The organism is Curtobacterium sp. VKM Ac-1395 (assembly GCF_015350975.1).
Classification (GTDB): Bacteria; Actinomycetota; Actinomycetes; order Actinomycetales; family Microbacteriaceae; genus Curtobacterium.
Genome location: NZ_JADKRX010000008.1, coordinates 1 through 56478 on the forward strand (window position 1 = coordinate 1; position 56478 = coordinate 56478).

The 56478-nt window shown below is 71.0% G+C and carries 54 protein-coding genes (1 of these 54 only partly in view); 38 read left to right on the forward strand and 16 right to left on the reverse strand.

Annotated elements, in window-relative coordinates:
- The first annotated feature begins 61 nt into the window (after positions 1-61).
- Positions 62-1183, forward strand: a complete 1122-nt coding sequence (locus tag ITJ68_RS16915; RefSeq protein WP_194663001.1) for an FUSC family protein — start codon at positions 62-64, stop codon at positions 1181-1183.
- 18 nt (positions 1184-1201) lie between these two features.
- Here ITJ68_RS16915 and ITJ68_RS16920 read toward each other — a convergent pair whose 3' ends face one another.
- Both ITJ68_RS16920 and ITJ68_RS16925 read right to left on the reverse strand, forming a co-directional pair.
- Entirely contained in the window at positions 1202-2344 is a 1143-nt protein-coding gene (locus ITJ68_RS16920) for a hypothetical protein (protein WP_194663002.1), read from the reverse strand.
- Positions 2345-2425: 81 nt separating this feature from the next.
- Complete coding sequence (locus ITJ68_RS16925) at positions 2426-3580, reverse strand: hypothetical protein (protein WP_194663004.1); 1155 nt, start codon at positions 3578-3580, stop codon at positions 2426-2428.
- 81 nt (positions 3581-3661) lie between these two features.
- Between ITJ68_RS16925 and ITJ68_RS16930 the strand changes: the two genes are divergently transcribed.
- Positions 3662-6871, forward strand: coding sequence for a BTAD domain-containing putative transcriptional regulator (locus ITJ68_RS16930; RefSeq protein ID WP_194663006.1), 3210 nt, complete (start codon positions 3662-3664; stop codon positions 6869-6871).
- Positions 6872-6882: 11 nt separating this feature from the next.
- Here the strand turns inward: ITJ68_RS16930 and ITJ68_RS16935 are convergent, their stop codons facing one another.
- Both ITJ68_RS16935 and ITJ68_RS16940 read right to left on the reverse strand, forming a co-directional pair.
- Positions 6883-7728, reverse strand: a complete 846-nt coding sequence (locus tag ITJ68_RS16935; protein ID WP_194663008.1) for an ABC transporter permease — start codon at positions 7726-7728, stop codon at positions 6883-6885.
- Positions 7725-8732: an ATP-binding cassette domain-containing protein gene (locus tag ITJ68_RS16940; RefSeq protein ID WP_194663010.1), complete on the reverse strand. Its 1008-nt coding sequence runs from the start codon at positions 8730-8732 to the stop codon at positions 7725-7727. Before ITJ68_RS16940 ends, ITJ68_RS16935 begins: the two co-directional genes overlap by 4 nt.
- Before the next feature lie 113 nt (positions 8733-8845).
- Between ITJ68_RS16940 and ITJ68_RS16945 the strand changes: the two genes are divergently transcribed.
- The gene (locus tag ITJ68_RS16945; protein WP_416354658.1) at positions 8846-9838 is read left to right on the forward strand and encodes a tRNA pseudouridine synthase A; all 993 of its coding nucleotides are present in this window, start codon (positions 8846-8848) and stop codon (positions 9836-9838) included.
- On the forward strand, positions 9835-10581 hold the full coding sequence (locus ITJ68_RS16950; protein ID WP_194663012.1) for an MBL fold metallo-hydrolase: 747 nt from the start codon (positions 9835-9837) through the stop codon (positions 10579-10581). The genes ITJ68_RS16945 and ITJ68_RS16950 overlap by 4 nt, the downstream gene beginning before the upstream one ends.
- Positions 10582-10636: 55 nt before the next feature.
- On the opposite strand, the gene ITJ68_RS16955 is transcribed toward ITJ68_RS16950, so the two are convergent.
- Positions 10637-10834, reverse strand: a complete 198-nt coding sequence (locus ITJ68_RS16955) for a hypothetical protein (RefSeq protein ID WP_194663014.1) — start codon at positions 10832-10834, stop codon at positions 10637-10639.
- Between the two features lie 10 nt (positions 10835-10844).
- On the opposite strand from ITJ68_RS16955, the gene ITJ68_RS16960 reads away from it, so the two are divergent.
- The 8 genes from ITJ68_RS16960 (at position 10845) to glmM (ending at position 18997) form a co-directional block, all read left to right on the forward strand.
- On the forward strand, positions 10845-11111 hold the full coding sequence (locus ITJ68_RS16960) for a hypothetical protein (RefSeq protein ID WP_194663016.1): 267 nt from the start codon (positions 10845-10847) through the stop codon (positions 11109-11111).
- A gap of 64 nt (positions 11112-11175) precedes the next feature.
- Complete coding sequence (locus ITJ68_RS16965) at positions 11176-12045, forward strand: ABC transporter ATP-binding protein (RefSeq protein WP_194663018.1); 870 nt, start codon at positions 11176-11178, stop codon at positions 12043-12045.
- Positions 12046-12206: 161 nt separating this feature from the next.
- Positions 12207-12752, forward strand: coding sequence for a hypothetical protein (locus tag ITJ68_RS16970; protein WP_194663020.1), 546 nt, complete (start codon positions 12207-12209; stop codon positions 12750-12752).
- Between the two features lie 113 nt (positions 12753-12865).
- The gene (locus ITJ68_RS16975) at positions 12866-13006 is read left to right on the forward strand and encodes a hypothetical protein (protein WP_194663022.1); all 141 of its coding nucleotides are present in this window, start codon (positions 12866-12868) and stop codon (positions 13004-13006) included.
- A gap of 95 nt (positions 13007-13101) precedes the next feature.
- On the forward strand, positions 13102-16176 hold the full coding sequence (locus ITJ68_RS16980; protein ID WP_194663023.1) for an ExeM/NucH family extracellular endonuclease: 3075 nt from the start codon (positions 13102-13104) through the stop codon (positions 16174-16176).
- Between the two features lie 453 nt (positions 16177-16629).
- A complete protein-coding gene (rplM, locus tag ITJ68_RS16985) occupies positions 16630-17076 on the forward strand; it encodes a 50S ribosomal protein L13 (protein WP_056121470.1) in 447 nt (148 codons plus the stop codon).
- Positions 17077-17115: 39 nt separating this feature from the next.
- A complete protein-coding gene (rpsI, locus tag ITJ68_RS16990) occupies positions 17116-17601 on the forward strand; it encodes a 30S ribosomal protein S9 (RefSeq protein WP_194663025.1) in 486 nt (161 codons plus the stop codon).
- 22 nt (positions 17602-17623) lie between these two features.
- A complete protein-coding gene (gene glmM, locus ITJ68_RS16995) occupies positions 17624-18997 on the forward strand; it encodes a phosphoglucosamine mutase (RefSeq protein ID WP_194663027.1) in 1374 nt (457 codons plus the stop codon).
- Between the two features lie 197 nt (positions 18998-19194).
- Here the strand turns inward: glmM and coaA are convergent, their stop codons facing one another.
- The 3 genes from coaA to ITJ68_RS17010 form a co-directional block, all read right to left on the reverse strand.
- Positions 19195-20139, reverse strand: a complete 945-nt coding sequence (coaA, locus tag ITJ68_RS17000; RefSeq protein ID WP_194663029.1) for a type I pantothenate kinase — start codon at positions 20137-20139, stop codon at positions 19195-19197.
- A gap of 102 nt (positions 20140-20241) precedes the next feature.
- Positions 20242-20727 carry a glutathione peroxidase gene (locus ITJ68_RS17005; protein ID WP_071276671.1) on the reverse strand — a complete coding sequence of 162 codons (486 nt, stop codon included), beginning with the start codon at positions 20725-20727 and terminating at the stop codon, positions 20242-20244.
- A gap of 9 nt (positions 20728-20736) precedes the next feature.
- Complete coding sequence (locus ITJ68_RS17010) at positions 20737-21924, reverse strand: ATP-binding protein (RefSeq protein ID WP_194663032.1); 1188 nt, start codon at positions 21922-21924, stop codon at positions 20737-20739.
- Positions 21925-22049: 125 nt separating this feature from the next.
- Between ITJ68_RS17010 and glmS the strand changes: the two genes are divergently transcribed.
- From glmS to tsaE, 5 genes are read left to right on the forward strand one after another with little or no spacing between them, the layout of a single operon-like run.
- On the forward strand, positions 22050-23897 hold the full coding sequence (gene glmS / locus ITJ68_RS17015; RefSeq protein WP_194663035.1) for a glutamine--fructose-6-phosphate transaminase (isomerizing): 1848 nt from the start codon (positions 22050-22052) through the stop codon (positions 23895-23897).
- 6 nt (positions 23898-23903) lie between these two features.
- Positions 23904-24284 (forward strand): holo-ACP synthase, encoded by a 381-nt coding sequence (locus tag ITJ68_RS17020; RefSeq protein WP_194663038.1) that lies wholly within the window; start codon positions 23904-23906, stop codon positions 24282-24284.
- A complete protein-coding gene (gene alr, locus ITJ68_RS17025; protein ID WP_194663040.1) occupies positions 24281-25384 on the forward strand; it encodes an alanine racemase in 1104 nt (367 codons plus the stop codon). The genes ITJ68_RS17020 and alr (ITJ68_RS17025) overlap by 4 nt, the downstream gene beginning before the upstream one ends.
- Positions 25381-26544, forward strand: a complete 1164-nt coding sequence (gene alr, locus ITJ68_RS17030) for an alanine racemase (RefSeq protein WP_194663043.1) — start codon at positions 25381-25383, stop codon at positions 26542-26544. The genes alr (ITJ68_RS17025) and alr (ITJ68_RS17030) overlap by 4 nt, the downstream gene beginning before the upstream one ends.
- Positions 26541-27041 (forward strand): tRNA (adenosine(37)-N6)-threonylcarbamoyltransferase complex ATPase subunit type 1 TsaE, encoded by a 501-nt coding sequence (tsaE, locus tag ITJ68_RS17035; protein ID WP_416354659.1) that lies wholly within the window; start codon positions 26541-26543, stop codon positions 27039-27041. Before alr (ITJ68_RS17030) ends, tsaE begins: the two co-directional genes overlap by 4 nt.
- On the opposite strand, the gene ITJ68_RS17040 is transcribed toward tsaE, so the two are convergent.
- The 3 genes from ITJ68_RS17040 to ITJ68_RS17050 are packed head-to-tail and all read right to left on the reverse strand — an operon-like array spanning position 27038 to position 29911.
- Positions 27038-27706 (reverse strand): response regulator, encoded by a 669-nt coding sequence (locus ITJ68_RS17040; protein WP_194663046.1) that lies wholly within the window; start codon positions 27704-27706, stop codon positions 27038-27040. The two genes, tsaE and ITJ68_RS17040, sit on opposite strands and share 4 nt — an antisense overlap.
- The gene (locus ITJ68_RS17045; protein ID WP_194663049.1) at positions 27703-28974 is read right to left on the reverse strand and encodes a sensor histidine kinase; all 1272 of its coding nucleotides are present in this window, start codon (positions 28972-28974) and stop codon (positions 27703-27705) included. Before ITJ68_RS17045 ends, ITJ68_RS17040 begins: the two co-directional genes overlap by 4 nt.
- Positions 28961-29911: a CPBP family intramembrane glutamic endopeptidase gene (locus tag ITJ68_RS17050; RefSeq protein WP_194663050.1), complete on the reverse strand. Its 951-nt coding sequence runs from the start codon at positions 29909-29911 to the stop codon at positions 28961-28963. The genes ITJ68_RS17045 and ITJ68_RS17050 overlap by 14 nt, the downstream gene beginning before the upstream one ends.
- 139 nt (positions 29912-30050) lie before the next feature.
- On the opposite strand from ITJ68_RS17050, the gene ITJ68_RS17055 reads away from it, so the two are divergent.
- The 5 genes from ITJ68_RS17055 (at position 30051) to ITJ68_RS19675 (ending at position 33515) form a co-directional block, all read left to right on the forward strand.
- The gene (locus tag ITJ68_RS17055; protein WP_323743359.1) at positions 30051-30356 is read left to right on the forward strand and encodes a hypothetical protein; all 306 of its coding nucleotides are present in this window, start codon (positions 30051-30053) and stop codon (positions 30354-30356) included.
- Positions 30357-30393: 37 nt separating this feature from the next.
- Positions 30394-31023, forward strand: coding sequence for a tRNA (adenosine(37)-N6)-threonylcarbamoyltransferase complex dimerization subunit type 1 TsaB (gene tsaB / locus ITJ68_RS17060; RefSeq protein ID WP_194663055.1), 630 nt, complete (start codon positions 30394-30396; stop codon positions 31021-31023).
- Positions 31020-31559, forward strand: a complete 540-nt coding sequence (rimI, locus tag ITJ68_RS17065; protein ID WP_194663064.1) for a ribosomal protein S18-alanine N-acetyltransferase — start codon at positions 31020-31022, stop codon at positions 31557-31559. Before tsaB ends, rimI begins: the two co-directional genes overlap by 4 nt.
- Positions 31552-32601 (forward strand): tRNA (adenosine(37)-N6)-threonylcarbamoyltransferase complex transferase subunit TsaD, encoded by a 1050-nt coding sequence (gene tsaD / locus ITJ68_RS17070; RefSeq protein ID WP_194663067.1) that lies wholly within the window; start codon positions 31552-31554, stop codon positions 32599-32601. The genes rimI and tsaD overlap by 8 nt, the downstream gene beginning before the upstream one ends.
- A 119-nt stretch (positions 32602-32720) precedes the next feature.
- Complete coding sequence (locus ITJ68_RS19675) at positions 32721-33515, forward strand: DUF4190 domain-containing protein (protein WP_194663068.1); 795 nt, start codon at positions 32721-32723, stop codon at positions 33513-33515.
- A 54-nt stretch (positions 33516-33569) separates the two neighbouring features.
- Here ITJ68_RS19675 and ITJ68_RS17080 read toward each other — a convergent pair whose 3' ends face one another.
- On the reverse strand, positions 33570-34760 hold the full coding sequence (locus ITJ68_RS17080) for a THUMP-like domain-containing protein (protein ID WP_194663070.1): 1191 nt from the start codon (positions 34758-34760) through the stop codon (positions 33570-33572).
- Between the two features lie 146 nt (positions 34761-34906).
- Here ITJ68_RS17080 and groES point away from each other — a divergent pair, with 146 nt between their 5' ends.
- Together groES and rarD are read left to right on the forward strand one after the other, a co-directional pair.
- Complete coding sequence (gene groES / locus ITJ68_RS17085) at positions 34907-35203, forward strand: co-chaperone GroES (RefSeq protein WP_056121496.1); 297 nt, start codon at positions 34907-34909, stop codon at positions 35201-35203.
- A gap of 132 nt (positions 35204-35335) precedes the next feature.
- Positions 35336-36277, forward strand: a complete 942-nt coding sequence (rarD, locus tag ITJ68_RS17090) for an EamA family transporter RarD (RefSeq protein ID WP_194663078.1) — start codon at positions 35336-35338, stop codon at positions 36275-36277.
- Positions 36278-36401: 124 nt separating this feature from the next.
- Here the strand turns inward: rarD and ITJ68_RS17095 are convergent, their stop codons facing one another.
- Positions 36402-37730: an ABC transporter substrate-binding protein gene (locus ITJ68_RS17095; protein ID WP_194626324.1), complete on the reverse strand. Its 1329-nt coding sequence runs from the start codon at positions 37728-37730 to the stop codon at positions 36402-36404.
- A 289-nt stretch (positions 37731-38019) separates the two neighbouring features.
- Between ITJ68_RS17095 and ITJ68_RS17100 the strand changes: the two genes are divergently transcribed.
- Positions 38020-38820: an SDR family oxidoreductase gene (locus ITJ68_RS17100; protein WP_194663080.1), complete on the forward strand. Its 801-nt coding sequence runs from the start codon at positions 38020-38022 to the stop codon at positions 38818-38820.
- A 167-nt stretch (positions 38821-38987) separates the two neighbouring features.
- Here the strand turns inward: ITJ68_RS17100 and guaB are convergent, their stop codons facing one another.
- Positions 38988-40490 carry an IMP dehydrogenase gene (gene guaB / locus ITJ68_RS17105; RefSeq protein ID WP_194663082.1) on the reverse strand — a complete coding sequence of 501 codons (1503 nt, stop codon included), beginning with the start codon at positions 40488-40490 and terminating at the stop codon, positions 38988-38990.
- A gap of 230 nt (positions 40491-40720) precedes the next feature.
- On the opposite strand from guaB, the gene ITJ68_RS17110 reads away from it, so the two are divergent.
- The 7 genes from ITJ68_RS17110 to ITJ68_RS17140 all read left to right on the forward strand — a co-directional run bounded on the left by ITJ68_RS17110 (position 40721) and on the right by ITJ68_RS17140 (position 48553).
- A complete protein-coding gene (locus ITJ68_RS17110) occupies positions 40721-42148 on the forward strand; it encodes a branched-chain amino acid ABC transporter permease (protein WP_323743360.1) in 1428 nt (475 codons plus the stop codon).
- Between the two features lie 12 nt (positions 42149-42160).
- Positions 42161-43147, forward strand: coding sequence for a branched-chain amino acid ABC transporter permease (locus ITJ68_RS17115; RefSeq protein WP_071276616.1), 987 nt, complete (start codon positions 42161-42163; stop codon positions 43145-43147).
- Positions 43140-44117 carry an ABC transporter ATP-binding protein gene (locus ITJ68_RS17120; RefSeq protein ID WP_323743361.1) on the forward strand — a complete coding sequence of 326 codons (978 nt, stop codon included), beginning with the start codon at positions 43140-43142 and terminating at the stop codon, positions 44115-44117. The genes ITJ68_RS17115 and ITJ68_RS17120 overlap by 8 nt, the downstream gene beginning before the upstream one ends.
- A 116-nt stretch (positions 44118-44233) precedes the next feature.
- The gene (locus ITJ68_RS17125) at positions 44234-44959 is read left to right on the forward strand and encodes an ABC transporter ATP-binding protein (RefSeq protein WP_228505998.1); all 726 of its coding nucleotides are present in this window, start codon (positions 44234-44236) and stop codon (positions 44957-44959) included.
- Positions 44960-45227: 268 nt separating this feature from the next.
- Complete coding sequence (locus ITJ68_RS17130) at positions 45228-45410, forward strand: hypothetical protein (RefSeq protein WP_194663086.1); 183 nt, start codon at positions 45228-45230, stop codon at positions 45408-45410.
- A gap of 28 nt (positions 45411-45438) precedes the next feature.
- Positions 45439-46557 carry a GuaB3 family IMP dehydrogenase-related protein gene (locus ITJ68_RS17135; protein WP_071276610.1) on the forward strand — a complete coding sequence of 373 codons (1119 nt, stop codon included), beginning with the start codon at positions 45439-45441 and terminating at the stop codon, positions 46555-46557.
- A gap of 124 nt (positions 46558-46681) precedes the next feature.
- Positions 46682-48553: a glycerol-3-phosphate dehydrogenase/oxidase gene (locus ITJ68_RS17140; protein ID WP_194663088.1), complete on the forward strand. Its 1872-nt coding sequence runs from the start codon at positions 46682-46684 to the stop codon at positions 48551-48553.
- Between the two features lie 90 nt (positions 48554-48643).
- On the opposite strand, the gene ITJ68_RS17145 is transcribed toward ITJ68_RS17140, so the two are convergent.
- Positions 48644-49147 (reverse strand): hypothetical protein, encoded by a 504-nt coding sequence (locus ITJ68_RS17145; protein ID WP_194663090.1) that lies wholly within the window; start codon positions 49145-49147, stop codon positions 48644-48646.
- Between the two features lie 96 nt (positions 49148-49243).
- On the opposite strand from ITJ68_RS17145, the gene ITJ68_RS17150 reads away from it, so the two are divergent.
- Genes ITJ68_RS17150 through guaA form a run of 5 tightly spaced genes read left to right on the forward strand, consistent with a single transcriptional unit; the run spans position 49244 to position 54019 of the window.
- On the forward strand, positions 49244-49777 hold the full coding sequence (locus ITJ68_RS17150; protein WP_194663092.1) for a cation:proton antiporter regulatory subunit: 534 nt from the start codon (positions 49244-49246) through the stop codon (positions 49775-49777).
- Positions 49778-49782: 5 nt separating this feature from the next.
- Positions 49783-51192 carry a cation:proton antiporter gene (locus ITJ68_RS17155; RefSeq protein WP_194663094.1) on the forward strand — a complete coding sequence of 470 codons (1410 nt, stop codon included), beginning with the start codon at positions 49783-49785 and terminating at the stop codon, positions 51190-51192.
- Positions 51193-51197: 5 nt separating this feature from the next.
- Positions 51198-51977 carry an SURF1 family cytochrome oxidase biogenesis protein gene (locus tag ITJ68_RS17160; RefSeq protein ID WP_194663096.1) on the forward strand — a complete coding sequence of 260 codons (780 nt, stop codon included), beginning with the start codon at positions 51198-51200 and terminating at the stop codon, positions 51975-51977.
- A gap of 9 nt (positions 51978-51986) precedes the next feature.
- On the forward strand, positions 51987-52433 hold the full coding sequence (locus ITJ68_RS17165) for a DUF3817 domain-containing protein (RefSeq protein ID WP_194626306.1): 447 nt from the start codon (positions 51987-51989) through the stop codon (positions 52431-52433).
- Positions 52430-54019, forward strand: a complete 1590-nt coding sequence (guaA, locus tag ITJ68_RS17170) for a glutamine-hydrolyzing GMP synthase (protein ID WP_194663098.1) — start codon at positions 52430-52432, stop codon at positions 54017-54019. Before ITJ68_RS17165 ends, guaA begins: the two co-directional genes overlap by 4 nt.
- Positions 54020-54380: 361 nt before the next feature.
- Here guaA and ITJ68_RS17175 read toward each other — a convergent pair whose 3' ends face one another.
- The gene (locus ITJ68_RS17175) at positions 54381-55235 is read right to left on the reverse strand and encodes a Bax inhibitor-1/YccA family membrane protein (RefSeq protein WP_194663100.1); all 855 of its coding nucleotides are present in this window, start codon (positions 55233-55235) and stop codon (positions 54381-54383) included.
- Between the two features lie 296 nt (positions 55236-55531).
- Here ITJ68_RS17175 and ITJ68_RS17180 point away from each other — a divergent pair, with 296 nt between their 5' ends.
- Positions 55532-56478, forward strand: partial view of a Gfo/Idh/MocA family protein gene (locus tag ITJ68_RS17180; protein WP_194663102.1) — the 5' portion only. The gene runs 298 nt beyond the window's last position; the window shows 947 of its 1245 coding nt (coding positions 1-947); it begins with the start codon at positions 55532-55534; its stop codon lies beyond the right edge, outside the window.

Here is a 56478-nt window from a genome sequence, read left to right on the forward strand (position 1 = left end):
CTCGTGGCGGCGCCGCCACGAGCCTCCAGTCCGTGATCAGCACCGGCACCACGGAGGACCCATGGGATTCGAACACGTCACGGGGGTGGGGACGAGGATCTGGCGATGGAGCCGGACGTCCGGCACGCAGCCACGCCTGTTGCACGCCGGCAAGGCGGCGGGTGCCGCCGCCCTCGCCTGGGTCGTGGCGCGCCACGTCCCCGGGGTCGCGTCCGACTACCCGTACTACGCGCCGCTCGGAGCCGTCATCGCGATGCAGACCACGGTGTTCGCGGGCCTGCGCAGCGGGATCCAGACGCTCGTCGGGATCGCGCTCGGCATCGGCGTCGCGGGCTTCACGATGTGGGTCGGGGACCCCGGCGTGCTGGCGGTGGCGCTGGCGGTCGGCATCGGCGTGCTGGTCGGTGGGTTCCGGATCCTCGGGGAGGGCAGCTCGTGGGTGTCCACGGCAGCGCTGTTCGTGCTGCTCGTCGGGGGTGCGCACGCCGAGGGGTACTCGCTCGGCTACCTCGTGCAGATGGCCGTCGGCGTGGTCGTCGGCCTGCTGGTGAACTTCCTGGTGTTCCCGCCGCTGCACTTCTGGGACGCCGAGCACCGCATCGACGCCGTCAACGGGGTCCTCGCCGACCACCTCGACGGGCTCGCAGCCGTGCTCCGCGAGGGCAAGCGCGACGTCGCCGCGTGGGACAAGCAGCAGGACCGGTTGGACCGGGCGATCGCCGACGTCCGGTCGCGGGTGTCGATCGCGCACGAGAGCCGTCGGATCAACCCCCGGGGTGCGCTGCGGGGCTCACGGGCGCGGCTGCAGGAGGACGGGGCACGCTTCCGCGCCCTGGAGCGGGTGGCCTGGTACACGACCGACCTCACCGAGCTCGTGGCGCGGTCCGGACCGGTGTCGGAGGGCATCGGCCGCCCGGACCCGGCGTTCGCGGAACCCCTCGCGGCGGCGCTGGACCAGATCGCCGCCGTGATCCGCGGCACGAGCCCGGACCGCGACGCCGACACGGCCATCGCCGCGGTGGAGAAGGCCCTCGACGCGTCGCGGGAGAACCCCTCGCACGTCGCCGTCACGTCCGCCGCGCTCGTGGCCCTGCGGGGCATCGTCGAGTCCGAGCGCCGGGCCACGGTCGACATCGACACGAAGACCGGGCCGTTCGGCTCAGCCCGGAGCGCGTCGCGCTGAGTCCGGACGGGGTGCCGTTCAGCCGGTGAAGGAGGACACCGCCCAGCGCTCGACGGACGAGCTGGTGTCCGGGGCCACGCGGCTGTGCAGGAGGTACTGCGTCCACGCGCCGTCGTGCACGACGTCGATCGTGCAGGCGCTCGCGTCGCAGGTCCGCCAGGCGCCGTCATGGTCGCCGAGGCCGGGGAGTTCGATGCGGTCGTCGCGGTCGACCAGCCCGGCAGCGAGTCGCTGTTCCACGAACCAGCCCGCTCGCGGCGTCGACGAGTAGACCGCGTCGGCGAGGACGTGGTCGGGTCCGGCACTGAACACGCAGGCGGCAGCGCCCATCCGGGTCTCCGCGTACTCCCGCAGCCACGGCAGCGTGTCGGTCTGCGCGGCGGGATCGCGCAGCGCAGCCGAGGCGACGGCGTTCACCTTCTCGGGGGAACAGGTGGTGAAGGACCCGTCTCCGGAGTCCGCGCCGGTCTCGGTGCCCGCCTGCGAGGGCTCGACGGCGGCGCGGACGCGGTCGACCAGTGCGACGAACGCGGGTCGCATCGCCTCGGGAGTGGCATCGGCGCCGTCCTGCAAGCGGATGACGTCGACCGTGACCCAGGCGTTCTGCGCGAGGACGCTGCCCTGGCAGGTCACGCGAGCTGGAGTGCTGGCGGCACAGTCCGGGGTGAGTTCGCTGTCCTGGAGCTCCTTCGCCATGCTCGTCGCCGCGTCGAACGCGGTCGTGGCACGGGGCAGCACCGACACGACCACACCCTCGTACCCGGGGTCGTCCCGCGTTGCGGGGTGGACGTCGTCGACGGGCGACGTGCCGTTCGTCGCCCAGCAGTCCGTCCCACCGGCGACCCGGAGCGCCGACCAGGAACCGTCGACGTGGACTGCAGCGGTGAGCGGGTCCGTGACGGTCACCCCGGGGACGAGGGCGTCCACCAGGTCCGTCGGCAAGAGGGTGGTGCACGCGGGTGCCGCCGCCTGTCCTGGTGCGTCGCCGAAGTCGACCGTCGTCTCCTTGGCGTCGCTCGTCGACGACCCGCTCGGCGTCGCCGAGGTGCTCGGCGTGACGGACGGATCGGCAGGTGTGGTCGCAGTGGAACAGCAGACGAGCACCGTGGCCGCCGTGGTCAGGAGCGCGAGGCCCACGACCCCCCTCGTGATGGTGTGCATGTGTTCAGGGTAGGGGTGGGCGGAGTGGACGTGATCGTACCTCGATCACGTTCCGACAACGCCTCCGTGGACCACGGTGCGTCAGTTGGTCAGGGACGCCTCGGCCCAGCGGACGACGCCGTCCGAGGGGGCGTCGGCCACCCGTTCGTAGAGCACGAAGTGGGTCCAGTCGCCGTCGTCCACGACGTCGATCGAGCACGCGAGGTCGGTGCAGCTGCGCCACGCGGCAGCGCCCGCGGGGAGGCCGTCGAGCTCGACGCGCTCCGCACGGTCGATCGTCCCCGCGTCGAGTCGGCGCTCCACGACCCATCCGCCGCCGGGGACCTCGGAGTACACCGCGCCGGTGATCGCGTAGGGCTGTTCGCCGGTGCCCTGGGCTTCGAACACACAGCTCGACGCACCGAGCCGGTTCATCGCGTACTGCTGGAGGCCAGCCGACGCGTCACCACCACGAGTGTGGGGGTCGGCGAGGTCCTTCGACGCGACCGCGTTGACGTTGGCGGCGTCGCACGTCGTGTACGAGCCGTCGGGGGAGCCGTGCTCGGACGTGGCCGACCCGAGGGCGCTGCCCTCCACGGCCGCAGCCGTCGCGGCGAGCAGGGCCGTGAACGCGGGCTCCGACGCCTCGGGCGTCGCACCGGCGGTGTCCTGCGCGCGGACCGAGCGGATGTCGACCCAGGCGGTGCCGGCTCGCACAGCGCCACCGCAGTACACGCGGGCCGAGTCGCTCGCGTCGCACCGCACGGTGGTCGCGGCGACCTCCGGGCTGGTGGCGCTCGTCTGGGCGTCGATGTAGTCCGCGTCGGCGTCGGGCAGCACCGTGAGCCGCACGCCCTGGTACACCGGGTCGTCCTTCGTGGTCGGCAGGACCTCGTCGATGGCGGAGACGCCGTTCGCGCTCTCGCAGTCGGTGCCTCCGGCCGTCGCCACGAACGCCCACGCCCCGGCGATGTCCGGGGTGTCCACCAGGGTGTCGACGGGCTGCACTCCGGGCACGAGGGCCTCGACCAGGTCCGCCGGCAGCAGGGCGTCGCACGCGGGGACGCCGTCGCGGCTCGGGGCGGCGCCGAAGTCGACCGGGGCGGCCGACGCCGTCGCCGAGGGCGCAGCGGAGGACTCGGACGGCATCGCGGAGACGGTCGGGTCGGCGCTCGTGGTGGGGGCGCAACCGGCCATGGTGACGGCAGCGGCGGAGAGGAGCGCGACGCTCACGATCCCCCTCGTGAAGGTGTGCATCTGCTCAGGCTAGCCAGCACGGGACCCCGCGGACCCCCGGTTCCATCACGATCGCGCATCACGTCGACCTAGACTCGCACCGTGGCAGCGCACCCCCGCATCGCCGTCCTCGGACCGGTCCTGGTGGAGGACCCGACGGGCGTCCCGGCACCCGTGCCCGGAGCGCTCCCGCGGGCCTTCGTGACCGCCCTGGTCCTCGCCCGCGGGCACGCCATGACGACCGACGCACTCATCGACGAACTCTGGGGCGACGCCCCGCCGAAGGGTGCCCGGGCAGCGCTCCAGACCCTCGTCTCGCGGCTGCGGCGGAGCACCACCGAGGGGCTGGTCGTGTCGACGGCGACCGGCTACGCGCTCGGGGTCCGCCCCGAGGACGTCGACCTCGCCTGCGCCGAGCAGCTCGTCGCAGCGGCCACCCCCGGGGACGCCGTGCTCCGGACGGCACTCGCGACCTGGCGCGGCGAGCCGGGTGACGACGTCGAGGGGGCGCTCGGCCAGGCCCTCGCCCACCGCGCGGACGTCGCCCGCCGCGCCCTCCGGCGCGCACTCGGCTCAGCCCTGCTCGACGCGGGGGACGCCGACGGCGCCGTGGCCGTCTGGCGCGAGCAGGCGGAGGCCGACCCGTTCGACGAGGTCGCCGTCGCCGGCTCGATGCGCGCGCTCGACGCGGCGGGACGCACCGCCGAGGCACTGGCAGCGTTCGCGGCGCACCGGGAACGCCTGGCCGACGGCCTCGGTGCCGACCCGTCCGCCGAGCTCGTGCGGCTGAACGCCGAGCTGCTCCGCCGTGCGCCGTCCGGTCCTGGCGCACTCCGCCACGTCGGCCTGCGGGCATCGCCGAACACGCTGGTCGGACGGGAGGCCGACCTCACTGCCGTCACGGAGCTGCTGTCCCACGGACGGCTGGTCACGATCCTCGGTGCCGGTGGGCTCGGCAAGACCCGCCTGGCGCAGGCGGTCGCCGCCGCGATCGCCCAGGACCGCGGTGTCGTGGTGCTCGAGCTCGCGCCGCTCACCACCGGCGAGGACATCGTCCCCGCACTCGGCGCACTGCTCGGGATCGCGGAGGTCCGTGGCGCGCGGTCGCTGCGGGAGGCGGTCGTGTCCGACCTGTGGGGCCGGGTCGTGCGGGCACTCGCCGAGGAACCCACCGTGCTCGTGCTCGACAACTGCGAGCACCTGGTCGAGGCCGCAGCCGCCTTCACCGCCGACCTGCTCGCCGTCCTGCCGTCGCTGCGCGTGCTGACGACGTCGAGGGCGCCGCTGGCGATCGCCGGCGAGGTCGTCGCGGCGCTCGCACCGCTGCCCGTCGAGGCCGACGGGTCCGCGGTCCGGCTGTTCACCGAACGGGCACGGGCCGCACGCCCCGGTGCCGTGCTCCCGGTCGACACGGTCCGGAGCATCTGCACGCGGCTCGACGGGTCGCCGCTCGCGATCGAGCTCGCAGCGGCACGCATCCGCGGCATGAGCGCGGACGAGATCGAACGGCGGCTCGACGACCGGTTCGCCCTGCTCCGCGGCGGCGACCGCAGCGCACCCGAACGGCACCGGACGCTGCTCGCCGTGATCGAGTGGAGCTGGCGTCTGCTCGACGACGGGGCCCGGGACCTGCTCACCCGGCTCGCGCTCTTCCCGGACGGACTCGCGGTCGACGCGGTCGAGGCCGTCGCTGATCCTGCCCGGCACGACGACGCCCTCGACGACCTGGCCGAGCTCGTCGAGCAGTCCCTCGTGCAGCTCGTCGAGCACGAGGGCGAGCCCGTCCGGTACCGCCTGCTCGAGACGGTGCGGGAGTTCGGTGCGGCCCGGCTCGCCGAGCGCGGCACCACCGACGCGGTCCGCGCGGCCATGCTCCGCTGGGCACGGGACTTCGCCGCCGCCAGGAACATGTTCACGGCGACGGGTGAGCGCCAGCGCCGGTGGTTCCGGGAGGTCGGGCACGAGGCCGACAACCTCGTCACGCTGCTCCGTTGGGCGCTCCGGGACGGGGACCACCGCACGGTCGCCCAGGTCTTCGCGGCGCTCGGTGGGTACTGGACGCTCCGCGGTGCCCACGGTGAGGTGGTCACGATCGCCCCGGACCTGCTGCCGATGCTCCGCCGGACCCCACCGCTGCCGGAGGACCGTGCCGCCGTCGTGCTCGGGCTGGTCCTGATCGGGTCGACGTCCGTCTTCACCGACCGTCGGACCGCCGCGTGGGCGATCTCCGCGCTCCGCCGGGTGGTCCGACTCGGTCCCACGGGTGCCGCGACGCTCGACGCCCAGGCGGCCCTGCTGCTCACCCTCGGTCGTCCGGACGACGGGACGGCCCTGCTCGCGCGCTACCGGGACGGCGACGACGAGGGCGTGGCCTGTCTCGCGTTCCTGCTGAGCGCGCCGATCGCCGAGAACGACGGGGAGTTCGCCGACGCACTCCGCCACGCCCGTCGCGCCGGGGAACTCGCCGAACGGGTCGACGACGCCTGGGCGCTGGGCTCCGGCGCCGTCACGCTGGCACAGCTCCTCGCGCAGGACGGGCAGCACGCCGAGGCGCTCGCCGCGGCGGCCGTCGCGCGGGAACGGCTCGAGGTGTTCGGCGCCGAGGACGACCTGTACGAGATCGGCTGGACCATCGGACTCTGTGCCGCAGCCACCGGGGACGTCGACCTGGCCAGGTCGATCGCCGCCGACCTCGGCAACCAGCCGGTGGCGAACCGCGGCGGCTTCGAGGACGACGCCGTCCAGGTCGGGGTGATCGCGATCGCGATCGACGCCGAGTGCAGCCGCGCGGACGGTGACCTCGACGGCGCCGTCGCGCACTGGCGCCGCGCGTGGGACTTCGTGGTGCCCCGACGCAAGCGCACACAGAACTGGTGGTTGATGGCCGGGGCCGCGCGCATCGTGGCGGAGGACGAGGCGGCGGCGAGCCGGTCCGGCGGGGCCGCGCCGAGCCTCCAGGCCGAGCAGCAGGCCATCGCGCGCCATCTGCGGATAGGCGCCCTGGTGATGCTGCGCCTGCACCCGTGGTGGCTGGACCTGCCGGTCATCGGCACCGCGCTCATCGGCATCGCGCTCGTCGCGCTGCGTCGGGGGATGTCCGCCGAGGCTGCCCGGTGCTGGGGCCTGGCGACGCGGTTCGGCTCGCGGCAGGACTTCGCGGTGCTCGCGCACCGGCGCCTGCGCCCGCTGCTGGTCGACGTGGTCGGTGCCGACGTGGTCCTGGACGCCGAGACGGCCTCGGCCGGATGGGACCGGGCCGAGGCCGTGACGGCGTTGCGCACACTGCTCGAGGAGCTGCGCACCGTCGCGTGAACCGCGCTGCGTCAGGCCTTCCGCATGTAGGCACGGACGGTCAGCGGGGCGAAGACCGCGACGATGACCGCGGCTCCGAGCAGCGAGAGCCAGAGGTCGGTGCCGACCTGGCCGTGGTTCACGAGCTCGCGGACCGCGGTGATCAGGTGCGAGACCGGGTTGACCTCGGAGAACCAGCGCAGCCAGTCCGGCAGCGTGTCCGCCGGGACGAAGGCGTTCGACAGGAACGTCAGCGGGAACAGCACGAGGTTCGAGATGCCCGAGACGCTCGACGCGGTGCGGGCCACGACGCCGAAGTAGGCGAAGACCCAGCTGATCGCCCAGGCGACCACGATGACGAGCAGGCCCGCCAGGACGACGGCGCCGAAGCCGCCCTCGGGACGGAGCCCCATCGCGAAGCCCGTCACGAAGGTGATCGTCGTCGCGATCGCGTACCGCACGGTGTCGGCGAGCAGTGCCCCGGCGAGCGGGGCGATGCGGGCGATCGGCAGGGACTTGAAGCGGTCGAAGACGCCCTTGTCCATGTCCTCGCGGAGCTGGACGCCGGTGACGATCGAGGACGTGATGTTGGTCTGCACGAGGATGCCCGGGATGATGATCGGCAGGTAGGACGCCACGTCGCCGGAGATCGCGCCACCGAAGATGTAGGTGAACATCACGGTGAAGACGATCGGCATCAGCGTCACGTCGAACAGCTGCTCCGGCGTGCGACGGACCTTGATCAGGCCGCGGTACGCCATCGTGAAGGACTGCCGGATCGTCGCAGCGAGCCCGGTGCCGCCCACGCCGGGGCGCGGGGTGCTCCTGGCGCCGGTCGTGCCGGCGGACGCCAGGTCGGGTGTGGTGAGCGTGGTCATGCGATGCTCCCTTCGAGCGCGTGCTCGTGCTCGTGCTGGTCGGCGGCCTCGTCGGCGACCGGGTTACCGGTGATGGTCAGGAAGACCTCGTCGAGCGTCGGCTTCTGCACGCTCATCTCGGCGAGGGAGATGCCCGCGTCGCGGAACGACACGAGCAGGTCGGTGACGCGGTCGGGGTCCGTCATCGGGGCGGTCAGGCGCGACCCCTCCGGGCTGACGACCGCTGGGGTGCCCAGGACCCGAGCGACGAGGTCGGACGCCGTCGCGAGGGTCTCGGCGGAGGCGTCGGCGAGCCGGAGCTGCAGCGACGCGGTGCCGATCGACGCCTTGAGCTCGTCACCCGTGCCCTCCGCCACGACCCGGCCGTGGTCGATCACGGCGATGCGGTCGGCGAGCTGGTCGGCCTCGTCGAGGTACTGCGTGGTGAGCAGCACGGTCGAGCCCGTCGCGACGAGCTCGCGGATCGTGTCCCACATCTGCGCCCGGGTGCGGGGGTCGAGGCCGGTGGTCGGCTCGTCGAGGAAGATCAGCGGCGGCTGGGCGATGAGGCTCGCCGCCAGGTCGAGGCGCCGGCGCATCCCGCCGGAGAACTTCTTGAGGGGACGGGTCGCCGCCTCGGTCAGGCCGAAGCGCTCGAGGAGCTCCGCGGACTTCCGCTTCGACTCCGCCCGGCCCAGCCCGAGCAGGCGGGAGAAGACCACCAGGTTCTCGGTCGCGCTGAGCGTCTCGTCGACGCTGGCGTACTGCCCGGTCACGCCGATGAGCCGGCGGACCTCCTGCGCCTCGCGGCGGACGTCGTGGCCGAAGACCCTGGCCTCACCGGCGTCCGCCTGCAGCAGGGTCGCGAGCATGCTGATCGTCGTGGTCTTGCCGGCGCCGTTCGGGCCGAGCACGCCGTACACCGTGCCGGCCTCGACGCGGAGGTCGACACCGTCCACGGCGCGGTTCTGCCCGAAGGTCTTCACGAGGCCGACGGCCTCGACCGCGAGGGGTGTCGTGGTCATCGTCGGTTCCTTTCTCCGATGGGGCGTCGGCGGTCGCGTCGACGTCGAGGACGATGGTGTCGGCCGGCGCTCACGCGGCACTGACGCGGCGCTGACATCGGTACCGTGGTGGTGTGAGCGAGACGGACGTGGCCCCGGCGCAGGCGTCGGCCGACAGCGGCGCCGACGGCGGCGTGCGGCTCCGGCTCGACGTCGCGTACGACGGCGCCGCGTTCTCCGGGTGGGCCAGGCAGCCGGGGCTCCGCACCGTGCAGGGCGCGCTCGAGACCGCGCTCGCCACCGTCTTCACCCGCTGGGGCTCGCCGCCGCTGCTGACCGTCGCCGGGCGGACGGACGCCGGGGTGCACGCCGTCGGGCAGGTCGCGCACCTCGACCTCGACGCCGCGCAGTGGGCCGCGCTGGCACGGCCCCGACGGAGCGCTCCCGACGCGGGCGGGCGCCATGGCAGCGGGCGCGACGGGAGCGGGCGCGACGGCAGTGGGCGCGACCCGCTCGACGGTCTCGTCAAGCGGGTGAACGGCATCGCCGGGGTCGAGGGCGACGTGGTCGTCACGCGGGCGTCGATCGCGCCGGACGGGTTCGACGCCCGGTTCTCCCCGCTCTGGCGGCGCTACCAGTACCGGGTCGCGGACGTCGACGCCCCCCGCGATCCACGACGTCGTGGGCACACGCTCTGGTACCCGGGGCGTCTCGACCCGGCAGCGATGGAGCGCGGTGCGCTGACGCTGTTGGGGCTGCACGACTTCGCGGCGTTCTGCAAGCCGCGCGAGGGGGCGACGACCATCCGGACGCTCCAGGAGTTCCGCTGGGACCGCGAGCCGGACGGCGTGCTGGTGGCGAGCCTCCAGGCCGATGCGTTCTGCCACTCCATGGTGCGCGCGATGGTGGGGGCGACCATCGCCGTCGGCGAGGGGCGCTTCGGACCGGAGCGGCTCGAGGAGCTGCGCGTGGCGGGGGAGCGGACCAGCGCGTTCAAGGTGGCGCCGGCGAAGGGGCTCACCCTGACCGAGGTGGGGTACCCGCCGGACGCGGAGCTCGCGGCCCGGGCGGAGCAGACGCGTGCCCGGCGATCCGTGGACGGGACCTCGGCTACCGTCGGGGGATGAGCTCCCGCGAACCCCGGTCCGTCGTCTCCGTCGCCCCTGGTGTGGTCTTCGTCGAGGGGCCCGTCTCGAACTGGGTCGTGTTGGCGGAGGAGGACGGCGTCGCCCTGATCGACGCGGGCTACCCCGCCGACAGCGACCTGGTGCTCGACACGGTGCGCTACGCCGGACACGACCTCGGCGACCTCCGCCGCATCTACGTCACACACGGGCACGTCGACCACGTCGGCGGCATCCCCGGGATCCTCGAGCGCCACCCGCACGTCGAGGTACTCGCGCACGCCGCCGAGCTCGACAACGTCCGTGGACCCGGGCGGCAGCAGGTCACGCCGGCGGAGATCGGTGGGCGGCTGGCCTCGGCGCGGGTGCTCCGCTGGCTCGGCCGGGCGATCCGGTCCGACGCCCTGCGGCCCGTCTCGGTGCCCACCGCCAGGGCCTTCACCGGCGCGGACTTCGAGGGGCGGGCGATCACGCCGTTCCCCGCCGAGGGACACACGGCCGGTTCCACCGCGTACCTGCTGCCGGCCGCCGACGCGATCGTCACCGGGGACGCGGTCGTCTCCCACCACGACACGCAGCCGGCGTCGTGGACCCCGCGGCCGCGGATGATCACGCCCTTCTTCACGGCGGACCAGGCGACAGCGCTCGAGTCGGCGCGGGCGCTGCCCATCCCCGAGATCGTGCTGCCGGGGCACGGGCCGGCCGTGCACCGGGTGGGGCGGGAGTGGGTGCCGGTCGGGTCGTGAAGTCGAGAGCAAGCCGTCCAGCGACCGGGTGGGTGACGAATCCCATACTGGTATTTCAACAGGAAATCTGAAATGGTGGTTCGGCGGCGATGACGCCGTAGAACGATTGGGCAACCACCATGAAGAACGTCCGCACTGTCGGGATCATCGGAGCGATCGTCACCGGGGCGATGCTGAGCACGGTCGGGGCGACCGCAGCTTCAGCGCAGCCGATCACCGTGAGTTCGACGAGTGTCCCCGGGTACTCGACCACCGCTCGGACGATGCCGATCTCGTCGACGACGGGGACGACTGCATCGACGGGGGATTCGTCGACTGATCGCATCCCGATCAAGCCGATCGTCGATTGGCTCAAGAGCAACGCTTCATCCGTCATCCCAGCGCTCAAGACTGCGCTCAGGAACAGCGTCAACGCCTTCAAGAACTGGTGGAACGGACTTGCGGCATGGATCCGCGCGGGCATCAACGCGATCGCCCAGATGACCGTCGAAGAGATGTTCAGCGCGCTCTGGGACTACTTCTTCGGTTGATCAGAGCCTCGGGGGAGCGGACCGGCTCAGCCGGTCCGCTCCACCTCGTCGGAAGGGACGACCAATGATCCAACTCCAGGACGTCGGTCTGCGTGGGCGCGGCCGACCTCGTCTGCAGGACGTCTCCGTCGCGTTCCAGGCGGGACGGGTGTACGGGTTGATCGGGCCCAATGGGGCAGGGAAGTCCACGCTCCTCTCGGTCCTCGCTGGGTTGGTGCGCCCTGATCGGGGCTCGCTCGTCGGACTGCCGTGGCAACGGGGCCAAGCCGTCGGCGCAGTGTTCGGCGACGTCGACATGCACCGTGGCAGGACCGTCCGGGAGACGCTGCTGCTCAGAGCTCGCCTCGTCGGTTCTGATCGCCCTTCTGTCGACACGATGGCGCATCGCGTCGGACTCGGTGCCGTCCTCAGACGCCGAGTCGGCTCCCTGTCACTCGGCATGAGGATGCGTCTCGCGATCGGTGTGGCGCTCCTGGGATCGCCGTCCCTCGTCCTGCTCGACGAGCCCATGAACGGCCTCGATCCCAACGGCATCGCATGGATGCGGGGGATGGTGGCCGATCTCCGGAGCTCCGGGGTGACGGTCATCGTCTCGAGCCACCTGCTCGGTGAACTGGAGACGATGATCGACGACGTCGTCATCGTCAGCCAGGGAAGGATCGTCCGCTCCGAGCCCGTGGGCATCGCCCGGACCGACGCCTGCGAAGTCCAGGTCGACGACTCGGCGAGGCTCTTGGCGGCGGCCGCGCAGCGGGGAATCCCGGCCACCCAGCGAGGCGGTCTGATCCAGCTCGGCACGAGAGCGGCTGACGCTGTACGCGTGGCGGTGGACATCGGAGTGGACGTGCTGTTGGCGGGACCCGCGGGACGGTCCCTGGAAGCACTGTACGAAGAAGTCTCCACAGCGGAGTTCGAATCGGAGGTCGTCCGGTGATCGCATTCGTCGAGGTCACGAGGCTCGAGGTGCGCAAGCGTGTCGACACAAGGAGCGCTGCCGCCGGGTTCGGAGTTCTGTCGTTGCTCGTCGTCATGTGCTGTGTACTCAGCGTCTCGCTCGTCACCAAGGCCGCGAGCTTCGGTGTCGGGGAGGTGATCGTGACCGCCGGGCTGCCCGCCGCACTGGCGGCTTCGATCGTCGGTGTCGTGATCGGCGTGGGCGACGCATCATGCGGTGGCGAGCGTGACGGCGTGCTGGCCGGACTGACGAGGAACGTGATCTACATCGCGAGGTTCGCAGCGTGTGTCGTCATCATTGCCGCTGTGGTCCTGTTCACCGCCATCGTCGGGGGCATCGGCGCCGTGGTGGCCGTGTTGCTCGGAGGACACGTTGCATCGACGGACGTCGTTCCGTCCGTCATGCAGGTGGCTGCGCTGTCCTTCTCCTCGGCGGCCTTCGGGTTCGGGATCGGAGCGACGTCCCGCTCGTTGGCGCTCGGGCTGGTGAGCGTGCTCGGAGTGATGCTCGTGCTCGACGTGGCTCTCGCGTTCCTTGGGTCATGGACTGCTTTCGTCCGATTCGGGACAGTGCAGAGCGGGATGACGGGGGACGCTGACGTCCTTCCGGCAATCACTTCGGGTCTGCTCTGGATCGTGCTCCCCGTCGCGGCCGGATGGCTACGGACACGAAAGGTCGCGACGTGACTGAGGCTCCTCGGGGTGTTCGCACGAAGCGGGCCCGACGGTTCACCGTCGCGTTGCTCGTGGTCATCGCAACTCTGAGCTGCTGCATCGTCGGCGTGACTCATCAAGTTGGAGTGATCCGAGCCATGGCGGCCGTCGCGGCGCTCGCAGCGATGGCAGGCTCGCTGGTGCTCGCGAAGAGCCGCGGCAACGTCATCGGGTGGTACGTCATCACGGTGGGAGTCACACTGCTGCGTGTCCTGACCGAGAGCTGAGGGGCAGTAGACCGAAGGGTTCACCTCGTCGAAACCTGAACGCCCCCGCAGATCGGTAGCGTGCTGGAGTCCACGACCCCGCACCGAAGGTCCGCATGCCCCAGCACATCCGTCGCACCCTGCTGTGCGCCACGGTCGCCGCGACACTCCTCGCCGCACCGCTCGTCTCCGCCACCGCCGCCTCGGCGGACCCCGCCGGCACCGGCCTGGTCATCCGTGAGGCATACCTCAAGGGCGGCAGCGCCGGCGCCCCCTACAACCACAAGTTCGTGGAGATCGGCAACCCGACGGCTGCGCCCGTCTCGGTCACCGGGTGGTCACTGCAGTACCGGTCCGCGACGAGCACCGGCGCGTTCAGCACGAGCGCGCTCGAGGGCACCGTCCCCGCCGGTGGCACGTTCCTGGTGTCGATGGCGGGCAACGGCGGCGCCGCTGCCGTCGGTGCCGACCTCCCCACGCCCGACGACGAAGCGGGCCTCAACCCGTCCGGCACGACAGGGACGCTCGTCCTCGCGGACCGCACGACGGCGCTGGCCCTGCCCGCCGGTGCGGTGGCGACCGGCACGCCCGGCGTCGTCGACCTGCTCGGCTACGGCGCGTCGAACACCTTCGAGGGGGCGGTGCGCTCCGTCGACGGCGGGAACCCCGTGCCGAACGCCCTCGTGCGAGCGGGCACGACCGACACGGACGTCAACGCCGCGGACTTCTCGAACACCACCACGCCGACCCCGACGAACGCCGCCGGACAGACGGCAGGCGGGGGCACGACCCCCACGCCCCCGACGGACCCGACCCCGCCGACCGAGCCCGCTCCGGCCGAGGCCGTCACGATCGCGCAGCTCCAGGGCACGACGGACACCTCGCCGTACGCGGGGAGGAACGTCGTCACGTCGGGCGTCGTCACCGCGGTGTACGCGACCGGCGGCTTCAGCGGCTACACGATCCAGACCCCGGGTACCGGCGTCGCGGTCGACCTGAGCACGCACACCGCGTCGGACGCCGTCTTCGTCTACTCGGCCGCGACGGCGTCGTCCGTCACGGCAGGGCAGCACGTCGAGGTCACCGGCGCCGTCTCCGAGTTCAACGGCCTGACCGAGCTCACGGTCTCCGGTGCCGCCGGGCTGCGCACGCTGTCCGACACGGTGCCCGCCCCGCAGGCCGCGGCGGTCGCCTTCCCGCGGACGGACGCGCAGCGCGAGTCCCTCGAGAGCATGCTCGTCGCTCCGCAGGGCCGGTACACCGTCGCGGACAACTACACGACGAACCAGTACGGCGAGGTCGTCCTGGCCTCCGGCACCGAGCGGCTCCTGCAGCCGACCGAGGTCGCGCGCCCCGGCACTCCGGAGGCAGCGGCGATCACCGCGGACAACGCGGCGCGCAGGGTCACGCTCGACGACGGCGCCAGCACCAACTTCCTGACGAAGGCCAACCAGGGCATCCCGGTGTCGTGGCTGACGCAGGGTCCCGTCACCGTCGGTGCCGACGCCACGTTCGACGCACCGGTCGTGCTCGACTACCGCAACAACGGGTGGAAGTTCCAGCCGACCGCGCCGGTCACCGGCGCGACGCCGTCGGCCGACCTGCCCGTCGCGTTCTCGGACGTGCGCACCGCGAAGCCCGAGGACGTCGGCGGTGACCTGAAGCTCGCCGGCTTCAACGTGCTGAACTACTTCCCCACGACGGGTGACGAGCTCACCGGTTGCACGTACTACACGGACCGCGACGGCGACCCCGTCACGGTGAACTCCGGCTGCGACGCCCGTGGTGCCGCCGAGCAGGAGGACCTCGAGCGCCAGCAGGTCAAGATCGTCAAGGCGATCAACGGCCTCGGCGCCGACGTCGTCTCGCTCGAGGAGATCGAGAACTCGGCACGCTTCGGCCAGCCGCGTGACGCTGCGGTCGCGACCCTCGTCGGGGCGCTCAACGCCGCGACCGGTGCCGACACGTGGGCGTACGTCCCGTCCCCGGCGGTCGTCCCGGCGAGCGAGGACGTCATCCGCCTCGCCCTGATCTACAAGAAGGACCGCGTCGCCCCCACCGGAGCGTCCACGATCCTGCAGGACGCCGCCTTCACGAACGCCCGACAGCCCGTCGCCGACGCCTTCCGCCCGCTCGGCGGCACCGCGGACGACGAGTTCCTGGTGATCGCGAACCACTTCAAGTCCAAGGGCTCCGGCACCGGTGCGAACGCCGACCAGGGCGACGGCCAGGGGGCGTCGAACGCGGACCGCGTCGCACAGGCGAAGGCCCTGGTGTCGTTCTCCACCGCCATGCAGACCCAGTACGGCACGGACAAGGTCTTCATGCTCGGCGACTTCAACGCCTACAGCAAGGAGGACCCGATGGTGGTCCTCGACGACGCCGGCTACACCGACCTCGGGCCGACGGCGGACGCCGACGAGTGGTCGTACGTCTTCAGCGGCCTGAGCGGGTCGCTCGACCACGTGCTCGCCTCGCCCGCAGCGCTCGCCGACGTCACCGGCGTGGACATCTGGAACATCAACTCGGTCGAGTCGGTGGGGCTGGAGTACAGCCGCTACAACTACAACGCCACGAACCTCTACACCGACGACGTGTACCGGGCGAGCGACCACGACCCGATCCTGGTCGGCATCGACCTCCCCGGCATCGGCGGGACGACGCCTCCTGGTGACGGCGGCACGACGCCTCCTGGTGACGGTGGCACGACGCCTCCTGGTGACGGCGGAAGCCCGACCCCGACTCCGACTCCGACCCCGACCCCGACTCCGACCCCTGCTCCGCAGCCGGGCGACCAGGCCGCGGTCCTGGCCGTCGACGGTCACCTCCGTGTCGGGGCGTCGTTCCGCCTGACGGGCACCGGCTTCGCTGCCGGCGAGCGGACCACGGTGGAGCTGCACTCCGAGCCGGTCACCCTCGGCGCGCTGACCGCGGACGCCTCCGGTCGCCTGTCCGGCACGTTCACGGTGCCGTCGTCGGTCACCGCCGGGACGCACACCCTGGTGGTGACCGGACCGACGACCGGCTCGGTGACGCTGGTCGTCACGGTCGACCCGGCCACCGGGACGGCATCGGGGCTCGCGTTCACCGGCGCTGAGCTGACCGGCGGCATCCTCGCAGCGCTGCTGCTCCTGGCGGCGGGTGCCGGCCTGCTCATGGTGCGCCGACGTCGCCTGGCTCGCGCCGCGTAGTCCACGCGACCACGAACGGACGGGAGGCTCCCCACCGGTCACGGCCGTCCCGCCGCTGGCGCGTCGGTCCGGTACCGGCCGGCGTGGGCCCAGGTGCCAGCTGGCACGAGCCTCCCGTCCGGTTCTTCCCACATCGCTCGCGATGGAAGGCGCGATCGCGCGTTGCAGGTCGAGAATCCTGACCCGCAACGCGCGATTCCGCGTGCTGCGCGCGATTCCGCTTGCGGGGGAGCGGGAGCGGGGCGCGGGGAGAGAACGGGTGGGGGTGGTGCGCGCGTGCGTTTGACCCGCGTGCGGCGTGTCCGGTAGGCTCTCACCTTGGTCTGCGCGCCGTTGTGCGCCAGACAGTCAGATGAGCCCTCCACCGGGGCGTTCAGCGGGTGTCACCTGCCAGAACACCTCACCGGAGCGGGATTCACGGACTCCTCACCTCGACACGAAAGCAGCACTCCTGTGACTCGCACGTTCTCACCGAAGCCGGCAGACGTCCAGCACGACTGGATCGTCATCGACGCCACCGACGTCGTCCTCGGCCGTCTCGCCTCCCACGTCGCCGCCCTCCTCCGCGGCAAGCACAAGGCCACCTTCGCCCAGCACATGGACATGGGTGACTTCGTCATCATCGTGAACGCGGACAAGGTCGCACTGACCGGTTCCAAGCTCGCGAAGAAGGTCTACTACCGTCACTCGGGCTACCCGGGCGGCCTCACGGCGACCTCCTACCCGGAGATGCTCGAGAAGCACCCGACCCGCGCCGTCGAGAAGGCGATCCGCGGCATGCTCCCGAAGAACACGCTGGGCCGCGAGCAGCTCAAGAAGCTCAAGGTGTATGCGGGTCCGGAGCACCCCCACGCCGCGCAGCAGCCCAAGACGTACATCTTCGACCAGGTCTCGCAGTAACCAGCGGCCACGACGACTTCCAAGGACTAGAGAAAACTCATGGCTCAGATCGCTGACTCCCTCGACCAGACCCCGGAGAGCTTCACCACGGAGAGCGCACCCGCCGCTGCCGAGGCCGCTCCCCGTCAGATCCTCAACGTCTCCGGCGGTGCCGTCGGGCGCCGCAAGGAGGCCATCGCCCGCGTGCGCCTCGTCCCTGGCTCCGGCACCTTCGTGGTGAACGGCCGCACGCTCGAGGACTACTTCCCGAACAAGCTGCACCAGCAGCTCATCAACGACCCGTTCAAGGTGCTCGAGCTCCTCGGCTCCTACGACGTCACCGCCCGCATCACGGGTGGCGGCCCCTCGGGTCAGGCCGGCGCGCTGCGTCTCGCCATCGCCCGCACGCTGAACGAGATCGACCGCGAGAACAACCGCGCGGCCCTCAAGAAGGCCGGCTTCCTCACCCGTGACGCTCGCGTCATCGAGCGCAAGAAGGCCGGTCTCAAGAAGGCCCGCAAGGCGTCGCAGTTCTCGAAGCGCTGATCAACTGACGTCGGAGGACACCATGCCCCGTCTGTTCGGTACCGACGGCGTTCGTGGCCTCGCCAACGGCGAGTTGACGGCCGCGCTCGCACTGGGCCTTGCCCAGGCGAGCGCGGCCGTGCTCACGCACGGACACCACGCGGACGCCCGGCGGGCGTCCGGCCGACCGCGCCCCCGCGCGGTCCTGGCGCGCGACCCGCGCGTCTCCGGTGAGTTCCTCGGCGCGGCAGTCGCAGCCGGGCTCGCCAGCGCCGGCGTCGACGTCCTCGACGCCGGAGTGATCCCCACCCCGGCCGCCGCCTTCCTGGTGGCCGACATCGACGCCGACTTCGGCGTGATGATCTCCGCGTCGCACAACCCGGCGCCGGACAACGGCATCAAGTTCTTCGCCGCGGGCGGGCGCAAGCTCCCCGACGAGGTCGAGGACCGCATCGAAGCCGCCATGCACGACCAGTCCGCGCCGACCCCCACCGGCATCGACGTCGGGCGGATCACCCGCTTCGCCGACGCTGAGGACCGCTACGTCGTCCACCTGCTCGGCACGCTCCCGCACCGGCTCGACGGGATCCACGTCGTGCTCGACTGCGCCAACGGTGCCGCCGCGGGCGTCTCGCCCGAGGTCTTCGTGAACGCCGGGGCGAAGGTCACGCTCATCGGGGCCGACCCCGACGGCTGGAACATCAACGACGGCGTCGGGTCCACCCACATCGACAACCTCGCCCGTGCCGTGCTCGAGGCCGGCGCTGACGTCGGCATCGCCCACGACGGCGACGCCGACCGGTGCTTGGCCGTGGACGCCGCCGGCAACGCCATCGACGGCGACCAGATCATGGCGATCCTGGCGCTGTCGCTGCAGGAGCGCGGGCACCTGAAGTCCGACACCCTCGTCGCGACGATCATGTCGAACCTCGGGCTCAAGCGGGCCATGGCCGACGCGGGCATCACGATGATCGAGGCTGGCGTGGGCGACCGCTACGTCCTCGAGAAGATGAACGAGGGCGGGTACTCCCTCGGCGGCGAGCAGTCCGGCCACATCATCTTCCAGGAGTACGCCACCACGGGCGACGGCATCCTCACCGGACTGCACCTCGTCGCCGAGATGGCGCGCACGGGCAAGTCGTTGCAGGAGCTCGCGTCGTGCATGACCGTGTTCCCGCAGGTGCTGCTCAACGTGCGGGGGGTCGACCGCCACGGGCTCGCCGACCAGGGCGTGCAGGACGCCGTCGCCGCGGCCACCGCGTCGCTCGGTGACACCGGCCGCGTGCTGCTGCGTCCGTCGGGCACCGAGCCCGTCGTGCGCGTGATGGTCGAGGCGGCCTCGCAGGAGACCGCTCAGCGCGTCGCCGAGGAGCTGGCCGCGGTCGTCGAGGAGCGCCTGGCGCTCGACGCCGCGTAGGCGCTTCGCGGGCTTGCTGCGGCGCGGCTGCGCGCCCGCTGCAGCGCCGCTGCGCGCCGCAGCGAGTTTCGGAAGACACCGGTGTTCGTGCTCCGCGCCGCGGGAAGTCGCGGCGCGGACGACGAGCACCGGCGTCTCGCCGACAAGGGCGCGGGACGGGCCGTGCCACCACCACTGGACAGCCAGCGCCGCGCGCGTCAGATCTTGCGGAGCAGGACCGAGTTCACCTTGTGGTTCGGACCCTTCTTCAGCACGAGGGTGGCCCGGGAGCGCGTCGGCAGGACGTTCTCGACCAGGTTCGGCTCGTTGATCGCGTGCCAGACCTCGGTCGCGGTGCGGACGGCGTCCTCGCGGGACAGGCTCGCGAACCGGTGGAAGAACGAGTCCGGGCTCGAGAACGCCTCCTCCTGCAGGGCCAGGAACCGGTCGACGTACCAGGACTCGATGTCGCGGGTCTTGGCGTCGACGTAGATGGTGAAGTCGAAGAGGTCGGACAGCGCCAGCCGACCGTGCAGCGGCGGCGCCAGCACGTTGAGCCCCTCGACGATGAGGATGTCCGGCTGGCGGACGACGATCTCGGCGTCCTCGACGATGTCGTAGACGAGGTGCGAGTAGTACGGCGCCCGGACCTCGGCCGCGCCGCTCTTCACCTGGCTGACGAAGCGCAGCAGGGACCGGCGGTCGTAGGACTCCGGGAAGCCCTTCCGGTCCATGATCCCGCGCCGCTCGAGCTCGGCGTTCGGGTACAGGAACCCGTCGGTCGTGACGAGTTCGACGCGGGGGGTGTCGGGCCAGCGCTTCGTGAGCTCGCGGAGCAGTCGGGCGACGGTGGACTTGCCGACCGCCACGGACCCGGCCACGCCGATGACGAACGGCGTCCGCCGGGCACGCTCCCCGAGGAAACGACTGGTCTCGGCGTGCAGGTCCTTCGCGCCGGCGGCGTAGAGCGTGAGCAGGCGGGAGAGGGGGAGGTAGACCTCCTGCACCTCCTGGATGTCGAGGCGGTCACCCAGGCCCCGGAGCTGCACGATCTCCGTCTCGGTCAGGGACAGGTGCTCCTTGGGAGCGAGCTGCGACCACTCCGCGCGCGGGATCTCCACGAAGGGGGAGGGGTGCGCGACGGTGGTCTCCGTGATCGGCATGCGTCCGAGCGTACAGACGGGAGGCCCGGATCACGTTCGCCGACCGGCGCACGTGACCCGGGCCTCCCGTCAGGATCCGCGGCTCGCGCCGGGCGCGACCGCTCAGGCGGGGAGGGCCGCTTCGATGGCGGCGATGACCTCGGGAGCGTCCGGCTTCGTCGTCGGGCGGAAGCGCGAGACGGTGCCGTCCGGCGCCACGAGGAACTTCTCGAAGTTCCAGATGACCCGACCGGCCTTGCCGCCTGCGTCGGGCGTCTGCTTCAGCTCCTTGTAGAGCGGGTGCGCGCCCATGCCGTTGACCTTGACCTTCTCCGACATCGGGAACGTCACGCCCCACGTGGCGGAGCAGTACTCGTCGATCGCCTCGGCGGAACCGAGCTCCTGCAGAAACTGGTTGCTGGGGAAGCCGAGGACCGTGAAGCCGCGCGGGCCGTACGTCTTCTGGAGCTCCTCGAGCTGTTCGTACTGGGGCGCGAGGCCGCAGCGTGAGGCCACGTTCACGACGAGCACCGCCTTGTCCCCGAACGCGCCGAAGGTGGTCTGCTCGCCGCGCAGCGTGGTGATGGCGATCTCGTCGAAACGTCCCATGGTCGCAAACTAGTCGACCAGGTCGAGATCGGCCTGACGGCGGACGAATGCGCGCATGTGCGGCACGGTGAACGCGATGCGTCCTCGCTGTGGAGCGAAGACGATGCCCTTGCTGATCAGGGCATGGCGGGCCTGGCTCGTCGCGTTGGCCGCGACGCCGAGGCGTGTCGCGACCGCACCGGTTGAGGACTCTCCGTCCGGGTCCTCGGACATGGCGACGAGGTACTGCCGCTCTGCAGGCGTCGCGCTCGCCCACCGGCCGGGGAAGAACCCGCTGTCGAGTTCGGCGTTGCCGCGGTCGATGGCGCCGATCGCGTCGGCCTCGGTGATCCGCCTGTCCTCTGCCAGGTCCCAGGCAGCGGCTCCGTAGGTCTGGAGGAAGTAGGGGTACCCGCCGGAGGCGTCCACCAGGACATCGAGGGCACTCGCGTCGAACGTCACGCCCGCGCGTCTGGCTGGCACCACGAGGGCGTCGCCGGCGGCACCGGAGGGCAACGACCCGATCTCGCGGTAGTCGAACAGTCGCTCCGCGTAGGACTTGGCGGCGGTGAGCGTTCCGGGCACGCTCGGCAGGCCAGCGCCGACGACGACGAACGGCCACCCACGCTGTCCTGCACGGTGCTGGACTGACAGGAGTGCCCCGAGGAGTTCCGGTTCCAGGTCCTGGAGCTCGTCGATGAACAACGCGATCACCCGCTGTTGCTCGCGGAGCGCCGGAGCGAGGTCCTCGACCAGTTCTTCGAGGTCAATCTCGATCACGCCGGTGTCTGCTCGTCCGACGGCAGCCTCGAGCTCGATCGAGAAGCCCAGTCCTCCGAACTGCATGCCGAACGACTTCACGGTGGCCAACGCCTCGAGGACCGCTGCCGACATCGCGCGGCCACGACTCAGCCGTCGGGCAGCGAGCGCGATCTCACGGGCGAGTCGCCGTCGAGTCGTCTGTCGGCCCGAGTCCGACGTCTGCCCCTCTACGTCGACGACGAGCCACCCGGCACGGTCTGCCTGCACGCGGAACTGGTTCAGCAGGACGGTCTTGCCGACACCGCGCAGACCGTGCAGGACGAGGCTCCGGGCGGTCTGCCCTCGTCGCGAGCGTGCAACGAGCAGGTCGAATGCATCCACCTCTGGCTGCCGGCCGACGAGTTCCGGTGGGCGAAGGCCCGCCCCGGGTGCGTAGGGGTTGAGTTCGGCATGCATCTGACAGATTCTATCCGTCTCTGAGGTTCACGACAGAATCATTCAGAAAGCGGCAGACCGTATGGTCTGTCTCGATCCGGTGTCCACGCAGGAAGGTCGCCCGAGGAGACCATAAGATCGACGCCATGTGTGGAATCGTCGGCTACGTCGGCAGCAACAGCAGCACGGATGTGCTCATCGGTGGTCTCCGTCGGCTCGAGTACCGCGGGTACGACTCCGCCGGGATCGCCGTGATCGACCCCTCCGGGGACATGACCTCGGCCAAGAAGGCGGGCAAGCTCCAGGCCCTCATCGACGAGCTCGACGAACGTCCGATCCCCGACGGCGGCACCGGCATCGGGCACACCCGCTGGGCGACCCACGGCGGTCCGACCGACGAGAACGCGCACCCGCACCTCGCCGACGGCGGCAAGCTCGCGCTCATCCACAACGGCATCATCGAGAACTTCTCCGCGCTGCGTGCCGAGCTGACCGCCGAGGGCGTCGAGTTCCTCAGCGAGACCGACTCCGAGGTCGCCGCGCACCTCGTCGCGCGGGCCTTCCGCGACACCGGCGACCTGACAACCGCGATGCAGCAGGCCGTGCAGCGACTCGACGGCGCGTTCACGCTCCTCGTCGTGCACGCCGACCAGCCCGGCGTCGTCGTCGGCGCCCGCCGGAACTCGCCCCTCGTGGTCGGCCTCGGTGACGGCGAGAACTTCATGGGCTCAGACGTCGCCGCGTTCGTCGCCTACACGCAGCGCGCGCTGTCGATCGGCCAGGACGAGATCGCCACGATCCGCCCCGACGGCGTCGACGTCATCCACTTCGACGGCACCCCGGCCGAGCCGAGCGAGTTCGAGGTGAACTGGGACGCCTCGGCCGCGGACAAGGGCGGCTGGTCCTCGTTCATGGCGAAGGAGATCAGCGAGGAGCCCGAGGCCGTCGCGAAGACGATCCTCGGCCGCGTGCACGAGGGTGCGGTCACCCTGACCGACCTCGACCCGATCGCGGACCGCCTGCAGCAGGTCGACCGCGTCGTCGTCATCGCCTGCGGCACAGCGGCCTACGCCGGCATGCTCGGCAAGTACGCCATCGAGCAGTGGGCACGCGTGCCCGTCGAGGTCGAGCTCGCCCACGAGTTCCGGTACCGCGACCCGGTGCTGAACGACCGCACGCTCGTCGTCTCGATCAGCCAGTCCGGCGAGACGATGGACACGCTCATGGCCGTGAAGTACGCCAGGGAGCAGGGGGCGCAGGTCCTCTCGATCTGCAACACCCAGGGCGCCACGATCCCGCGAGAGTCCGACGCGGTGATCTACACCCACGCCGGGCCCGAGGTCGCGGTGGCGTCGACGAAGGCGTTCCTCGCGCAGGGCGTCGCGCTGTACCTGCTCGGGCTGCACCTCGCCACGCTCCGCGGCACGCTGACGACCGAGCAGGTCGCCGAGCAGGTCGCCGAGCTCGAGGGCCTGCCCGCCAAGCTGCAGCAGACGATCGAGGACGCCTCCGGGGTCGCCGAGCTGGCGAAGTGGATGGCGGACACCCGCAGCGTCCTGTTCCTCGGCCGCCACGTCGGGTACCCGATCGCGCTCGAGGGCGCACTCAAGCTCAAGGAGCTCGCGTACATCCACGCGGAGGGCTTCGCCGCGGGCGAGCTCAAGCACGGCCCGATCGCGCTCATCGAGCCGGGGCAGATCGTCTTCGTGATCGTGCCCTCGCCGCGTGACGCCCGGTCGCTGCACCCGAAGGTCGTGTCGAACATCCAGGAGATCCGCGCTCGCGGTGCCCGGGTGATCGCCATCGCCGAAGAGGGCGACGCCGCCGTGCTGCCCTTCGCCGACGAGGTCCTCCGGATCCCGCTGGCGACGCCGCTGTTCGAGCCGCTGCTGGCCGTCGCACCGCTCCACATGTTCGGCATGGAGCTCGCGGCCGCGAAGGGGCTCGACGTGGACCAGCCGCGCAACCTCGCGAAGTCGGTCACCGTCGAGTAGTCGGCGATGATCATCGGCATCGGGGTCGACGTCGTCGACCTGGCGCGGTTCGAGCGCACCCTCACCAGGACGCCCGCCATGCGGGCGCGCCTGTTCACGGCGTCCGAGCTCGTGCGTGACGGTGAGCCCCGTGCGATCGCGTCGCTCGCGGCACGGTTCGCCGCCAAGGAGTCACTGATCAAGGCCTTCGGGTCGAGCGCCGGGCTGAGCTGGCAGGACCTCGAGGTCGTCTCCGACGACCAGCGGAACCCGTCGCTCACGCTGCACCGGCAGGCGCGCCAGGTCGCAGACGCGCGTGGCGTCCTCTCCGTGCACCTGTCGCTCTCGCATGATGGGGGCATCGCCACGGCGTTCGTGGTGCTGGAAGGAACAGGGGAACCGGCTTGAGTGCGTTCACGGGGATCACGGTCGACCGGGAGGCTCTCATCGCCAACTACGCGACGGTCGCCGACCAGGTGGCACCGTCCGGCGTCATCCCGGTCGTCAAGGCGAACGGGTACGGCCATGGCGCGGCTGACGCCGCGCAGGCCTTCGTGGACGCGGGCGCGGAGTGGCTCGGGGTGGCGGACATCGACGAGGGCATCGCGCTGCGGCAGGCGGGCATCGACGAGGGCGTCCGGATCCTCGCGTGGCTGCACGCCCCCGACGAGGACTTCCGTCGCGCGGCCCAGCACGGCATCACCCCGGCGGTGTCCAGCGTCGAGCAGCTCTCCAGCGCCGCCGACGCCGAGGTGGCCGCCGTGCACATCTGTGTCGACACCGGGCTCAGCCGGAACGGTGCCGTCGAGTCCGAGTGGCCGGAGCTCTTCGACCGCGCGGCCTCGCTTGCCCGCGGTGGTGCCCGCACCCGGATCGAGGGCGTGATGTCGCACCTGTCGAACGCCTCGCGCACCGACGACCTCGACCAGGACGCCTCCCTGCAACGGGCACTCGACGGGCTCCGCGTGCGGGGGATCGTGCCCGACATGGTGCACCTGGCCGCGAGTGCCGCGAGCCTCGCGCTGCCGGAGACCCGCCGCGACCTGGCCCGCGTCGGCATCGCGCTCTACGGACTCAGCCCCTTCCCCGACCGGACGTCGGCCGACCTCGGGCTGCGCCCCGCGATGCGCCTGACCGCGTCGGTGCTCCGCACCGTGGTCGTGCCGGCCGGCGACGGCGTGAGCTACGGCTACACCTGGCGTGCCGAGACGGACACGCGACTGGCGGTCATCGGCCTGGGGTACGCGGACGGCTTCGACCGCGGGTTCGGCAACCACGTCTCCGTACGGATCGGTGACCGGTTGTTCCCGGTCGTCGGACGGGTGGCCATGAACGCGATGCACATTGCCATCGGGGACGCGGACGTCGCCGTCGGGGACGAGGTCGTGCTCTGGGGCGACCCGGCGAACGGCGACCCCGCCGTCGAGGACTGGGCGTCGGCCGTCGGCACGATCAACTACGAGGTGGTGGCCCGGCTCGGCCGGAGCATCGAACGGAGGACGACGTGAGCGCGCCCCTGCGTCAGGCCGAGATCGACCTCGACGCCTACCGCGCCAACCTCGAGCGGGTCCGCGGGTGGATGCACCCGGTCGAGGTGATGGCGATCATGAAGGCCGACGCGTACGGGCACGGCCTCGAACCGATCGCGCTCGCCGCGGTCGACGCCGGCATCCGGTGGATCGGCGTGCTGACGGTCCCAGCGGCGCTGCGGCTCCGGGCGATCGGCGTCGGCGAGGACGTGCACCTGTTCACGTGGCAGCACGACCCGGCGCTGGACTTCCGCGACGCGATCGACTCCGCGGTGGACCTCGGCGTCTCGAACCTCGCCGAACTGCAGCGGATCGTGGAGGCCGTCGACCAGCGTCCAGCGCGTGTGCACCTCGGCGTCGACACGGGGCTGCACCGCGACGGGTCCTCGATCGACGACTGGCCCGCGCTGGTCGAGGCGGCCAGGGACGCCCAGCGCGCCGGTCGCATCGAGGTCGTCGCCGCGTACACGCACCTGGCGGAGTCGTCGGACGACGACGACGCTGCGTCGGTGTCCCTGTTCGAGGCCGCGATCGAGCGTGCCGAGGACCTCGGCGTCGACGTCCCGATGGAGCACGTCGCCGCGTCGCTCGCCGGGCTCGAACGCAAGGAGTTCCGCAAGGACATGGTCCGGATGGGGGCGAACCTCTACGGCATCCCCGGCGCCGACGGCGTCTCCGCGGCGGACCTCGGGCTCGAACCCGTGATGACGGTGACGGCCTCGGTCGCGAAGACGAAGCGTGTCCCCGTCGGCACCGGCGTCTCGTACGACTACACCTACCGCACGGACGACGAGACGACCCTCGCGCTCGTGCCGTTCGGCTACGCGGACGGGGTGCCGCGCTCGGCGCAGGGACGCGTCGAGGTCGCGATCAACGGCAAGCGGTACCCGGTCGCCGGTCGGGTCGCGATGGACCAGTTCCTGGTGGACGTCGGCGACGACGACGTGCAGGTCGGTGACACCGTCGTGCTGTTCGGCACGGGGGAGCGCGACGAGATGACCGTGCTGGAGTGGGGCGCCGCGCTCGACACCATCGGCGAGGAGATCGTCTGCCGGATCGGCGCCCGGGTGCCCCGCGTCTACTCCGGCCACTCGGTCGAGGGCCGCGTCGGCGAGTACCTGCGCGGAGAGCACGCGTGAGGACGCTCCTGGACACCAGCGTCCTGAGCACGGCGGAGATGGGTGCACTCGGGGCACGGTTGGCGGCCTTGCTGCGCGCCGGGGACCTCGTCGTGTTGACGGGGCCGCTCGGTGCCGGCAAGACCACGTTGACGCGGGGCCTCGGCGCCGCGCTCGGTGCCCGGGGCCAGGTGTCGAGCCCGACGTTCGTGCTCGCCAGGACCCACCCCACGACGGCCGGGCCGGACCTGGTGCACGTCGACGCCTACCGGCTGAGTGACCCGGTGGAGCTCGACGACCTCGACCTCGACTGGGACGGTGCGATCGTCGTGGTGGAGTGGGGCCGTGGGATGGTGGACGGGATCAGCGACGCCGTGCTCGACGTCGAGATCACCCGCGCGACCGGGGCCGACGTCGATGTCCTCGCGGACGACCTCGACCCGGACGACGTCCCCGACGAGCCGCGCCGTGTCGTCGTGACCGCGACCGGCCCCCGGTGGGACGGCGTCACCCTCTAGGCCTCAGGCGGCAGGACGACGCGGTTCTGGTAGGCCCAGACCACGGCCTGCAGGCGCGACCGGACGCCGAGCTTCGGCAGGATCCGCGCGACGTGGGACTTCACCGTGGACAGCTCGACGACGAGCTCGGTCGCGATGTCCTCGTTCGACAGCCCCTGTGCCAGCAGCAGCAGCACGTCGTGCTCGCGGGCGGTGAGCAGGTCGTCCGCCCGTGCCCCGGTCACCGGCTGCAGCTGCCGGCGCTCGACGAACTCGCGGAGCACGCGCTTGGTCAGCTGGTGGTCGAGCGTGCCGTTGCCTGCGGCGACCTGGCGGACGGCGCCGATGATCGTGTCCGGGTCGGCGTCCTTGAGCAGGAACCCGGACGCGCCCGCTTCGAGGGCACCGAAGACGTAGTCGTCGAGGTCGAACGTGGTGAGCATCAGCGCGGGTACGGCGGGGTCGGCATCGGGGCCGCACAGCGCGCGTGCGACCTCGATGCCGTCCAGGCCGGGCATCCGGATGTCCAGGCACGCCACGTCCGGGCGCGTGCTCCTCGCCAGGGCCAGCGCCTCGATGCCGTCCGACGCGACACCGACGACCTCGATGTCCTCCTCGGCGCTGAGCAGCGCGGAGATGCCGGCACGGACGAGGGCCTGGTCGTCGGCGACGAGCACGCGGATCACCGGGAGGACCCCTCGCGCGGGAGCACCAGGCGGACGTCCCAGCCGCCGTCCGCAGCGGGTCCGGCACTCACGGTGGCTCCCACGAGTTCCGCACGCTCGCGCATGCCGAGCAACCCGAAGCCGCCCGCCGAGGACCCCGCGACCGGAGCCGCCGACGGTGGGTCGTTGTGGACGGCGACCGTGACCTGCTCTGCTGACCGGTCGTCGACCTGGACGGAGCACGCGGTACCCGGAGCATGCATGGCGGCGTTGGCCAGGGCCTCCTGGACGGTGCGGTACGCGGCCAGCTGCGCGAGCGGGCCGATCCCGGCACCGAACGGTCCGTCGTCGTCGGAGCCCAGCGGGCGGAGGACCGAGAAGCGGACGTCACCCGGTGTCCGCGCGACCAGTTCGGGCAGCGTGACGAACGTCTCGACGGAGCGTTCGGCGGCTGCGGACTCGTCACGGAGCAGTCCGACGAGTCGGCGGAGGTCGTCGAGCACCGCGCTGCTCTGGTCGCGCACCTGGCGGACGCCGGCGTGGGCCTGCTCCGGGTCGGTGTCGATCTGTCGGTCGACGACGCCGGCCATCAGGGCGATGCCGGACAGGTGGTGCGCGGCGATGTCGTGGAGCTCACGGGCCATCGCTGCTCGTTCGCGGGCGAGGGTGGCGTCGACCATGGCCTCGCGTTCGCCGACCAGGGCGCGCTGTTCGTCGCGGCGAGCGACCCCGACCTCGCGGCGGGACCGCACGACGAGGGCGGCGAGCAGGGGGAGGGCGACGACGCCGACCGCCTGCAGGAGCCCTTGGCCGACCGCGGCGGCCAGCGGCGCGCCGAACGCGACGAGCATGTTGATCGTCACACCGGTCGCCACCAGCGCTGCCGCGGCCACCAGGGCCGGCCAGCGCCGGAGAGGCGGGATGGTCAGCACGAGCAGGACGACGGCGACGCCGACGGGGAGGGCGCTCATGCCGTAGAGGGCACCAGCGACCGCCGCGGGGACGACGGCGAGTGCCGCCGTGGCGACGAGGACGGACCCCGGCAGGCGACGGACCGGCAGGAGCGCGGCGGACTGCACGAGGAGCACGACCAGCAGCAGCCACCAGCCGCCGGAACCCACGTCCTTGCCGAGGGGGAAGCCGAGTGAGGAGCCGTCGGGGTCGGCGGCGTCGATCGCGGGGAGCGAGAGCAGCAGCCCGATCGAGACCAGGGCGGTGACGGCGGCGACGACGACGTCACGGCGACGGATGGACACGTCGGCGCTCGTCCGGGCGTCAGCGGTGGCCATGAGCCGAGTCTACGAAGCGCTGGTCGGAGCCGTGCACGACGGGCTCGTCGTGGTCGCCGGTGTAGCCGAGTCGTCCGCGGGTGCCGATGATGATCGCCAGGGCAGCGACCGTGGCCCCGATGAAGAGCACGAGCACGCCGCGGTCACCGTCGATTCCCGGGTACATGTCGGTCCAGAGCACGGAGACGGTGTTGTTCACGCCGACGTGCAGGAGCATCGACAGCGGCAGGCTCTGACCCGTGCGGTTGAACACCCACGCCATCACGACGTTGAAGGTGATCGTGAAGCCGGCGAAGACCAGCGGCGCGGTCCAGTGCGCGTCGGGCCACCCGCCCCAGTCGCTGAAGAAGAGCGGCATGTGCCAGAGCGCCCAGAGCGGGCCGAGGACGGCGGCGGCACCGAGCGGGCCGAAGCGACGCTGGAGACGGGGGAGCGCGAAGTCGCGCCAGCCCGGCTCCTCGGACAGCCCGGTCGTCACCATCTGCAGCGCGAGCGCCGGGACGATCGTGGCGAGCGCCAGCAGCGACGGTGGGTTGACGACCCCGCCGGACGCGATCGCACCGGCGGCCACCACCACGAGCGGCACCGCGACGAGCGCGAGCACGTACCACTGCCACGCGACCCGCCACTTCCAGAGCCGTCCGACCCAGGTGCGGAGACCGGCACGGCCGTCGGTGACCGCGGTGACCAGGAACGCGGCACCGAGCGGGCCGAGGAGCGCACCCGGCAGGACCCCGGCGAGCTGTGCCGAGCCGAGCATCTCCGGCACGTGGACGTCCCACACGCCGAGCCCGTGCGGGGACAGGATGTACGGCAGCCAGGCGAGCCAGCTCAGGCCGCACGCGAGGACCGCGAACGCGACGAGCGGGTGGCGCCGGATGAGGTTCGGGGCACCTCCCGTGTCGGTCGTCGCCCTGGTCGGGGTGATGGTGGTCATGATGTCCTCCGTGTCGATCCGCAACCGTCGATCGGTCACACCACGACGCTAGGAACAGCAGTCGTCTGGGACGACCGGAGGAAGGACGAGGTCTCGGACATCGTCCGGAAGGAGGAGGCGTGGCCCGTATGCTTCGGCGGTGGACTCGACACTGCCCTCGGGGACGACACGACGCCGTGTCGAACTCCGGATCACCCGCCCGCTGCTGACGTGGTTCGCCCGTCCGACCGTCACGATCAACGGCGTCGGCCAGCCCGCCCAGTGGGGCGTCGGCACCTGGGCGGTGCCGGACGGCGACACCGAGATCGGCGTCTACTGCTACAACCGCGCGTGGCGGTTCGGAGCCGCGCACATCACCGTCGCCCCCGCTGACCAGAGGTACGAGTACCGTGTCGGCGTCCTGCCCGTGGGACCCGGGACGCTCCGTCCACAGCCTGCGGCCTAGACCCCGGCGAGGCTCCCGAGCCGCCTACGATGGACGGGTGCTGCTCGCGATCGACACCTCCGCCGGGACCTCCGTCGCCGTTGTCGACCCTGCGACCCGCCAGGTCCTCGCCGAGCGCTCGACGGAGGACACCCGCCGGCACGCCGAGGTCATCGGCCCCTTCCTCGCCGAGGTCCTCACGTCCGCCGGCATCACCCCCGCCGACGTCACCGGCGTCGTCGCCGGCATGGGTCCAGGACCCTTCACCGGCCTCCGCGTCGGGATCGCTGCCGCCCGGACCTTCGCGGCCGCGCGAGCCGTCCCGCTCCTGCCGCTCGTCAGCCACGACGCGGTCGCGGCGGACGTCGCCGCGACCGACCCCGCCGACGCCGGCCCCTTCGTCGTCCTGACGGACGCCCGCCGACGCGAGGTCCACTGGAGCGTCCACGACCAGGCCGGCACGCGCACCGCGGGGCCCGGACTCGCCAAGCCGGCGGACCTGGACGACGTGCTGGGAGCCTCCGGGGCGTTCCGGCGGGTCACCGCAGCCACCGTCCCAGCCGGGAGGCTCGGGGTGCTCGCCGCGGACCGGCTCGCCTCCGGCGCATCCTTCGCCGAGGACGCCCCCCTCTACATCCGCGAGCCCGACGTGACCGTGCCCGGCGCTCCGAAGCGGGTCGCACGGTGACGCTGCCCGACGGGCTGCGCCTGCGGCGCGCCCACCCGCAGGACCTCGACGACGTGATGTGGCTCGAGCACGCCTCGTTCCCGACCGACGCCTGGTCGGCATCGCAGATGTCCGGGGAGCTGTACTCCCCGCACGGGTACTACGTCGTCGTCGAGACCACCGGGGAGGGCGCATCGACGGTCGTCGGGTACGCGGGGCTGTCCTCGTTGCCCGGCAACCCGGTGGCCGACGTGCAGACCATCGCGGTGTCGGCAGAGCACCGCGGGCAGGGCATCGGGCGGACGCTGTTCACCGAGCTCCTCGACGAGGCCCGGCGTCGTGGCGTGCACGAGGTCTTCCTCGAGGTCCGCGCGGACAACCCCGTCGCCCAGACCATGTACACCGGGTTCGGGTTCGAGCAGATCGCCGTCCGACCCCGCTACTACCAGCCGGACGGGGTCGACGCGTGGGTGATGCGGGCGGAGCTGCCGCCGGTGTCGGCCGCACCACCGCGGACCGGGCCCGGCCCGATCGGACAGGAGACCTTCGATGCGTGAACCGCTCGTGCTCGGCATCGAGACCTCGTGCGACGAGACGGGCGTCGGCATCGTCCGCGGGACCACCCTGCTCGCGAACGTCATCGCGTCGAGCATGGACGAGCACGCGCGCTACGGCGGCGTCGTGCCCGAGGTCGCCGCACGCGCCCACCTCGAGGCGATGACGCCCACGCTCACCCAGGCGCTCGCCGAGGCAGGCGTCACGCTCGACGAACTCGACGCCGTCGCGGTCACCGCGGGGCCGGGGCTCGCCGGTGCCCTCATGGTCGGGGTCGGGGCCGCGAAGGCGCTCGCCGTGGCCACCGGCAAGCCGCTCTACGGCGTGAACCACCTGGTGGGCCACGTCGGGGCGGACGTCCTGCGTGCGGACGGCAGTGCGATCGAGCTCCCGACCGTGGCGCTGCTGGTGTCCGGCGGGCACACCTCGTTGCTCCTCGTGCGGGACCTGGTCGGCGACGTCGAGCTCCTCGGCGAGACCATCGACGACGCCGCGGGCGAGGCGTTCGACAAGGTCGCACGACTCCTGGGGCTGCCGTACCCGGGCGGGCCGCAGATCGACCGCGCCGCTGCCGACGGTGACCCGACCGCCATCCGGTTCCCCCGTGGGCTGACCCTGCCGAAGGACATGGCCGCGCACCGGTACGACTTCTCGTTCTCCGGGCTGAAGACCGCCGTCGCGCGCTGGGTGGAGCGCTGCCGCGACGACGGGCGCGAGGTCCCCGTCGCCGACGTCGCCGCCAGTTTCCGCGAGGCCGTCGTCGACGTGCTGCTGACCAAGGCGCTCAACGCCTGCCGGGACACCGGGGTGGACCGGCTCCTGCTCGGCGGCGGCGTCGTGGCGAACGCCCGCCTGCGCGCCGTGGCCGAGGCCCGCTGCGCTGAGGCCGGCGTCGCGCTCCGCATCCCCCCGCTCGACCTCTGCACCGACAACGGTGCGATGATCGCGGCCGTCGGGGCGCGGCTGGTCGCCGAGGGGCACGCGCCGAGCGACCTCGACATCGCCGCGGACTCCACGCTGCCGGTGACGACCGTCCAGGTCTGAGCGCCGGCCGCAGCTGCTGGTCCGCCCCCGTGCCGCCCCGAACAGGGCTGGGTCGGCGGGTCCGCGCCTGTGGCAGGCTTGCAGGCGACGGCCGCACGGGTCGTCGGGAGGGGTGCATCGTGTCCGATCAGAACCAGTGGCCGAAGCCGGGCGAGCAGCGGCCGGACGGACAGCAGCCGGACGCGTCGGCACCAGCACCCGGATCCGCGGCCGAGCCCGGTGGGTACGGGCAGGACGCCCCGCAGCAGCAGAACCCGTACCAGCAGCCGGGTCAGCCCCAGGCGAACCCGTACCAGCAGCCCGGGCAGTACGGGCAGAGCGGTCAGGGGCAGGGCGGTCAGGGGCAGTACGGCCAGGGCCAGTACGGCCAGCAGCCGCAGCAGCAGTACGGGCAGCAGCAGTACGGCCAGCAGCCGGGCCAGTCCGGCCAGGGCCAGCAGCAGTACGGCCAGGGCCAGGGCCAGGGCCAGGGCCAGGGCCAGTACGGCCAGCAGCCCCAGTACGGCGCTCCGCAGAACCCCTACGCCGCGTCGAACCCGTACGCAGCCTCGAACTCCTACGCGCAGCCCGGGGCCTACGCCGCAACCGGCTACCAGTCCTACGGGCAGCGGGCGAAGACGAACGTGCTCGCGATCCTGTCGATCGTCTTCGGCATCGGCTCGCTGTTGTTCGTCTTCATCTTCGTGGGTTTCGCCACGGGCATCGCCGGCGCGGTCATGGGGCACATCGCCCTCCGCAAGATCAAGCAGACCGGCGAGAACGGCCGCGGTCTCGCACTCACCGGCATCATCACCGGCTGGGCGGCCGCGCTCTTCACCATCCTGTGGATCGTGTTCATCGTGCTGCTCGGCGCCCACGCTGGCGGCGGCTACACCGACTACGGCAGCTACGACTCCGGCGCCTTCATCCGCTGACGACGCTGACGACACTGACGGCGCTGCGCCGCTGACGGCCCGGACGCCCCTGCGTCAGAGCCGCTCGCAGAGCACCGCCGTGTGCCGCCCCTCGAGCCGGGTGAGCACGAGCGTCACCCGGCCCGTGCCCCCGCGCAACCGGAGGCGCTTCCGGAACTCGGCCGGGTCGACGTCGACGCCCCGCTTCTTGATCTCGACGGTGCCCACGCCGTCGGCGGCCAGGCGTGCGGCGAGCTTCTTCACGTCGAGCGGCATCGTGTCGAGCACGCGGAACCCCTGCGCGAACGGCGTCGGCACGGCACGGTCGGCGCTGACGTAGGCGATGCCCTCGGAGAGCATCCGCCCGTCGAGCTGCCGTGCGAGGTCGCCGATCAACCGGGCGCGGATCACGGCGCCGTCGGGCTCGTAGAGGTACTCGCCGAGCGGCCCCGTGTCGACGTCCTCGGTGTCGCCGTCGGCGGTCAGCTCCGCGATGCCGTGCGCGCCGATGACGGTCGCCGCGCGTCGGATGCCTGGTCGTGCGAGCGGGCCGAACCACAGGGCGAGCTCGACGACCTCCCGGTCGACGGACGTCCACTGCGCCTCGGCGGTGTCGGGGATCAGGTCGCGGTCGATGCCCGGTCCGAGCTTCACGCCCGTCGGGGTGGTCGTCGCGGCGGCGAACACGGTGTCGAGCGACGGTGACCAGTCGTCCGGGTCCGCCAGACGACGGGTGTTCGTGTGCCCGGTGGTGCGCCGTGCGGGGTCCATCCACACGCCGTCGACGCGGGTCAGGTCGAAGGCGGCCGCGTCCCCGAGCTCGACGCGGGCGTCCGGCCAGAGCGCGAGGTTGTGCGTCGCCACCGCTGCCGTGACCTCGTCGCGGTCGACCGCCGTGACGTCCAGGTCGAGCGCCGCCATCGCCATCGCGTCCCCACCGATGCCGCACCCCAGGTCCGCGACCCGGCGCAGGCCGGCGGCGGCGAACCGTCCGGCGTGCTGTGCGGCGACGGACAGTCGGGTGGCCTGTTCGAGCCCCGCCTCGGTGAAGAGCATCCGGCTCGCGAAGTCGCCGAACTTGCCCCGCGCCTTCTGGCGGAGCTTCGCCTGCGTCAGCACCGCTGCGACGAGTCCGGGGTCGTGGCCCTCGGCACGCAGCCGGGACACCACGCGGACGATCTCACCGCCGTCGGAGACCGCCGGGGTGCGGTCGAGCAGCGCCATGCCGTCCGGGGTCAGCAGCTGAGCGAGTTCGGCAGCGTCCATGAGACGATCCTGTCATCACCAGGAGACCTGGCACTCGGATTGACCGAGTGCCAGCCGCCCCCTACAGTTGGACCTGGCACTCTCGTGCGCGTAGTGCCAACCGGTTTTCATCTGTACCAGTCAGTACCGAGAAAGAAGAGGTCACCGTGGCCGTCACCATCAAGCCGCTCGAAGATCGCATCGTCATCCGTCAGGTCGAGGCGGAGCAGACCACTGCATCCGGTCTCGTCATCCCGGACACCGCGAAGGAGAAGCCGCAGGAGGGCGAGGTCGTGGCCGTGGGTCCGGGTCGCATCGACGACAACGGCAACCGCGTCCCCCTCGACGTCGCCGTCGGCGACAAGGTCATCTACTCGAAGTACGGCGGAACCGAGGTCAAGTACTCGGGCGAGGACCTGCTGGTCCTCTCCGCCCGCGACGTCCTCGCGGTCATCGAGCACTGAGACAGCTCCACTCCTCGAACGCCCCGTCAGCCCTGCGCTGACGGGGCGTTCGTGCGTTCCGGGGACGGTCCGGGCCGGCCTGGAGGCTCCCCCTGCGTCCGCCGCGTCGACGTGCGTCCGTAGCATTGGTGCGTGACAGAGCGCGTGGTGCGGAGCGAGGCGTCGGTCGGGGTCCTGCAGGCGGTCATCGCGTACGGGCTCTGGGGGCTGATGCCGCTGCTCTTCGTGGCGATGGCGCCCGCCAGCGCGTTCGAGATCGTGGCCTGGCGCATCGTCGTCGGTCTGCTCTTCTGCCTGGTCGGCATCGCGCTCACCCGGTCGTGGCTCCGGACCCGGTCCCTCGTCGCCCAGCGCCGGGTGATGGGCGTGATGGCGATCGCCGCCGTGCTCATCCTCGTGAACTGGACCGTGTACGTCCTCGCGACGACGACGGGTCACACGGTCGAGGCCGCGCTCGGGTACTTCATCAACCCGCTGGTGACGATCGCACTCGGCGTGGTCCTGCTCCACGAGCGGCTGCGCCCGGTGCAGTGGGCAGCGGTCGGGCTCAGCGTCGTGGCCGTCGTGGTGATCGCCGTCGGGTACGGCCAGATGCCGTGGATCTCGCTCGCGCTGGCGTTCTCCTTCGGGCTCTACGGCCTGGTGAAGAAGCGCGTCGGCGGGACGGTCGACGCCCTCAGCGGGCTGACGATCGAGACGATGTGGCTGACGCCGCTCGCGGTCGTCGCCCTCGTCGTGCTCGGGGCGACGGGCGTCGCGGGCGGGATCACGTTCGGGTCCGAGGGCTGGGTGCACGTGCTCCTGATGCTCGGCGCCGGCCCGGCGACCGCGGTGCCGCTGCTCCTGTTCGCGTCCTCCGCCCGTCGGCTGTCCCTCTCGACGCTCGGGCTGACGCAGTACCTCACGCCCGTGCTGCAGCTCGTCGTCGGCGTCGTGGTCCAGCACGAGGCGATGTCGGCCTCGCGCTGGATCGGCTTCGGGATCGTCTGGGTCGCCCTGCTGATCCTGACCACCGACTCCCTGATGGCTGCGCACCGCGCCCGCCGCACCGTGCTGCCGCGTCCAGCGGCCTGACGGACGCCAGCCGAGCCTCCCGTCCGCCCTCACCGGACGCCAGCCGAGCCTCCCGTCCGCCCTCACCGGACGCGGAACGGCCCCGGGAGCCGAGCTCCCGGGGCCGTTCAGTGGTGGTGCGGTGCTACTTCTTGACGGCGCCCTGGATGGCGCTCTGGTAGACCGGCTTGTTGTCGCCGTCGAACTTGTAGATGCCGATGTAGGCGGTGGACGGGTCGTTGTTCGCATCGAACGGACCGATGCCGGACGGACCCGTGTAGTGGATGTCCTTGCCGCCGTCGAGGAGCGTCTTGCAGTCCTTGAACGTGGCGCACTCGGTGCCGCCGTCGACGCCGGAGACCTTGTCCATGTTGGCCTGGATGGTCCCGGAGTCGGTGCCCTTGCCCTTCACCGCTGCTAGGGCGGCGAGGGTGGTGGCGTCGTAGGACTCCGCCGCGTACGAGTAGTCGGCCAGCTCCTTGCCGGAGGACTTCTTGTAGAACTCGGCGAGGCGCTGCTTCAGGTCGTCCTTCGGCGAGGCGCCGGGGATGGTGCCCTGGGCACCCTCGAGCGTGCCCGGGTCGAAGTCCTTCGAGTAGTCAGCCGTGTTGCCGTCCGACATGTAGATCTTCGCCATGTCGGCGTTCTGCGACTTGAGTTCGGGGATGATCGACTTGGTCTCGTCGAACGCCAGCACGACGATCGCGTCAGGCTTGGTCGCGAGCGCGGCCGTCACCTCGGACGAGAACGTGGTCTGTCCGGGCGGGAACTCCTGGCCCTTGCCCTTGCCGCCGTAGACGACCTGGCCGCCGGAGGCCTCGACGGCCGCCTGCACGGAGTTGCGCAGGCCGGTGCCGTACGTGTCGTTGAAGACGAGGAACGCGACCTTGGCGTTGCCGTCACCGGTGACGAGCTGGCCGAGCGCCGAACCCTGCACCGAGTCCGGCGGAGCGGTCCGGTAGTAGTACGACGAGTAGCCCGAGAGGTCGGACGCGGTGTTCGCGGGCGAGATCTCGACGATGCAGTTGCTGGTGAGCTGGTCGATGACGTTGAGCGTCACGGACGAGGACTCGGCGCCGATCGCGACCGGGACCTTCGCGTTGACGAGCTTCGTCGCCGCGGAGCTCGACACGGTCATGTCGGTGCTGTCACCGGAGTCGGTCTGCGGCGAGATGGCGACGTCCTTGTCGAGCACCCCACCAGCGGAGTTGATGTCCTCGACGGCCAGGCCGACACCGGACTCGGCGGGCGGGTTGAGGTAGGCCAGCGATCCGGTGAGGGGCAGGATCGTGCCGATCTTCAGCGCGTCGGTGCCGGGCGACGACGGCGCCTTGCAGCTCGAGGCCGGGTCCTTCTTGGCGGCCGAGGCCGACGAGGACGGGCTGGTGCTGCCGGAGGTGGAGCACGCCGCGAGCAGGACCGCAGCCGCTCCCGCCAGTGCCAGCGCCGTGGTGACGCGGGTGGTTCTGATCATCCGTGGAACCCTTTCTGTGCGCGGAGGCCGTTGCCGCATCGGGTCGAGTGCGGCACCTCCACGTGGGGATGCGAGCAAAAGTAGGGTCTGCGTGTTTCGCCCGTGTGACGGGGTGGTACGGAAAGTGTTTCGTTACGAAGCCGTGACGAAGGCTGTGCGGACGTTCGGGGTCGGGCCGCGGGGCTGAGTGCGCGGTCTGCGCCGGGCGGATGGTCCGGTCTCGGAGCTGCTTGCGCCGGGCGGATGGTCCGGCAGTGCGCCCTGGAGGCTCGGCGTACGTTCCGCAGGCATGAGCGACTACCAGCCCACCAGAGCAATCGTCACCGGTTCCGAATCCGGCATCGGTCGCGCCACCGCCGTCGCGCTCGCCGCAGCGGGGATGGACGTCGGCATCACCTATCTGTCCGAGCCCGACCGTGCGAACGAGACCGCCGAGGAGGTCCGCGCCGCCGGACGCCAGGCCTTCGTCGAGCAGATCAACGTCAGCGACCTCGCCAGTGCCGGAGCCGTGATCGACCGCCTCGTCGAGCAGCTCGGCGGTGTCGACGTGATTGTCGCCGACGCCGGTACCGGCGACAACGCGCCGTTCCTCGAGATGACGCTCGACCAGTGGCGGCACACGGTGTCCACCGACCTGGACGGGGCGTTCGTCACGATCCAGGCCGCCGCTCGTCGGATGGTCGAGCAGGGCACGGGTGGGCGCATCATCGGCATCACGAGCGTCCACGAGCACCAGCCGCGGTACGGGTCGAGCGCGTACGACGCCGCGAAGCACGGACTCGGCGGCCTGCTGAAGACCATCGCGATCGAACTCGCCCAGTACGGGATCACGTCGAACGCGGTCGCACCCGGCGAGATCGCGACGCGGATGACCGGCGCCGAGGACGAGGACCCGCAGACGATCTCCCGCCCCGGGGTGCCGCTCGGCCGGCCGGGGAACGCCTGGGAGATCGCGGCGGCGGTGGCGTTCCTCGCCTCGCCAGCGTCGTCGTACATCACGGGGGTGTCGCTGCCCGTGGACGGCGGCATGCTGCAGATGGGGCCGCACGGAGGATCGCACATCACCTCGGACGACTGGCGCTCCGCCTGAGCCCTCGGGACGTCGGTCTCCGCGGGGCGTCGGTCTCCTCGGGGTATCGGTCTCAGCGGGGCGTCGGTCTCCTCGCGTGGACGGCGAGACGCCCCCTGGTCGGCGAGACGGTGCCGGATCCGGCGGTGTCTCGCTGACCAGGGGGCGTCAGGCGTGCGGGTGGTGCGTCAGCGGCTGTAGTTCGGGGCCTCGACGACCATCTGCACGTCGTGCGGGTGCGACTCCTTGAGCCCGGCCGCGGTGATGCGGACGAACTTGCCACGGGCCTTGAGTTCGGGGATCGTGCGGCCGCCGACGTAGAACATCGACTGCCGGAGCCCGCCGGTGAGCTGGTACACGACGTTGCCGACCGAGCCGCGATAAGGGACCTGCCCCTCGATGCCCTCGGGGATGAGCTTGTCGTCGTTCGGGACGTCCGCCTGGAAGTAGCGGTCCTTCGAGTACGAGGTCTTCTTGCCACGCGTCTGCAGTGCGCCGAGGGAGCCCATCCCGCGGTACGCCTTGAACTGCTTGCCGTTGACGAAGACCAGGTCCCCGGGGGACTCGTCCGTGCCCGCGAGCAGGGAGCCGAGCATCACGGTGTCGGCACCGGCGACCAGGGCCTTGGCGATGTCGCCCGAGTACTGCAGCCCGCCGTCGGCGATGATCGGGACGCCGGCCTCTCGTGCGGCGAGGGAGGCCTCGTACACCGCGGTCACCTGCGGGACGCCGACGCCGGCGACGACACGGGTGGTGCAGATGGAGCCGGGGCCGACGCCGACCTTGACGGCGTCCACACCGGCGTCGATGAGCGCCTGGGCACCGGCACGGGTCGCGACGTTGCCGCCGATCACGTCGATGGCGTCGAAGGACCGGTCGGCCTTGAGGCGGCGGACCATGTCGAGCACGCCTTCGCTCTCGCCGTTCGCGGTGTCGACCACGAGCACGTCGACGCCGGCGTCACGGAGCGCCTCGGCACGCTGCCAGGCGTCGCCGAAGAACCCGATCGCCGCGCCGACGCGCAGCCGGCCCTCGTCGTCCTTGGTGGCGTCCGGGTACTGCTCGCTCTTGTCGAAGTCCTTGACGGTGATGAGCCCGCGGAGCTTGCCGTCCGCGTCGACGAGCGGGAGCTTCTCGATCTTGTGCTGCGCGAAGATCGCGATCGCCGACTCGGGGTCGATGCCTTCGAGCGCGGTGATCAGCGGGGCCTTCGTCATGACGTCGCGGACGAGCGTGGTCTGCTGCTCGAACGGTGCGACGAAGCGCATGTCGCGGTTGGTGATGATGCCGACGAGGGTGCCGTCGGCCTCGACCACGGGGAGGCCGGAGACGCGGAACTGGCCGCAGAGCGCGTCGACCTCGGCCACGGTGGCGTCCGGGGTCGTGGTCACCGGGTTGGTGATCATGCCCGACTCGGACCGCTTCACCTTGTCGACGTAGGCGGCCTGGTCCTCGATGGAGAGGTTGCGGTGCAGGATGCCGATGCCACCCTGTCGCGCCATGGCGATCGCCATGCGGGACTCGGTGACGGTGTCCATCGCCGCCGAGAGCAGCGGGACGCTGACGGAGATCCGCTTGGTGAGCCGGGACGCGGTCGACGCCTCGCTCGGGATGACGTCGGTGTGCCCGGGCAGGAGCATGACGTCGTCGTACGTGAGTCCGATGAATCCGAACGGATCCGGCTGGTCCATGGGTCCCCTTCGTGGGCGCGTGAAGTGGTCGAGACACCGGACGCAGCGTCGGGTTCCGGATGGAACATGCTAACGCGGGAGCCGCGATGCGCATTCCGGCTGTGGAGGACTTGCCCACCGTTCCTCCACAGCATCACAGTTACGGCACGAATCACACAGGGAACACGTTGGAAACACGGGTGTCACAAAAAGCCCATAGGTTCCTCGGCATCCGAACGAGAGGCTCTTCCGTGGGATCCACAACTCCTGCGGGGCCGGCGCTGTTGCGCCGGTTCCGCCCCGGTGCGCCAGGTCGTCGTCGACTGGTGCTCGTCGTCGTGCTCGTCGCGGCCTTCCTGGCGACCTTCCTGATCGACTGGGCGGTGACCATCCCCGCCCAGGGCGCCACCCCCGCCGCGACGGCGAGTGCCAGTGCCAGCTCGGCCCCGTCGTCGAACCAGCCCTGCACCGTGAGCACGTCGAACGGCTGCATCCAGGGCACGATCCTCGACAGCGAGCGGGAGCCCGCCGTCGGCGTGGACGTCGACGTGGCGGGGCCGGCCGGCTTCGCGGCGACGTCCACCACGTCCGCGCAGGGCCGCTGGGCCGTGAGCGTGCCGGCAGCCGGCCAGTACTCGGTCACCGTCGACCAGGACACGCTGCCCAAGGGCCAGTTCCTGACGAACGCCGCCGACGCCAAGCGCACCGTGCAGGCGAACCTCAACGCGAACGCCGGACAGATCTTCCAGCTGTCGGACCAAGAGGGCGCCACCACGTCCGAGGCCGGCACCAGCGTCACCGCGGCGCGGGCATGGCAGCAGTTCGTGTCCGGCATCCGGCTCGGGCTGCTCATCGCCCTGGCGTCGATCGGTCTGTCACTGATCTACGGCACGACCGGCCTGTCGAGCTTCTCGCACGGTGAGCAGGTGACCCTCGGTGGCCTCCTCGCGTACACGTTCGCCAACCAGCTCCACATGAACATCTGGGTCGCTGGGGTGATCGTCGTGATCATCTGCGCGGCGAGCGGGTACCTGCAGGACATGGTGATCTGGAGTCCGCTCCGGCGCCGCCGCATCAGCCTCACGCAGCTGATGATCGTCACCATCGGTCTCTCGATCGCGGCGCAGTACGCCTTCCAGTACTTCTTCGGCGCCTCGACCGTCCGCATCCAGCAGAGCAACCCCCAGACGGTGACGTTCGCCGGGGTGACCCTGACCGTGCAGTCCTACGTGGCGATGGCCATCGCGCTCGTCGTGCTCATCCTCACCGGGCTGTTCCTCGCGAAGACCCGCTTCGGCCGGGCCACCCGCGCGGTGTCGGACAACCCGGCCCTGGCATCGGCGTCCGGCATCGACGTCGACCGGGTGATCCGCTTCGTGTGGACGCTCGCCGCCGGTCTCGCCGGGCTGTCGGGCGTGATGCTCGGCCTCGTGCTCAACGGCGTCAACTGGCAGACCGGCCTGCAGCTGCTCCTGCTCATGTTCGCGGCGGTGACGCTCGGTGGCCTCGGCACCGCCTACGGCGCCCTCGTCGGGTCGATGATCATCGGTGTCGTCGTCGAGCTCACGAACCTCGTGCTGCCGGGTGACTTCAAGTACGCCACCGCCCTCGTCATCCTCATCCTCATCCTGTTGTTCCGGCCGCAGGGCATCTTCGGCCGCGCCGAGCGGATCGGCTAAGGGAGCGCCGCCATGGACTACATCCTCAACCTCCTCAGTTCTCTGACGCAGGAGGCCCTCGCGCCCACGACGGCCGCGTTCGCGCTCGCCGCCATCGGGCTGAACGTGCACTTCGGCCTCACCGGACTCGTCAACATGGGTCAGGCGGCGTTCCTGCTGCTCGGTGCCTACGGGTTCGCCATCTCGATCACGAACGGCCTGCCCCTCGGGATGGCCGTCCTGGTCGCCCTGCTGGTCTCGATCGTGTTCGCGATCATCCTCGGCATCCCGACGCTCCGGCTCCGCGGCGACTACCTGGCGATCGTGACGATCTCCGGTGCGGAGATCATCCGGATGGTCGGACGCTCGAGTCTGTTGACCACGACCACGGGCGGCTCGAACGGCATCACCGGCTCGAGCTACCGCGACCCGTTCAACGCCCTCAGCTTCCTGCCCGACGGCACCACCACGATCCTGTGGTTCACGTACTCCAACAACGGCGTCAACGGCTGGTGGATCCGGATCGTCGGTTGGGGCCTCGTCGCCCTGTTCACGCTGGTGCTGTTCCTGCTCATGCGCAGCCCCTGGGGCCGTGTCGTGAAGGCCATCCGCGAGGACGAGGACGCCGTGCGCTCGCTCGGCAAGAGCGTCTACTCGTACAAGATGCAGGCGCTCGTGTTCGGTGGTGCGCTCGGAGCACTCGCCGGCATCATCTACGTCATCCCGAGTTCGGTGCAGCCGGACGCGATGGGTCGTTCGATGACCTTCTTCATCTGGACGGCGCTCATCCTCGGTGGGGCGGCGACGGTGTTCGGCCCCGTGCTCGGAGCCGTGCTGTTCTTCGTCGTCCGACTCGGCATCCGCACCCTGGCCGGGGACTTCATCCCGAACTCGATCATGAACGCGCAGCAGGCGGAGCAGTTCTCCTACGTGCTCGTCGGCGTCGCGCTCATGCTCCTCATCGTGTTCCGCCCCCAGGGACTCCTCGGCAACAAGAAGGAGCTGACGTTCAGTGTCTGAGCAGCACGCACCCGCGACCACGGTGTCGCACACGCCCGGGGCAGCGAAGCCCGACGCGATCCTGACGGTCGACAACATCAGCCGGAAGTTCGGCGGCATGACGGCGGTCGACGTCGACCACCTCGAGGTCCAGCGTGGTTCCATCACGGCGCTGATCGGCCCGAACGGTGCCGGCAAGACCACGTTCTTCAACCTGCTCACCGGCTTCGACAAGCCGACGAGCGGGAAAGACGCCCGCTGGCAGTTCAACGGCGCGACGCTCGGCAACACCGGTGCCGCGAAGGTCGCCCGAGCCGGCATGGTCCGCACGTTCCAGCTGACCAAGGCGCTGTCCCGCCTCACCGTGATGCAGAACATGCTCCTCGGTGCGAAGGACCAGCCCGGCGAGAACTTCTTCGCCGCGCTCATCCGTCCGCTGTGGTCCAAGCGCGAGAAGGAGATCACGGCGAAGGCCGAGGACCTCCTGGCCCGCTTCAAGCTCCTCGAGAAGAAGGACGACTACGCGGGCTCGCTCTCGGGCGGCCAGCGGAAGCTCCTCGAGATGGCACGGGCGCTCATGTCCGACCCGACGATGATCATGCTCGACGAGCCGATGGCCGGCGTGAACCCCGCGCTGACCCAGTCGCTCCTCGGCCACATCCAGTCCCTGCGCGACGACGGCATGACCGTGCTGTTCGTCGAGCACGACATGCACATGGTCCGGCACATCTCGGACTGGGTCGTCGTGATGGCCGAGGGCCGTGTCGTCGCCGAGGGACCTGCCACGACCGTGATGGACGACCAGGCCGTCATCGACGCCTACCTGGGCGCACACCACGACACGGACCTGGGCGACGACTCGCTCCTCACCGAGGAGACCTACGAGGAGCTCGCCGAGGAGGTCGCCGACGAGGACCACGCGGCGCCAGGCGCGACGCACGACACCACAGCAGACGCGGCCGACGCCGCCGACGGGAAGGCCACCCGATGACCGACGCGACCAACGGGTCCCACGCGACCAACGGGTCCCACGCGACGAGCGGCGCGGACGCGGGGCGAGCCTCCAGTCCGGCAGCGGGATCGGGCACGGCCACCCTGGAACCGGTGATGCGGGCCAGCGGGCTCGTCGCCGGGTACCTGCCGGGCGTCAACATCCTCAACGGCTGCGACCTGGAGTGCTACCCGGGCGAGCTCATCGGGATCATCGGCCCGAACGGCGCCGGCAAGTCCACGCTGCTCAAGGCCCTCTTCGGCCTGGTATCGGTCCGCGAGGGCTCGGTGACCCTCGAGGGCGCCGACATCACGAACATGAAGGCGAACAAGCTCGTGCAGGCCGGCGTCGGCTTCGTGCCGCAGTCGAACAACGTGTTCCCCTCGCTCTCGATCGAGGAGAACCTGCAGATGGGGATCTACCTCCGCCCGAAGAAGTTCTCCGAACGGCTCGAGGTCATCTACGACCTGTTCCCCGTCCTCGGCGAGCGGAAGGGCCAGCGCGCCGGATCGCTGTCCGGTGGTGAGCGGCAGTCGGTCGCCATGGCCAGGGCGCTGATGATGGACCCGAAGGTGCTGCTGCTCGACGAGCCGAGCGCCGGACTGTCCCCGGTGCGCCAGGACGAGACCTTCATCCGCACCCGGCGCATCAACAAGGCGGGGGTGTCGATCATCATGGTCGAGCAGAACGCGCGACGCTGTCTCCAGATCTGCGATCGTGGGTACGTGCTCGACCAGGGTCGGAACGCGTACTCGGGCACCGGGCGGGAGCTCGCTGATGACCCCAAGGTCATCGAGCTCTACCTCGGGACGCTCGCCAAGGACGTCGACGCCGCTCGTTGAGCGGAGTCGACGTCGGCCTCGCTCACTGAGCGTGGCCGACATCGCCGGTGCCGCTGTGGGGGCGGTGCCGGCACGAGAGGGGTCGTGCGAAGTCGCGTCAGCGCCGCACGGCCCCTTTCCCTCATCCGTGATGGTGACCGCTCGGCAGTTCGCGGGCCGCGCACACGGCACGGCACGGAACAGCGCAGCGCAGCGCGGCACGGAACAGCGCAGCGCGGCACGGCCTGGAGGCTCGGCTCACCCCCGCCGAGCAGGTAGCGTTCCGCAGGTGGACCGGGTCTCGAGCATCGCGATGGACATCCTCGTGTGGGTGGTCTTCGCGGTGCTCTTCATCGGAGCGGCGCTGCTCGTCAAGGTCGCCGCGGCGCTGCTCGTCGTGCTCATCGTGCTGGCGCTCGGGCTCGGGCTGACCCTCCGCATGCTCCGCCGGAAGCGCCGCCGCCCGCGCTGACCGGCCCCGCGCCCGCTAGGCTTGCCGGGTGAGTGAAGTCGAGATCGGTGCAGGCAAGCGCGGACGTCGGGCGTACGCGTTCGACGACATCGCAGTGGTCCCCTCGCGGCGCACCCGCGACCCGCAGGACGTCAGCGTCCAGTGGTCGATCGACGCCTTCACCTTCGAGGCGCCGATCCTCGCGGCACCGATGGACTCCGTGTCCTCGCCCGCGACGGTGATCCAGATGGGGCGCCTGGGCATCCTCGGCGTGCTCGACCTCGAAGGCCTCTGGACCCGGTACGAGGACCCCGAGCCCTACTACGCCGAGATCCGCGCGCTCACCGACGGCAACGTCACGAAGCGCATGCAGGAGATCTACGCCGAGCCGGTCAAGGCCGAGCTGATCACGGCGCGCCTGGCCGAGATCCGTGCCGCCGGTGTCCCGGTCGCCGGCTCGCTCAGCCCCCAGCGCACCCAGGAGTTCTCGAAGACGGTCGTCGACGCCGGTGTCGACCTGTTCGTCATCCGCGGCACCACCGTCTCCGCCGAGCACGTCTCGCAGAACACCGAGCCGCTCAACCTCAAGAAGTTCATCTACGAGCTCGACGTCCCCGTGATCGTCGGCGGCGCCTCGACCTACACGGCCGCGCTGCACCTGATGCGCACCGGTGCTGCCGGCGTCCTGGTGGGCTTCGGCGGCGGTGCGGCGTCGACCACGCGCGCGGCGCTCGGGATCCACGCGCCGATGGCGACCGCGGTGGCCGACATCGCCGGTGCCCGACGTGACTACATGGACGAGTCCGGCGGCCGCTACGTGCACGTCATCGCCGACGGCGGCCTCGACACCGCCGGCGACGTCGTCAAGGCGATCGCGATGGGTGCCGACGCCGTCATGCTCGGCACCGTGCTCGCCCGTGCCTCCGAGGCACCCGGCGGCGGCTTCCACTGGGGTGCCGAGGCCCACCACCCGGAGCTGCCCCGCGGCCGCCGGGTCGAGGTCGGCACGATCGCCCCGCTCGAGGACGTCCTCAACGGCCCCACGCCGACCTGGGACGGCCGCGCGAACATCGTCGGTGCCCTGCGTCGGTCGATGGCGACGACCGGGTACTCCGACGTCAAGGAGTTCCAGCGAGTAGAAGTGGTCGTGGCGCCGTACCACCGCTGACGGCGGTGCGCCCGGTCCTCCGGGTGACGCCCGGCGCCTGAGCAGAGCACGCGAACGCTCCGCACCGGGGCGCGCGGGTGCTCCTGAGCAGAGCACGCAGGTGCTCGGGTGCGCGGAGGCGACCATGGCAACGACGGTCTCAGGCAAGAAGGCACCGACAGGTGCGTTCGGCACGGCGGGGTTCGACCCGCGGGCGAAGCTCGGCCCGGACGAACGGGCGGCGGCGATCGAGACGCTGAAGACGAAGGAGCTCGACGTCCTGGTCGTCGGCGGCGGGATCGTCGGTGGCGGCAGCGCCCTCGACGCCGTGACCCGCGGTCTCAGCGTCGGCATCGTCGAGGCGCGCGACTGGGGCTCGGGGACGTCGAGCCGGTCGTCGAAGCTCGTGCACGGCGGCATCCGCTACCTCGAGCAGCTCAACTTCGCCCTGGTGCGCGAGGCCCTCATCGAGCGCGGCCTGCTGCTGCAGCGCATCGCCCCGCACCTGGTGAAGCCGGTCCGGTTCCTGTACCCGCTCAACCACCGTGTGTGGGAGCGCTTCTACATCGGGATCGGCATGGCGATGTACGACGCCTTCAGCTGGTCCGGCGGTCGTCCTCCGGGCGTCCCGCACCACCGCCACCTCAGCCGCACGCAGGTGCTGAAGTCGATGCCGTCCCTGAAGAAGGACGCCTTCGTCGGCGGCATGACCTACTACGACGCGCAGGTCGACGACGCCCGCTACGTGTCCTCGCTCGTCCGGACCGCCGCGGCCTACGGTGCGCACGCCGCCGCGCGGGTCCGCATCGAGGGCTTCATCAAGGTCGGGGAACGCGTCGTCGGTGCCCACGCGCACGACATCCAGACGGGCGAGCGGTTCGACATCCGGGCCAAGCAGGTCGTCAACGCGACCGGCGTCTGGACCGACGACACGCAGGCGATGGTCGGCACCCGCGGGCAGTTCAAGGTCCGGGCGTCGAAGGGCGTGCACCTCGTCATCCCGCGCGACCGCTTCCAGTCGAACATGGGCATGATCCTGCGCACCGAGAAGAGCGTGCTGTTCGTGATCCCGTGGGGCCGGCACTGGCTGGTCGGCACGACGGACACCGACTGGTACCTCGACAAGGCGCACCCGGCGGCCACCGCGGCGGACATCGACTACATCCTCGAGCACGTCAACACCGTCCTCCGGGTCCCGCTGACGCGCGAGGACGTCGAGGGCGTCTACGCCGGCCTCCGCCCGCTGCTCGCTGGCGAGTCCGACCAGACCTCGAAGCTCAGCCGCGAGCACGTCGTCACCCACACTGCGCCCGGCCTGGTCGTCGTCGCCGGTGGCAAGTGGACGACGTACCGCGTGATGGGCAAGGACGCCATCGACGAGGCCGTCGCCGCGATGGACGGCACGATCCCGGCGTCCACCACGCAGGACATCCCGCTGCTCGGCGCCGAGGGCTACCCGGCCGCGTGGAACAAGCGCGGTCGCACCGCTCGCTCGTTCGGCCTGCACAAGGTCCGCATCGAGCACCTGCTGAACCGCTACGGCACGCTGACCACCGAGGTGCTGCAGCTCGTGAAGGAGGACCCGGCACTCGCTGAGGCCCTGCCGGGCGCCGACGACTACATCGGCGCCGAGGTCGTCTACGCGGCCTCGCACGAGGGTGCCCTGCACCTGGAGGACGTCCTCGCCCGCCGCACCCGCATCTCGATCGAGGCCTGGGACCGCGGTGACTCGGCCGCCCCCGTCGCCGCACGGCTGATGGCCGGCGTGCTCGGCTGGGACCAGGAGCAGACCGAGGCCGAGGTGGCGAACTACCGCAAGCGGGTCGCGGCCGAGCGCGAGTCGCAGCTCCAGCCCGACGACGAGTCCGCTGACCGCGTCCGCCTCGAGGCCCCGGACATCGCCTTCGGCTTCGACGAGGACGACGTCGTCCCCGGTGGCGGCCGCAGCGACGGCGCCGAGGGCGCCAAGGCGTCCGACGAGCAGGTCATCGGCGAGAAGACGAGCGAACCGGAGTAGACCCGGCCCCGGTCGGACGCGACGAGCGTCGACGAGGGGAGTCGCGCCTCCCGGCTGGTGCTGCCGGCCTGGAGGCGCGACCCGCGTCCGTCAGGCGACCAGTGTCGTCGACGTGGTGCGGAGGGCGCGGCGTCGCTCGCCGAACACGAGCACCACCGGGATCGCGACCAGCGCGACCGCACTGGTGACGAAGAGGACACCGGCCCAGACGGTGTGGGCGCCGCCGCTGACGCCGTAGCCGTCGGCGACGTCCATGCCGAGCTGGAAGCCGGCGATGAAGAAGGGGACCGCGCCAGCGGCGATGATCCCGAGCATCCAGGCGATGACGAAGTGCGGCTCCACGCGCCTGCGCAGCGTCACCGTCGCGACCACGATCGCCAGGGCGACGCCGATGGACGCGGTGACGAGGACGGCGACGACGTCACCGCGGACGTCGAACCCCTGCCGTTCGAGGTGCGCGTGGATCGCGCCGAGCGAGGTGCCGGGCACCGCCGCGAGCGGATCCAGCACGAGTTGCTGCACGGCCAGCAGCGCCGCGTACACCGTGACGACCAGCACCCCGACGACGGCCACGACGATCCGAGTTCTCCCCATGCACAGAACAGTAGACGGCATCCACAGAAGAGCAGACGGCGGAATGGACGGACCCCTTCGGTGGTTAGCATGGGAGTCCTGGGAAAGGGAGCCATCATGGTCGACGTTCATCGCGTCAAACTCCCCGGAGTCGGCGTACTGCACAGCTTCTACACCGACGACGGTGGCAAGTGCGGGGTCATCACGCACCGGTCGGGTCACTCCGACCTCATCTCCTTCGCCGACGTCTCGGACGGCGCCGACAAGTCGGAGAAGGTCTCGCTGCGCCTCAGCGACGACGAGGCCCACACGCTCGCCGAGCTCCTCGGCGGCACCCGGATCACGGAGGGCCTCGACAAGCTCGACGAGATCCCCGGCCTGTCCATCGACTGGTTCTCCGTCGACTACGACGACGCCATCGCCGGCAAGCCGCTCGGCGACCTGCACGACTCGGGCTTCATCGGCCTGACCGTCGTCGCCGTGGTCCGTGGCGACAGCGCCAACCCGGCCCCCTCGGCCGACTTCGTGGTCTTCCCCGGCGACACCATCGTCGTGGCCGGTTCCCCCGAGAAGGTCACCAAGGCCTTCTCCTTCTACCGCAGCGGTGAGCTCGCGGCGGCTGCTGCTGCCGAGGCGCCGCCCGGAAGGTAACCGGCATGCACCTCGGTGGTGAGCTGCTCACCATCGGTGCCCTGTTCCTCATCGCCTACGTCCTCGGACGCCTGGGCAAGCTGATCGGCCTGCCCGCCATCCCGATCTACATGGTCGTCGGGCTCATCGCGAGCCCGCACACGCCGTGGATCGGGCTGAGTGTCGAGTCGCACACGATCGAGCTGATCGCGACCTTCGGCCTGATCCTGCTGCTGTTCAACCTCGGGCTCGAGTTCGACCAAGAGGAGTTCTACGGCAACGCCGGCAAGCTCCTGGTCTCCGGCGGCACGTACGTCGCGATCAACATGGCCGTCGGCTTCGCGTTCGGGTTCTCCCTCGGCTGGGGCACCCGCGAAGCCCTGGTGATCGCGGGCATGACGGCCACCTCGTCGAGCGCGATCGTCACGAAGCTCCTCATCGAGCTCCGGCGGCTCGCCAACGACGAGACCCCGATGATCCTCGGCGTCACCGTGATCGAGGACGTCTTCATCGCGATCTACCTCGCGATCGTGTCCGTCGTGCTCTCCGGTGACACGAACATCTGGGGCGTGATCGGCAAGCTCGCGCTCGCGTTCGGCTTCCTCATCGTGATGTTCAGCCTGGCGCGGTGGGGCGGCAAGCAGGTCTCCAAGCTGTTCGCCACCCGCGACGACGAGCTCTTCACGGTGCTGTTCTTCGGCCTCGCGGTGATGTTCGGCGGCATCGGCGACCTGCTCGGCGTGACCGACGCCATCGGGGCGTTCGTCATCGGCCTGCTCTGCGGTGCGACGCGCTACCGCGACCGCATCGAGCAGCTCGCGCTCCCGATGCGCGACGTCTTCGCGGCGTTCTTCTTCGTCAACTTCGGCCTCGGGCTCGACATCGCGACCTTCGGCGAGGTGGTCTGGCCGGTGCTCGCCGCGATCGGCATGACCGTGGTGCTGAACGCCGTCGCAGGTCAGCTCGTCGCCCGGATGAACGGCTTCAACGTCCAGCAGGGCATCAACACCGCCGTCATCCTGGTGAACCGTGGCGAGTTCGCGCTGATCCTCGCGACGCTCTCGGCCGCCGCCGGACTCGAGGACCGGATCACCGCGTTCGCGGGCCTCTACGTCCTGATCATGGCCGTCCTGGGCCCCGTGCTCGCCATCAACTCGGACCGCATCGGCCGCCTCGTGATCCGCCCGGCGCGGGTCCGCAAGCTGCGGGGGCGCGAGCGCGCCGCCGCCGAGGCCGCAGCCGCCCGCAAGGCCGAGCGGGACCGCCGGTTCGCCGACGAGATCGCGCTCGTGGAGGCGGCTGGCAGGGACGAGCGGGAGAATGGGCAGCCTGCGGCGACGCCGGAGCCCGAGACCGTGAGCACCGGGACGTCGTCGATCGAGACCCCCGCCGAGCGCCCCGAACGCCCGGCCCGTCCGCGCGATCCGGAGTACTGATACAGATGTGGGCAGTCGCCCGACGACCGAGGTGGATCGCGCTGCTGTTGCTCGCGCTGGTCCTCGCTGCGGTGTTCGCCTTCCTGGGCAAGTGGCAGCTCGAGCGGAGCATCGAGAACGGCAAGCCGCTGCCCGCCACCACCGAGACCCGCAAGGTGCTCTCCGACGTCTCGAAGCCCGAGCGTGGGGTGGGCGACAGCCTGGCCGGCCAGCGGGTGACCGTCACCGGCCGCTTCGTCGCCGGCGACACGACCGTGCTGACAGGCCGCAGTGGGGGTGGCCGCTACCAGACCGTGGGACACATGGTCGACACGACCACGGGGGCGAGCCTCCCGGTCGTCCTCGGGTGGTCCGACCAGCGGTCGGCCGCCGTCGCCGGTGGTGACCGCATGGCGGACGGCGCGACCGTCACCGTGCAGGGTCGGTACTACCCGTCCGAGTCCCCGGACCAGGACGCCTTCCAGCGGGACGAGTACTCGGCGGTCGCCCCCGCCCGGTTCGTGAACACGTGGAAGGCCTTCGACGACCGGATGTACGGCGGGTACGTCGTCGCCGACGGCACCACCGCATCCGCAGCTGACCTCGGCACCGTCGCCGACCGGGCGCCCACACGCGAGGTCCAGTTCGACTGGCTCAACCTGTTCTACGCGGTCGAGTGGGTCGTCTTCGCCGGCTTCGCCGTGTTCCTGTGGTGGCGCTTCGTGAAGGACACCTGGGAACGAGAAGAGGACGAGCGTCAGCAGGCCGACCTCGCCCCCTCCGGCCTGACCACCGAGCGACGATAGGCTCTCCACATGGCTCTGACCGTCCGTACCCGCGACGTCCCCAAGATCCCGGGGGCCGTCCGGTTCTACCGCGTCTCCGCGTACGTCACGGGCGTGCTCCTGCTCGCCCTGGTCGTCGAGGTCGTCATCAAGTACACGCCCATCCAGCGTGAGATGCAGCTCGGCGGCGGCGCCTTCTTCGTGCCGAACGGCACCGCCGGAGAGGCCCCCGGCACCTTCAACCTGTCGATCGCGATCCTCATCGCACACGGCTGGCTGTACGTCGTGTACCTGTTCGCCGACTTCCGCCTGTGGAGCATCATGCGCTGGCGGCCGTCGCGCTTCCTGCTCATCGCGCTCGGCGGTGTCATCCCGTTCATGTCCTTCGTGGTCGAGCACCGCATGCAGCAGGCCGCCATGACCACCTACCACGAGCTGACCGCTGCCCAGCAGCGTGAGAAAGAGAGCGCTCGGTGAGCGAGACCGACCAGCGACCCGTCCTCGTCGTCGACTTCGGTGCGCAGTACGCGCAGCTGATCGCACGACGCGTCCGTGAGGCCAACGTCTACAGCGAGATCGTCCCGCACTCCATGTCGGCGGAGGAGATCCGCGCGAAGGACCCCGCAGCCATCGTGCTGTCCGGCGGTCCGTCGTCCGTGTACGAGGACGGCGCCCCGGCACTCGACGGCGCCATCCTCGAGCTCGGCGTCCCCGTGCTCGGCATCTGCTACGGCTTCCAGGCGATGGCGACCGCCCTCGGTGGCACGGTCGCGAACACCGGGCTCCGCGAGTACGGCGCGACCGCGGTCGACGTGACCGGCACCGACTCGGTGCTGCTCGGGGGCCAGCCGGCGGCGCAGACCACCTGGATGTCCCACGGTGACTCGGTGTCCGAGGCACCCGAGGGCTTCGAGGTCCTCGCGTCGAGCTCCTCCACACCGGTGGCGGCCTTCGCGTCCGACGAGCGCAAGCTCTACGGCGTGCAGTGGCACCCCGAGGTCAAGCACTCCGCGTTCGGGCAGGCCGTGCTCGAGAACTTCCTGCACCGCGCCGCCGGACTGCCGGGTGACTGGAACTCCGCGAACGTGATCGAGGAGCAGGTCGAGCGCATCCGTGCGCAGGTCGGTTCTGCCCGCGTCATCGCGGGGTTGTCCGGCGGCGTCGACTCCGCCGTGGCTGCTGCCCTGGTGCACAAGGCCGTCGGTGACCAGCTCACGTGCGTGTTCGTCGACCACGGGCTGCTGCGCGCGGACGAGCGCAAGCAGGTGGAGGAGGACTACGTCGCCTCCACCGGTGTGCGGCTCGTCACGGTCGACGCCGAGCAGCAGTTCCTCGACGCCCTGGCCGGTGTCAGCGACCCCGAGCAGAAGCGCAAGATCATCGGGCGCGAGTTCATCCGCACGTTCGAGGCGGCGGCAGAGGCCCTGGTGCTCGAGGCGAAGTCCGAGTCGTCCGACGACGGCTCCGGCGAGGTCGAGTTCCTCGTCCAGGGGACGCTCTACCCCGACGTCGTCGAGTCCGGTGGCGGTGCCGGCACCGCGAACATCAAGTCGCACCACAACGTGGGCGGTCTGCCCGAGGACATGACGTTCAAGCTCGTCGAGCCGCTGCGCACCCTGTTCAAGGACGAGGTCCGTGCGGTCGGGCGTGAGCTCGGACTGCCCGAGGTCATCGTCGGTCGCCAGCCGTTCCCCGGACCCGGGCTCGGCATCCGCATCGTCGGAGAAGTCACCGCCGAGCGCCTGGAGATCCTGCGCGCAGCCGACGCCATCGCCCGCGCCGAGCTCAGCGCCGCCGGCCTGGACGACGAGATCTGGCAGTGCCCGGTCGTGCTCCTCGCCGACGTCCGCTCCGTGGGCGTGCAGGGCGACGGTCGCACGTACGGGCACCCGATCGTGCTCCGTCCCGTGTCGTCCGAGGACGCCATGACCGCCGACTGGACCCGCCTGCCGTACGACGTGCTCGCGAAGATCTCCAACCGCATCACGAACGAGGTGCGCGACGTCAACCGCGTCGTGCTCGACGTGACGTCGAAGCCGCCGGGGACGATCGAGTGGGAGTGAGTCTCCCGTCCTGAAGGGGTCCGACGCGTGAGGCGTCGGGCCCCTTCGTCGTTCCGGGGCCTCCCGTGTCGTCGATGTCCCTCGGTGAGATCGCACTTCGTGTCGGCTCCGCCTGCGCCGAGCCGACACGAAGTGCGATCTCAGCCGGGTGGGGGCGCGGGCGTCGGGTGCCCGGCGCCGAGTGGTCACGACTTCCCGTCTGCGTGTCGCCGGACGGTCGGAGATCGTCGGACGCGGCATCGTCGAGCGACGGTTCGTGGCCGGTGGACGAACGTGAGCGGGGTGTTGCGACCGGTCGGCGGGCGTGGGGCGGGAACGACGAAGGGCCCCGGCGAGTGCCGGGGCCCTTCGGGTGTGCGTGCTAGTTGCGGGAGCTGCTCGCGATGATGGCGAGGATGCGCAGGATCTCGAGGTAGAGCCAGACGAGCGTCACGATGAGGCCGAACGCGGCGGTCCACCCGTAGATGCGCGGAGCGCCACGCTGGACGCCGGTCTGGATCTGGTCGAAGTCGAGGATGAGCGAATAGGCCGCCATGACGACCACGAAGATGCCGATCAGGACGCCGAGCGGGATGCCGAAGAAGGTCACACCGAGGAGGCCGAACGCGCTGTTGGTCACGCCGGTGAGCGAGAGCACGATGTTCACGAGCGAGAACGCCATGTACCCGACCATCGCGATGAGGAAGAACTTCGTCGCCTTGGGGGTCGCACGGACCTTGCCGGAGCGGAAGAGCAGCAGGGTGACGAAGAACACGCCCAGCGTGCCGAAGATCGCCTGCGTGACGATGCCCTCGAACGCCGAGTTGTAGTAGCCGGAGATGCCACCGACGAACAGGCCCTCGAAGAACGCGTACGCGAGCACCAGCCCGGCGGACGGCTTCTTCTTGAAGGTGTTCACCAGCGCCAGGACGAACCCGATGACCGCGCCGGCGATCCAGACGATCGGGGGGAGGTTCCACCCGGCCACGGCGCCGACGACGAGCACGCCGAACGCCATGAGCGTCTTGACGATGGTGTCCTCGTACGACATGCGGTCCGTGTCGACGGTGTTCGCCGCCGGACGGTCGTACATGTACTGCAGCTGCTCGGGCGTCATGCCGGCGGACTGCTGCGGCGTCGCGCCCCAGCGGTTCTGCTGCTGCGAGCCGGCGCTCCAAGCGTTCCGGCCCGCGTCGTTGAAGGCGGGGGACTGATCGAAACCGGGCTTGAAAGCCATGGTGTCCTCGTGATTCCTCTGGTCGGATCGTGAGCGGGAACGGCGGATGCGTTCCTTCGCGTCCTCTCAGCCTAGGTGTGCGGCGCAACGAAAGGCTGAGGATTCGCGGCAAGCGGACGGCGGAGGTGCTGCCGTCGCGAGCACTCTACGGGCGCGTGCTGCGGGACCCCCTCGCGATCGACGGGAGTTCGCCGAGAGCACGGTCGGGACCGCCGACGCAGCAGGGGTTGACACGAGTAAACCCGGGCGCGACGATGGGACCTGCAACGACGCACACCCGCCAGCAAGGAGCCAGCATGACGTTCACCCTCGGCATGGTCGGAGCCGGCCAGTTCTCCAGCCACTTCGCCACCCTCTTCGAGAAGCACCCGGGCATCTCCGCCGTCTACGCCACCGACGTGCTCCCCGAGCGTGCGGACCAGCTCGCCGAGGAACTCCACCTCGCCGGCACGTTCCCGTCGTTCGAGGACATGCTCGCCAGCCCCGACGTCGACGCCGTCGCGATCTTCACGCAGCGCTGGACGCACGGTCCGCTCGTCCTGCAGGCCCTCAGTGCCGGCAAGCACGTGTACTCGGCCGTCCCGATGGCCACGGCGCTGACGGAGATCGAGTCGATCATCGCGGCCGTCGAGGAGACGGGCCTCACGTACATGATGGGCGAGACCAGCCAGTACAACCCGGCGACGGTCTTCGCCCGCCAGAAGGCCGAGCAGGGTGCGTTCGGCCGGGTCTTCTACGCCGAGGGCGACTACGTCCACGACATGGACCTCGGCTTCTACGACGCCTACAAGTACAGCGGCGGCGACGAGTGGAAGGCCACGGCCAGCTACCCGCCCATGTGGTACCCGACGCACGCGATCGGCGGCGTCCTCGGCGCGGTCCCGCGGCACGCCACGAGCGTCAGCTGCATCGGCGTCCACGACGACCGCGGCGACGGGGTCTTCGACACCGAGGTCAGCATGTTCGACAACGACTTCTCGAACATGACCGCGCTGTTCGAGCTCGACGGCGGCGGGTCCATGCGCATCAACGAGTTCCGTCGCGTGGGCTTCCCCTCGTACATCCGCGAGAGCCGCTTCCGCTGGTTCGGCACCGACGGCAGCTTCGAGCAGCTCGTGACGAACTCCGTCTGGCAGGACCGCGAGGGCGTGACCGACGTCTCCGACCAGCTCGAGAACCGTCCGACCATGGAGGACGACGACCCCCGCCTGGCCGACGTGTCCCCGGCGCTCCGCAGCTCGTT

What these genes read in the sequence shown, in the direction of transcription:
- ITJ68_RS16915 (WP_194663001.1), top strand. Translation starts at nt 62, where the DNA reads ATGGGATTCGAACACGTCACGGGGGTGGGGACGAGGATCTGGCGATGG.
- ITJ68_RS16920 (WP_194663002.1), bottom strand. Translation starts at nt 2,344, where the DNA reads ATGCACACCATCACGAGGGGGGTCGTGGGCCTCGCGCTCCTGACCACG.
- ITJ68_RS16925 (WP_194663004.1), bottom strand. Translation starts at nt 3,580, where the DNA reads ATGCACACCTTCACGAGGGGGATCGTGAGCGTCGCGCTCCTCTCCGCC.
- ITJ68_RS16935 (WP_194663008.1), bottom strand. Translation starts at nt 7,728, where the DNA reads ATGACCACGCTCACCACACCCGACCTGGCGTCCGCCGGCACGACCGGC.
- ITJ68_RS16940 (WP_194663010.1), bottom strand. Translation starts at nt 8,732, where the DNA reads ATGACCACGACACCCCTCGCGGTCGAGGCCGTCGGCCTCGTGAAGACC.
- ITJ68_RS16950 (WP_194663012.1), top strand. Translation starts at nt 9,835, where the DNA reads ATGAGCTCCCGCGAACCCCGGTCCGTCGTCTCCGTCGCCCCTGGTGTG.
- ITJ68_RS16960 (WP_194663016.1), top strand. Translation starts at nt 10,845, where the DNA reads ATGCCGATCTCGTCGACGACGGGGACGACTGCATCGACGGGGGATTCG.
- ITJ68_RS16965 (WP_194663018.1), top strand. Translation starts at nt 11,176, where the DNA reads ATGATCCAACTCCAGGACGTCGGTCTGCGTGGGCGCGGCCGACCTCGT.
- ITJ68_RS16980 (WP_194663023.1), top strand. Translation starts at nt 13,102, where the DNA reads ATGCCCCAGCACATCCGTCGCACCCTGCTGTGCGCCACGGTCGCCGCG.
- rpsI (WP_194663025.1), top strand. Translation starts at nt 17,116, where the DNA reads ATGGCTCAGATCGCTGACTCCCTCGACCAGACCCCGGAGAGCTTCACC.
- glmM (WP_194663027.1), top strand. Translation starts at nt 17,624, where the DNA reads ATGCCCCGTCTGTTCGGTACCGACGGCGTTCGTGGCCTCGCCAACGGC.
- coaA (WP_194663029.1), bottom strand. Translation starts at nt 20,139, where the DNA reads ATGCCGATCACGGAGACCACCGTCGCGCACCCCTCCCCCTTCGTGGAG.
- ITJ68_RS17005 (WP_071276671.1), bottom strand. Translation starts at nt 20,727, where the DNA reads ATGGGACGTTTCGACGAGATCGCCATCACCACGCTGCGCGGCGAGCAG.
- ITJ68_RS17010 (WP_194663032.1), bottom strand. Translation starts at nt 21,924, where the DNA reads ATGCATGCCGAACTCAACCCCTACGCACCCGGGGCGGGCCTTCGCCCA.
- glmS (WP_194663035.1), top strand. Translation starts at nt 22,050, where the DNA reads ATGTGTGGAATCGTCGGCTACGTCGGCAGCAACAGCAGCACGGATGTG.
- ITJ68_RS17020 (WP_194663038.1), top strand. Translation starts at nt 23,904, where the DNA reads ATGATCATCGGCATCGGGGTCGACGTCGTCGACCTGGCGCGGTTCGAG.
- ITJ68_RS17045 (WP_194663049.1), bottom strand. Translation starts at nt 28,974, where the DNA reads ATGGCCACCGCTGACGCCCGGACGAGCGCCGACGTGTCCATCCGTCGC.
- ITJ68_RS17050 (WP_194663050.1), bottom strand. Translation starts at nt 29,911, where the DNA reads ATGACCACCATCACCCCGACCAGGGCGACGACCGACACGGGAGGTGCC.
- tsaD (WP_194663067.1), top strand. Translation starts at nt 31,552, where the DNA reads ATGCGTGAACCGCTCGTGCTCGGCATCGAGACCTCGTGCGACGAGACG.
- ITJ68_RS17080 (WP_194663070.1), bottom strand. Translation starts at nt 34,760, where the DNA reads ATGGACGCTGCCGAACTCGCTCAGCTGCTGACCCCGGACGGCATGGCG.
- ITJ68_RS17095 (WP_194626324.1), bottom strand. Translation starts at nt 37,730, where the DNA reads ATGATCAGAACCACCCGCGTCACCACGGCGCTGGCACTGGCGGGAGCG.
- ITJ68_RS17100 (WP_194663080.1), top strand. Translation starts at nt 38,020, where the DNA reads ATGAGCGACTACCAGCCCACCAGAGCAATCGTCACCGGTTCCGAATCC.
- guaB (WP_194663082.1), bottom strand. Translation starts at nt 40,490, where the DNA reads ATGGACCAGCCGGATCCGTTCGGATTCATCGGACTCACGTACGACGAC.
- ITJ68_RS17115 (WP_071276616.1), top strand. Translation starts at nt 42,161, where the DNA reads ATGGACTACATCCTCAACCTCCTCAGTTCTCTGACGCAGGAGGCCCTC.
- ITJ68_RS17125 (WP_228505998.1), top strand. Translation starts at nt 44,234, where the DNA reads ATGCGGGCCAGCGGGCTCGTCGCCGGGTACCTGCCGGGCGTCAACATC.
- ITJ68_RS17140 (WP_194663088.1), top strand. Translation starts at nt 46,682, where the DNA reads ATGGCAACGACGGTCTCAGGCAAGAAGGCACCGACAGGTGCGTTCGGC.
- ITJ68_RS17145 (WP_194663090.1), bottom strand. Translation starts at nt 49,147, where the DNA reads ATGGGGAGAACTCGGATCGTCGTGGCCGTCGTCGGGGTGCTGGTCGTC.
- ITJ68_RS17150 (WP_194663092.1), top strand. Translation starts at nt 49,244, where the DNA reads ATGGTCGACGTTCATCGCGTCAAACTCCCCGGAGTCGGCGTACTGCAC.
- ITJ68_RS17155 (WP_194663094.1), top strand. Translation starts at nt 49,783, where the DNA reads ATGCACCTCGGTGGTGAGCTGCTCACCATCGGTGCCCTGTTCCTCATC.
- ITJ68_RS17160 (WP_194663096.1), top strand. Translation starts at nt 51,198, where the DNA reads ATGTGGGCAGTCGCCCGACGACCGAGGTGGATCGCGCTGCTGTTGCTC.
- ITJ68_RS17165 (WP_194626306.1), top strand. Translation starts at nt 51,987, where the DNA reads ATGGCTCTGACCGTCCGTACCCGCGACGTCCCCAAGATCCCGGGGGCC.
- ITJ68_RS17175 (WP_194663100.1), bottom strand. Translation starts at nt 55,235, where the DNA reads ATGGCTTTCAAGCCCGGTTTCGATCAGTCCCCCGCCTTCAACGACGCG.